Genomic DNA, 57,671 nt, shown 5'->3' with positions numbered 1-57,671 from the left:
GGTCAGGGCACTGGTAATTGCCTCGCCAACAAACTTTTCAGCGTTGTAGCAGGGAATAATGACGCTGACTAATGGTTTCATACTGAACCAGAGGCATCTATAGCCTGAAATAGAAAGTCTCGATGGGTGAGTTGGGCGACTAAAGAGTAATGCCCAGACAGATAAGTGGCGATTTCAACTTTGCTGTCTGGATCACGGCATTCAATCAACATAAAAGTAGGGTGATATTTTCCCAAATCCAGTCCCTTGAGGACTTCTAGCTCATACCCCTCGACATCTAATGATAGAAGGTCAAAGGTTGAAAACCCGCTGTCATCTAGAACTGAAGTCAAGGTTCTTGCCTCCACTTCGACTTCAACAGGCTGGAAGTATTTTTTCACTTTGCCGATTTGTTCTTCTCTGGTTTTAGAGTCGGTGTAAACGTCAGTGACAAATGACATCAACCCGCCGGAGCAAAGCTGAACTGTCTGTTTAGAGTAGGCAGAGGAAACCAACCCACAGTGGTAGACCTTTGACTTGGAGCGGGTTTTCACACAGGCATTAAAGTTGCCTTCAATCGGCTCGACTAACACGCCCTGCCAGCCTTTGATTTTTTCCAAGTAATAGGTGTTGCTTTCTGTAAATCCATCGTGTGCTCCGGCTTCAATAAAAACTCCTTTCGCAGGAAGATAATTGGCTAATTTACAATCAAGGTCGTTGAAAGCGGGTCTTGAGTACCAATCAATTCTCAAATGTTCTAAAACATAGCGTCTTAAATTCTGATACCTGGTATTTAACGCAATTAATAAACGAGCTTTGGTCATAGAAGATTATGAATTATGAGTAATTATTGAGTTGCCCAGACCTCCGATTTTTCCGGAAAAATCGGAGGTCTAATTTGAGCTTATTTCAGCCACATCTGGTTTTGGTAATTCTATCGGTTTCCACCTGGCAGGATTGCCATAAGCCACGCAATCCGTTGGAATAGAAGAGGTCACAATGGCACCAAGGGCAACAATGGAGCGATCGCCCAAAGTGACTCCTTTAAGGACAGCGGCTCTTTTGCCAATCCAGCAGTCGTCTCCAATAACAATTGGCTTTGCTTTTGGGCGTGTTTTATCGATCACAGTGTGCATGGAGCTGGATAAAATCATGTCGCGCCTGTTCTGCCAATCGGTGGAGTGAGTGTTGTTATCAAAAATATCAACCTCATAGGAAATCAACACATAATCTCCAATGGATAGGAATGTGAGACATCGTAATTCCGTACCCTGATTGATAAAGGTTTTCTGACCAATCTTTATTTCAGCCCCGCCACCTCCTTTAATAGAAGCTCGAATCCTGGAACCATGACCAATAGAACAAGTAGCGTTTGATAAATTAATAGCTTGAGGATAAGGCTCAATTCTTTCAATCAGAGCATGAGTACCAATTCTCAGAGTTGCCCTTTTTGCCAGATGAATTCTTGCACCTTTAATAACAGTTCCGTCAGCAATATAAATTTCTGAATGCTTTTCCAGATAAATTTCACAATCATCAAAAATAACCTTTTCACCAATATGGATTTTGGAAGATTGATCGATTATAAATTTAACTTTCCCAAAACAAATTAAGCTTTTAACACTGCTCAGTTTCCTCGACTTTAAGTAGCACTTGATTTTGTACGTTTTAATTTTTCTAATAGAATACCGAATCAACCTGCGAAAGAATGAGATAATATCCATAAATTCACCAAGGTAAAACCAGCTTCTGGAAATGCCTATATAAAGATTTGAGTCTTTCTCTATTCCCTATATTTTTGTTACTTGAATTAGTAATCCTTTGAGGGTGTGTTAGAGCAAACTCGGGTGCAGGTACAAAGTGATTAATAATATGAGAAACGTCTTTGCCTAAATGGTGATTAATGCTTAAGTTTGCTTTCTCTTGCCAACCTCGTTCCAACAATCGCTCATTAATCTGTTCTGGAAACTGTTGTACATCAATTTGTATCTCTCCAGTAAAGTTTTGCCCATCTTGCAAGCCCCAAAGAGCAACTTCAAAATCAGGGTCTTCTGCTGCAAATCTCGACCACATTGGCTGAAATAACTTTTGGCTCAATTCGCCATGTTTACGCGCATGGACAAAACACTTACGGTAAATATCCTTATAGAACTGCTCATAGTCATGAAGACCAACAATCATCCCAACCTCAACAAATGGATGACCTTGCTCTTTCATGCGGTTAATCGTTTCTGTTTCCGGCCTGATAAAACTGGCATCGGCAACACAAGATAATCCCTTTTTTAGTAACGAAGTGCGGTAAAGGTGATTGCCAGCAGGTCTACGCCCTCCAAAAAACTTGCACAAGATGCTTGCTTGAACTTCAAAAATATTCTCCTCTGCTTGATTTGCAATTTCAAGGAGATCCAGAACCGCATTTTCTCGTAGAAGAACATCTGCATCAATGCACAAAGTCCACGGCAATTCTCGCTCAATTCCAACTTCAAAGGTTTTAGCAACAGCAGCAGCAAAAGGGACTTCACGAATTATCACGATGTTTTTTTGAGGAATCTGTTGTGCCATCAGATTATGGCAGGCTGCTTCCGTTCGTTCTCCAGCAGAGCGAATTATAGCTGTAATGGTTGTCGGCTTTAGAGTTTGGTTCAGCATAGGGGTAGAGAACAGATTCAACTTCCAATCCTTTCAAACATTAACTACTAGGATGAGAAACGTGGTTTTTGAAATAGATTTTTAATTAGCTTTTTCAATTGTGCGTAATTGACTACTGAATGCACACCACCCGTAATAGTGTTAGTGTTCCCAATCCATTTACCTGCTTGCTTAATAGGGGTGAAATTTGGAATAGTATCTATCCATTTTTCAGGATGACGTGATCCTACAAAGAGCAAATAAATTGAGGAATCGTGAAATGGACTTTCCGCCTCATAAATAACCTTTAATCCATTTTCCTCAAACAGCTTCCTAAGGGCTAATGGGGTGAATCTCCAATAGTCACCATAGGATCGATTGATTGCATGTTGAACCTGTGAGAAAGGGACAATAACAATAACAATGTCCTTAGATAGCTGACATAGATTCCTAAAAGCTGTAAATATGTCGAAAACATGCTCAAGCATAGTATGGTTGAATACTACATCAAAGCCATGCTTTAACTCATCAGGTATGTCTATCGACATATCAAGTAAAATTTCATTTTCCCTTGAGTGATAACCATCATCCCCAGCATAATTGGTTATGAAATATGTAGATCTATTAGAGAAATAATCACTATAAAAGCCCCCTTCTTTATCTTGATCATTAGCGGCAGAGACATTAATGACCGTACCAGTAAATAAACTTGATATTTTTTCAAGTTCGCGATTGGACCAGACCCTTACTAAGCGATGCTGGCGTTCTAGCTTAGAATACATGCTAATTTCCTCGCTTTAAGTTGTAGGGATGTTAGTAATGCTCTTGTAGCGATGCTATTGCTTCTTAGCGATATTCCAACTTCTCGGTTGGTAGAATCGACAATTATGCATAGTTCCAGATGATTCCACAGTGAATTGGAAAGATTCAACAAAATCAAGTGTATAAATTCTCTCTTGTTTAAGCTTTACACTCATTGAATAAACACCTGACGGTAAGCCGAGATAAGGCATTTCTAAACTCATGACATATATGCCTGGTTCAACTTCAAATGAATTGCCATCGTTAGCTGTATCTATTTGCAGGACTGCGCCTTCACCGCCTCCTATCTGAGATACCTTTAAGTAGACGTTTATATTCTCGAAGCATTTCCTTGCCTTACAAAGGATATGAAGCTTTGTTGGAAATCCACTTCTAAGTGGCTGTTGAAGTAAGTCATCCTGTGAGCTACTAAAAAAGATTGACTGGATATCCAAGCCCTGGCTTTCGTGGGAGGGTCTCTCCTGCAACTCTAAAAAACCTGGTAGATTTGTCTTCTTATCGCCCAAAAACAAGTCTTGTTCATACTTCTGCATCACATTAAATGTCGTATCTGTGCAGATTAGCTCTCCTTTAAATAAATAAATTGCAGAATTACAAATCTGAAGGATTGACTGCGGATCGTGGGAAACCATAATGAAGCTTGTCCCTACCTGAAGTAATGAAGCAAGTTTTCGATAACACTTTGCTCTGAATTTAATGTCTCCTACTGCCAATACTTCATCAAGCAGGAGAACATCTGGGTCGGTGTGAATTGCTGACGCAAATCCTAATCGTGCTGCCATGCCAGAGCTATAGGTCTGTAATGGTGACTCGATCGCGTCTCCAATCTCAGCAAATTCCACTACCTCATCAAAACGTTCATCAATCTCTTTTTTGGAAAGACCCAAAATTGACATATTGGCATAGATATTTTCTCGTCCAGTCAGGATTGGGTTAAAGCCTGCACTCAACGCAATCAGGGGTGCAATTCGTCCCTTCGCTTCCACTGATCCGGCATCCGGTTTAATCAACCCGGCAATAATCCGCAATAGCGTTGATTTGCCGCTGCCATTTTTACCAACCAGCCCCAAAGCTTCTCCCCGACGGAGTTGAAAACTAACATTTTGCAAAGCCCAAAATTCCTTTGGGCGCAGTTGGTCACTTTCCTGCCGTAACCCCACCAGGTCAGATGCAATATCCTGAACCCCATACAGCAGCGATCGCTTCAAATCTCGACAAAACTTTTTAGAAACCCCATTCACCGAAAGAATGACTTCCTCTGAGTTGGAATGGGTCATCCCTTCGTAATTCTGGCTTAGTGCTTCAACCATGTTTAAGAACTAACTCTTTCAATGACATAGGGCATGGCAACACGGTAAAGAATCCAGGCTACCAATAAACCTGCAAAGGCAACTCCACTGACAATCCAAAAACCCAACGGCTCAGAAACGGTACCTATAGTTGCCAGTTCTCGCGCTGTGACCAGAAGTGGTGTCACCGGATTCAGTCTCACAATCTCTGCAAAGCGTCCACTCTCAGGTACTGGATAGACCACAGGCGTTAGCAAAAGCCAGGGACTCATAATTAAAGGAAGCGCCTTTGTTACATCCGTATATAGCCCTGCCAAGGGTGCCAGCAGCAACCCCAAAAATGTGCCGAACACAACCAGATGAATCAAAGCTACCGGAGCAATCAACACCGTCCAGGGGACAGACAATCGAAACCAGAGAAACACACCAACCACTAAAATTAACTTGATGCCAAAGTTGACAAAAACTTGACCCAACTTCGACAACACGATCGCCTCACGGGGAAAGTTGATCTTTGCCATCAGCGTCTTAGCACCCGTCACCGCCTGAATGGGACCATTCAATGCTTCTACAAACGTCTGCCACAGCATCGTACTCAGCATCACATAGGCAGGATAGGGAATATCCGTTTCGCCAATGTTAATCACGTTTGAATTTGCTGCAAACGTAAAACCTACTGCCAGAATAATCGGTGGAATAAACGCCCAGGCAATCCCCAAAAGTGACTGACGGTACTGAGCACTTAAGTCTTTGACCATTAACCGCCAAGCCAGTTCCCGTGATGCCAGCAAGTCTCTCCCCATCTTTTTCCAGATAGGCGGTCCCGGTTGGCGAAACCAGCTTGCAGACGTGTAGCTAACTTGCTTGGGGCGAGCTGATGCAGACATAGGCAAATGGTCGATCTCAGATGGATTCGTTTGCTGCGGTTTGTGATGGTTCATCAATTGCCCCTGAGCAGTACGTTTCCAGAAAAAGCATTTGCAATTTCTCTAAACCTATACAGACCTCAAACCTGCCATCAGGAGAGAACCTTGATATAAGTTCAGCTTCTTTTTAGATTCTTTAAAGTTTACCCAACAGAAAGCGATCGCCCAAAATCCCCGGAATGTCCCAAATTCCGGGGATCCAAAGCCTGAGGTTAAAACTAATTCGGGGGTCCTGCTACAACTGATCCGGATCAAGTCCCAACGCTCGCAATCGGGCAGCCAACTTTTCTGCCCGTTGTCGTTCCTGCTGTAGCAACTCCTCAGCCTGCTCAGCCCGCTGGCGTTCCTGCTCAGCCCGCTGGCGCTCTTGCTCTGCTTGCTGACGTTCCTGCTCAGCCCGTTGCTGTTCCTGCTGCGATCGCTCTTCTGCCGTAGGGAGCCAATTGCCTTCGGCATCATACCAGCGCAGCCATAAACCGTCTGCATTCTGGTAATGTCCCCGCCAGTTTCGTCTAGTAAGCGGGGTTGAGCCAGGTGAAACTCATCGGGCAAGCCAGGTTCCTCCGGATCTTCACTGGGAAGATCATACATGGTTGGCAGGGTTTCCTGGGGCGGGCGCGGCGGGTTGGTCTGGTACATGGCTCAGGTCGTTGAACCGTGATGACGAATTTAACCTGAGTGTAACTGATTGGTTACACCTAACCCACAAACACAAAATCCCGCATGCCTCGATGCCCAACCATACGCGCATGGCGGCGGGTAAACTCTCCCACAGAAGGGTTGCCGTTGGGGTGAATCATCCCCGTTGCCTGTTGCCACAGTTCAGGCGGCGCGATCGCCACAATATAGGTCGCGGCTTTAGATGGATGGCTACTCTCCTGCCTGCGGATGTGATACCACTTCGTTTCCTGGCACTCCACGCACCAGAAAGCTTCCAGCCACTCACCCACCAGCGGTACAGCCGTTTTTGACTGCATCAGCATCAGGGCAGTGCGCCGGTTCATTCCCCGCTGTTGCAGTTGCCCAGCCCGGTCCGCAAATAAAGGATACTTTTGACTGACACTGTCCAGGTAGCAACCATGAACAGGACAGGCGATCGCCCGTCGCTTCGATCGCTTTCGATTTCGGGTACACGGCTTCTGCAATACGACCTCCCCCATGATTAAAACGGCATCAGACCGAAGAAGGTTACGTTAGAGGGACCGAGATCGAATGACCATCAAAGCCCACTCCTAAACTTTGGTATTTAATGAGTCACCCCGTTGACAGGAACCGAACGGGTGAACCAACCCACTACATTTTTACATCTGTTAAGAACCGTATCCGGAGTAAATGAGCTTTTACGGTTCAACAATGCTTCAGGGTAGGGCATTATACCTGCACGCTTGGTTAGATCAGAAAGCTTTGTAATAGTCCCGATACCAGTCTACAAATCGCTTCAACCCTGTCTCAATGGAAGTCTGGGGCGCAAAGCCGACATCTCGCATCAGATCTTCCACGTCTGCATAGGTGGTCAGCACATCTCCTGGCTGCATAGGCAACATATTCTTCTGTGCCTCCTTGCCCAAAAGTTGCTCCAGCACCTGAATAAAATAAAGCAACTCAACTGGGCGATGATTGCCAATGTTATAGAGCTTGTAGGCAGCCGGGGCGATCGCCGCCTCAGTTTCCGTCACTGCACCGGGTTGGGGGGGGTGATGCATGACACGCACAATTCCCTCGACCACATCATCAACATAGGTGAAATCGCGCTGGAGCTTGCCAAAGTTATAGACATCAATGGGATTACCCGCCTCAATTGCCCGCACAAACTTGAAATACGCCATGTCCGGTCGTCCCCAGGGACCATAGACCGTAAAAAAGCGCAGTCCCGTGGTCGGAATGCCATAGAGATGACTGTAGGTATGGGCGATTAGCTCATTTGCCTTTTTAGTTGCCGCATATAGAGAAATGGGACGATCCACATTGTCCTGGGTCGAAAAGGGAACTTTGGTGCTGTTGCCATAGACCGAACTGGAGGAGGCAAAGACTAAATGCTTGACCGGATGATGACGGCAGCCTTCCAGGAGATTGACAAACCCTGTCAGGTTACTGTCTGTATAGGCTGAAGGATTGATCAGCGAATAGCGCACCCCTGCCTGGGCAGCCAGGTTCACCACATAGTCAAACCTCTGTGCCTGGAAGATCTGGGCAATCGTGGGGCGATCGCTCAAATCAGCGAACTGAAAGGTAAATTGAGTGTGGGAATTCAATTGTTGCAGCCGTGCCTTTTTCAGGTTGACATCATAGTAATCATTCAAGTTATCGATGCCATAGACTTCAAAGCCATCCTCAAGCAACCGTTTTGCCAGAAAGAATCCAATAAATCCGGCAACGCCAGTGACCAGTACCTGCATGACTCATACTCTCTTCAATGGAAGACTATGATACACAAGACATTGATCAGAAGGGAAACCCGGAGTGCTTCTCCCTATCTTGCTGGATTCTTCAACTTCTAACTTTGCAGGAACATTTCCGACTCAAACCTCGTCTGGGTCGAGTCCCATTTCTCTTAATTGGGCTGCCAGTCGCTCTGCCCGTTGCTGTGCGCGATCGCGTTCCTGCTGTGCGTAGTCCCGTTCCTGCTGTGCCAGGTCCCGTTCCCGTTCTACCTGTTCGCGCACCTGCTCAACTTCTTGCCGGGTCAGCAGCTTTAACCCGGTCTGGGGGTCATAAAATCGCAGTTCCCGGGGCAGGGGAAGGATGCCTAACCCCTGTTGCACAGGCACTTGTAGTTGCAGATCCAGCCTTAGCACGGGGCTGCGGATGAATTGGGTGCCCTCAGGGGTAGATTCCAGCGGTAACGCTTCATAGCGACCCTCCACCAGATGAAACCCCTTCAACTGAGGATTCAAATAATCTGCGGTCGGGTCGTACTGAAAATATTCCTGCACCCCCAGACTGCTATAAAGCTGGGGCTTTTCGATTTCGTCCTGCCGTCGAGTGCTGTAGGAAGTAATCTCCAGAATGAATGAGGGCAATTTACCGTTTTCCTGCCAGGCTTTGTAGCTGCGCCGCTTGCGGTGACTCACCCCAAAGATCACAAACACATCCGGGGAAATCACTGCCTGGGGATTGCCTTCCTGGTAGTAAACAAACAAATTACCAGAGACATAAACGTTCTGCCGACTCTGGAAGTAAAGCCGGAGCACTTCGACACAGTAGAGCAAATAATCACGAGTTGCATCACTTTCAGTCATCGGTTGACCGTCAGACTCCGGGTAAAAGACTGAGTCCAGCGCCAGCCTGGTGTCTTTCATCATTCCTATTCCCCATGCAGCGCAGTGCTCCTCTATTCTGCCACGAGTCCCTCTGGCGATTTAATAGGAAGTAGCAGTCCAGGAATCACCAATATGCCATGACAAACCAGAGCGCCATCTTTGATAAGTCGGGACGTTACCGCTATTCCCTCTGGCGCGAGTGGGACTGGCAAACTCCTAAAGTTGGCTTTGTGATGCTGAATCCCAGTCGTGCTGATAGTTTGGTAGATGATCCTACCATTCGGCGATGCGTAGGATTTGCCCACACCTGGGGATTTGGCGGGTTAGAAGTGGTGAATCTGTTTGCCTACCGCACAACTAATCCCGTTGAATTGGGACGGGTTGCGGATCCGGTTGGGGGAGAAACCGACTTCTATCTAATTTCGTTGCAGAAACGAGTTAAACAAATTGTTCTGGCATGGGGAAATGGAGGCAGTCTACAAGGACGCGATCGCACCGCCCTTACCCTTCTGTCAGAGCAATCTCTCTACTGCCTGGGGCTGACTCAAATTGGGCAACCCCGACATCCCCTTTATCTCAGAAGGGATACCCTACCTGTTCCATTCACCGTCCAAAATTTCCCAAATCGTAGCGATTGTTCTGCAAGCAAGAACGTGACATAGGTAATAACCATAACGCTAACGCATCACCTTTAAGGATCGCCTCTTACTGATGCGATGTGCGACTTTGATGAAATGCCCACAAGAACGCCCACCCTCCGGGAAGCAAGCTACACCCTAGCCCTCTCCCATTGGGCTACTGCGTATACACAAGTGTAAAAGTTGAATCGGTAGGTGATCGCAGAGTCAACGGTGAATGCCAAAACCCTGATTGGGGGGCTGCCCCCCAATCCCCCCGTTGCAGAGTTTTTACGGGTGAGAACACGAGACAAGCTTTGTCAGTTCTCACCCGTAAAACAGGTTGCGTCCCCCGCACTCCCTCCAAAACGATGCGATCTCGTCGTCAATCGCAACCTTCATCCCACTGGGTCTTCAAGCAAGGGCAAACGGGTGGCAAGGGGAGCGGTTGTCTTTGAAGTTTGAGGCATTTTTGACCGATTCTCGTCGCGCTAGACTTGAAGCCCCAACGCTAGACCCTTGCGGGGGGTTTGGGGGAGTTAGGACCCCAAAAGGCGGGGGACTGGGGGGAAGTCCCCCAGAGCCAGTTTCTAACGAAGCCGAGATCTGTATACACCGTAGCCCATTGGGAGAGGGCAAATTAGTTGTACATCCTTTTACTGCATCGACTGAAGATCGGCAAGCAGTAAATTAATCCGTTCTGCTACGTCTGCTTTGCCCTCTGGATCCGCTTCATGCAGAAAAATATCGAGAATAAACCAGCGGCATAGTTCTGGATCGGTCTTAACCAGATTCAGCATTACCCCATTCAAAACTTCGGTCAGCAGAAAACCTGGAAGACGGCGCAACTCATCCCGAATCACCAGCGCAGGCTCAAATTCCTGGGTCTGCCTGGACAGGACAATTGCCTTAGAAATCGTTGACACCAACTCATCCAGGTCTACACCTGGAATGCCATCGGGACTGGGAGTGCGATCGGATGGGTGCTGCAAAGAAGTTCCTCATCATCAAAGGCAATATAACACCTCCCCCTTCAACCGTGGAATCAATGCATAAATTTCAACGGTTCAACGGCTGATCACTTTCTACCTCTATCCCACGGCAGGAAAGGGGAGTCATAACCTATGTCTTGCGACAGAAGACACTAATCGCCCTATCTATCGGACAATAGAACGGATCCATAATACTTTTGAATTAAACAGCTTGAAGGTTTTATTTCATCTACCGTTAAGTAGAAATACGTAGCCAACTTATTTGCCCAGTATTTGCCCGGTTATAGCGGTTCCTTTCTGGATGAGGTTCATCTCATCTGTTTGACTTAAGGATGCTACGGCTATCCATGTACCTCACTGGATTCAAGAACGCTATAAGTTGGTGGAATTAAAACCATCCACCCATCCCCCTGCAACTGTGGTTTACTTATTTGAAAATCGCTGTCAGTAGAGATGGCAGATACTGTTTATCCACTAGAAAGACAGTGCTAATAGCGGTAACTTTACGACCGGATATTTTGCCGAAGGACTAAACTATGCCCACTGCACAAGCCGCCAGCGACACCGATAGTCTCGATCTCAAACAGCTTTTAAGGATTTTGACAGAGATCAAGAAGGGGAACTTTTCGGCGCGGATGCCCATTGACCAAACGGGGATTGCTGGAAAAATTTCGGATGCGCTGAATGACATCATCGAGATGAATGAGCGGATGACCGAGGAACTCGATCGCATCAGTACGGTAGTGGGTAAAGAAGGCAAGATTAATGAACGGGCTTCGCTGGGCAGTGCGAGAGGGTCCTGGAGGACAGCGGTTGACTCGATCAATACCCTGATTAGCGACCTGGTGCAGCCCACGGCTGAAACCGCACGGGTGATTCGGGCAGTGGCAAATGGGGATTTGTCGCAGGCGATCGCCACTGAAATTGAAGGCAGACCCCTGCAAGGAGAATTCCTCCAAACTGCCCACGTTGTCAATACGATGGTAGACCAGCTCAACTCCTTTGCCTCCGAAGTCACACGGGTGGCGCGGGAAGTGGGCACAGAAGGAAAACTGGGCGTACAGGCAGACGTAAAGGGCGTGGCGGGCACCTGGAAAGACCTGACCGACTCCGTCAACTCGATGGCAGGCAACTTAACCGCTCAGGTGCGGAATATTGCTGACGTGACCACCGCTGTAGCAAACGGCGATCTGTCCAAGAAGATTACCGTCGATGTCAAAGGCGAAATTCTGGAGCTAAAAAACACGATCAACACGATGGTAGACCAGCTCAACTCCTTTGCCTCCGAGGTAACGCGGGTAGCACGGGAGGTCGGGACGGAAGGCAAGCTGGGAGTGCAGGCAGAGGTCCGGGGGGTGGCGGGCACGTGGAAAGACCTGACCGATTCTGTGAACTCGATGGCAGGCAACCTGACCGCCCAGGTACGGAATATTGCCGAAGTGACCACCGCTGTGGCAAACGGCGACCTGTCCAAGAAGATTACCGTCGATGTCAAGGGCGAAATTCTGGAGCTAAAAAATACTGTCAACACGATGGTGGATCAGCTCAACTCCTTTGCCTCGGAGGTGACGCGGGTGGCCCGGGAAGTGGGAGCCGAAGGCAAGTTGGGGGGACAGGCAGAGGTGCGGGGCGTGGCTGGCACCTGGAAAGACCTGACCGACTCTGTCAACTTCATGGCAGGTTCCCTTACAGCACAGGTGCGGAATATTGCCGAAGTGACCACCGCTGTGGCAAACGGCGACCTGTCCAAGAAGATTACCGTCGATGTCAAGGGCGAAATTCTGGAGCTAAAAAACACGATCAACACGATGGTAGACCAGCTCAACTCCTTTGCCTCCGAAGTGACCAGGGTGGCGCGAGAAGTGGGCACGGAAGGAAAACTGGGCGTACAGGCAGACGTGCAGGGGGTAGCGGGCACCTGGAAAGACCTAACCGACTCTGTAAATTTAATGGCAGGTAACCTGACCGGGCAGGTACGAAACATTGCCGAGGTGGCAACGGCGATCGCCACGGGCGACCTCTCTAAAAAAATCACCGTCAATGTCAAGGGTGAGATTTTGGAGTTAAAAAATACCATCAATATCATGGTGGATCAGCTCAACTCCTTTGCCTCCGAAGTGACCAGGGTGGCGCGAGAAGTGGGAGCCGAAGGCAAGTTGGGGGGACAGGCAGACGTGCGGGGGGTAGCGGGCACCTGGAAAGACCTGACCGACTCCGTCAACTTCATGGCAGGTTCCCTCACAGCTCAGGTGCGGAACATTGCCGAAGTGACCACCGCTGTGGCAAACGGCGACCTGTCCAAGAAAATTACGGTGGATGTCAAAGGCGAAATTTTAGAACTGAAAAACACCATCAACATCATGGTGGATCAGCTCAACTCCTTTGCCTCGGAGGTGACGCGGGTAGCACGGGAAGTGGGAACCGAAGGCAAACTGGGGGTACAGGCAGAGGTGCCTGGGGTGGCAGGCACCTGGAAAGACCTGACCGATTCTGTCAACTCGATGGCAGGCAACCTGACGGCACAGGTACGGAATATTGCCGAAGTGACCACCGCTGTGGCAAACGGCGACCTGTCCAAGAAAATTACGGTGGATGTCAAAGGCGAGATTCTGGAGCTAAAAAACACGATCAACACGATGGTGGATCAGCTCAGTTCCTTTGCCTCTGAAGTCACGCGGGTTGCCCGTGAGGTGGGCACCGAAGGAAAACTGGGGGTGCAGGCAGAGGTGCGGGGGGTGGCTGGCACCTGGAAAGACCTGACTGACAATGTGAACTCGATGGCAAGTAACCTGACCGGGCAGGTGCGGAACATTGCCGAAGTGGCGACGGCGATCGCCAATGGCGATCTCTCTAAGAAAATTACCGTGCAGGTGAAAGGCGAAATTTTAGAACTGAAAAACACCATCAACATCATGGTGGATCAGCTCAGCGCCTTTGCTTCTGAGGTGACAAAAGTGGCGCGGGAAGTCGGTTCCGAAGGAAAGCTGGGGGTGCAAGCAGATGTGAAAGGGGTGGCGGGCACCTGGAAAGACTTGACCGACTCCGTTAATTTCATGGCGGGTTCGCTCACGGCACAGGTGCGGAACATTGCCACTGTAACTACGGCTGTGGCAAACGGCGATCTGTCTAAGAAAATCACCGTCGATGTCCGAGGCGAAATTCTGGAGTTGAAAAACACGATCAACACAATGGTGGATCAACTCAACTCCTTTGCCTCGGAGGTGACGCGGGTAGCACGGGAAGTGGGCACCGAAGGCAAGCTGGGCGTACAGGCAGAGGTGCGGGGGGTGGCTGGCACCTGGAAAGACCTGACCGACTCCGTTAACTCGATGGCGGGTTCACTCACGGCGCAGGTGCGGAATATTGCCGAAGTCACGACCGCTGTGGCAAACGGCGACCTGTCCAAGAAAATTACGGTGGATGTCAAAGGCGAGATTCTGGAGTTGAAAAACACGATCAACACGATGGTGGATCAGCTCAGTTCCTTTGCCTCTGAAGTCACGCGGGTGGCGCGGGAAGTGGGCACCGAAGGCAAGCTGGGCGTACAGGCATACGTGCGGGGTGTGGGTGGCACCTGGAAAGACCTGACTGATAATGTCAACTCCATGGCAGGCAACCTGACCGCACAGGTGCGGGGCATTGCCGAAGTGACCAAGGCTGTGGCAAATGGCGACCTATCCAAGCAAATCACGGTAGATGTCAAAGGTGAAATTCTTGACCTGAAGAACACGATTAACACGATGGTGGATCAGCTCAATTCCTTTGCCTCCGAGGTCACCAGGGTGGCACGGGAAGTGGGCACGGAAGGCAAACTGGGCGGACAGGCAAACGTCATGGGGGTTGCCGGTGTTTGGAAAGACCTGACCGACAACGTGAACTTTATGGCAAGTAACCTGACCGCTCAGGTGCGGGGCATTGCCAAAGTCGTGACTGCTGTGGCAAACGGTGACCTGAAGCGCAAGTTGATGCTGGAGGCAAAGGGCGAAATTGAAACCCTGGCAGACACAATCAACGAGATGATCGACACGCTGGCAACCTTTGCCGATCAGGTCACGACCGTTGCCCGCGAGGTGGGGATTGAAGGGAAACTGGGTGGTCAGGCAAAGGTACCCGGTGCCGCCGGCACCTGGAGACACCTGACCGACAACGTCAACGAACTGGCCGCGACTCTGACGACCCAGTTGCGGGCGATCGCCGAAGTGGCAACGGCAGTGACGAAGGGCGATCTGACCCGTTCGATTGCAGTCGAGGCCCAGGGTGAAGTTGCCGTCCTGAAGGACAACATCAACCAGATGATTGCCAACCTGCGCGAAACCACCCAGAAAAACACCGAGCAGGACTGGCTCAAAACCAACCTGGCGAAGTTCACCCGCATGTTGCAGGGGCAACGGGATCTGGAAACCGTGTCCAAGCTCATTCTGTCCGAACTGGCTCCGCTGGTTTCGGCACAGCATGGTGTCTTCTACCTGATGGAAACGGGCGAAACCCATATCCCCTTCCTGAAGCTGCTCAGTACCTACGCCTACCGGGAACGCAAGCATCTGGCAAACCGATTCAAGTTGGGCGAAGGTCTGGTGGGTCAATGTGCCCTGGAAAAAGAGCGGATTTTGCTGAGCGAAGTGCCCCCCGATTACATCAAGATCAATTCTGGGTTAGGGGAAGCAACGCCGCTGAATGCGGTGGTTTTACCCGTCCTGTTTGAGGGACAGGTAACAGCCGTGATTGAACTGGCATCCTTCCGCCGGTTCAGCGAAATTCATCTGACCTTCTTCGACCAACTGACGGAGAGCATCGCGATCGTTTTGAACACCATCGCCGCCAGTATGAGAACCGAGGAGTTGCTGAAACAGTCCCAATCCCTGGCAGAGGAACTGCAAACCCAGCAGAAAGAACTGACGGAAACCAACAAGCGGTTGGAGCAGCAGGCACAGTCCTTGAAGGCATCGGAAGAACTGCTGAAAAACCAGCAAGAGCAGCTACAGCAGACTAACGAAGAACTGGAGGAAAAAGCTGAACTGTTGGCGCTACAAAACCGCGAAGTGGAGCGTAAAAATCAGGAAATTGAGCAGGCGCGGCAATCTCTGGAAGAAAAAGCCGAACAACTGGCACTGACATCCAAGTACAAATCCCAGTTTCTGGCAAACATGTCCCATGAACTGCGAACGCCGCTGAATAGCCTGTTGATTCTGGCAAGGCTGCTGAACGAAAACAGTGATGGCAATTTGACCGACAAGCAAGTGGAACATGCCCGTACCATTTACTCCGCTGGCAATGATCTGCTGGAACTGATTAATGACATCCTCGATCTGGCGAAGATTGAGTCTGGCACCATGTCGGTTGAGATCGATCAAACGATGTTTACTGACCTAAGCACTTATCTGGAGCGCACCTTTAGCCAGGTTGCGATCGATCAGAAGCTAGAGTTTTCGGTTCATTTCGATGAAAATCTCCCCCGTGCCATCTACACCGATTCCAAGCGGCTTCAGCAAGTGCTGAAAAACCTGCTGTCCAATGCCTTCAAGTTTACCGATGAGGGCGAGGTCAGCTTAAGTGTCAGTGTGGCAACCGACGGTTGGAACGGGCACAACGAATCATTAAACCGGGCAGATACGGTGATTGCCTTTGCGGTCACCGACACCGGTATCGGGATAGCCCCCGACAAGCTTCAGGTCATTTTTGAGGCGTTCCAGCAGGCGGATGGCACCACTTCACGCAAATATGGTGGTACCGGTTTGGGCTTGTCGATTAGTCGGGAAATTGCTCAACTCCTGGGTGGCGAAATTCGGTTGACCAGTGAACTGGGTCAGGGCAGTACCTTTACCCTCTACCTGCCCCAGGCATACGTGTCCTTTGAACCAAACCGAGTCAGAGAACGGCTCACCCTGTTCCGGCAACCGAATGGATCTGCCCTCGACCCGGCTCAGATGGTCTTACTCCCAGAGTCAGAAACCACGTTGCTGTTGATGGAAAACGACCTGGAGGACGATCGCGACCAACTTCAGCCCGACGATCGCACCCTGCTGATCATTGAAGATGACGTGAACTTTGCCCGGATTTTGCTGGATATGGTGCGGGAGCAGGGCTTTAAGGGACTGGCAGCCACCCGTGGCGATGTCGGATTAGCGATGGCGAAGGAATTTAAACCCACTGCCATCATTCTGGATATTCGCTTACCCGTTATGGATGGCTGGATGATCCTGGATCGGCTGAAGCACGACCCCAACACTCGCCACATCCCCGTGCATATCATGTCCGTTGAGGAGGGACTTCAGCGCAGTTTGCAGCAGGGCGCGATCGCCTATCAGCAAAAACCGATCAACGCCGATGTCCTGGCTCAGGCGCTAAATGCGATCAAGCAATTCATCGAACGCCCGGTAAAAAACCTGCTAGTGGTAGAAGATGACCCGATTCAACGCCAGAGCATTGTGGACTTGATTGGCAATGGCGATGTTGCCAGCACGGCTGTGGGGTCAGGGGCAGAGGCACTGGAAGCCCTTCAGTCGAATCACTTCGATTGCGTTGTGCTGGATCTGGGACTACCCGACATGAACGGATTTGAACTGATTGAGCAAATCCGCCACATCGGGGCAACCGTCGAAGCCGCCGATTCTTCCCCCATCTCATCCATTCCCATCCCCATCATTGTTTACACCGGCAAGGAACTGACCCACCCGGAAGAAACCGAACTGCGGCGACTGGCTGACACGATTATCATTAAAGATGTGCGATCGCCCGAACGCCTACTGGATGAAACGGCTCTCTTTCTGCATCGGATCCAGGCGAACCTGCCTGCCCCCAAGCGGCAGATTTTGGAACGGATTCAGCAAAGCGACCCAATTCTGGCAGGCAAAAAAGTGCTGATTGTGGACGACGATGTGCGTAACATTTTTGCCCTCACCAGTATGCTGGAGCGCTACCAGATGCTGGTGCTTTACGCCGAAAACGGCAGCGACGGCGTTACCATCCTGCAAAACAACCCAGACATCGATATTGTGTTAATGGATGTGATGATGCCTGAAATGGATGGTTACGAAACCATGCAAGCCATTCGTCAGGTCAGCGCATTTGCCTGCTTACCGATGATTGCCCTCACCGCCAAAGCTATGAAAGGCGATCGCGAAAAATGCATCGAAGCCGGAGCCTCCGACTACATCACTAAACCTGTGGATACAGAGCAACTGCTGTCGTTGTTGCGAGTCTGGCTTTATCGGTGATGGGGTAGGTGTCAGGCGTCAGGTAAATAGTGGTTGGTGGTTGGTTTTTATCTTTAGAAGGACAATCTAACAACTAACAACCCATTACTGATAAGCTTCAAAACTCTCAACTCAAACCTCTTTCCCCCCTTCCCTCCCCCGTCTGCTCAACCCACCTCTATGTATCTCGACGACATCCAAGCCAATATCCTTCTGGTTGACGACCATCCTGAAAACTTGATGGTACTGGAGGCAATTTTAAACAAACCTGGGCATAACCTGGTTAAGGCGCATTCAGGGGAAGAAGCTTTACGGTGTCTGCTAGATCAGGATTTTGCGGTCATTTTGCTGGATGTGCAGATGCCGGGGATGGATGGGTTTGAAACGGCAAATTTGATCCGCCAACGCCAGCGATCGCGCAACACACCCATTATCTTTATCACGGCATTCAGTACCAATGATGCGTTTGTGTTTAAGGGATATTCTTTGGGAGCTGTAGACTATCTGCTCAAACCCATTGATCCGGTTGTCCTGGCTTCAAAAGTTGGAGTCTTCGTTGATCTGTTTCAAAAAACAGAGGAAATCAAACGACAGGCAGAGCAACTGGTGGCGATGAATGCAGAACTCCGCAAAAGTGAGGAACGGTTTCGTTGCCTCAGTGCTTGCTCTCCGGTTGGGATTTTTCTACTGAATGTGGAAGGACAGTGTATCTATACCAACCCTCGCTGTCAGGCAATTTGCGGCTTTACCCTGGAAGAAAGCCTGGGAGAAGGGTGGATGCAGTTTTTGTATCCAGAAGACCGGGAACGGGCGATCGCAGATTGGCAAAGCACGGTTCATGAACGGCAAGAGTTTTCTGCGGAATACCGCTTTGAGTTAAGCGATGGCACTCTGCGCTGGACCTACATGCGATCGTCCCCCATGTTTTCTGATCAGGGCAAGCTGATTGGGCATGTAGGCACTATTGAAGACATCACCACGCGCCAAGAAGCCGAAGCGATGCGGGAACAGGTTCTGTTAGAGCAAGCTGCTCGCCAACAGGCAGAAACGATTAACCGGATGAAAGATGAGTTTCTAGCCGTGGTTTCCCATGAACTGCGGACTCCGCTCAATTCTATTCTGGGCTGGTCTAAGCTGCTGCTGACCCAAAAAATTGACGAAGTGACCACCAGCCGTGCCCTGGAAACGATCGAACGCAACGCCCGATCCCAGGCAAAACTGATTGAAGATATCCTGGATGTCTCCCGGATTGTGCAGGGCAAACTGCGCCTCTCAATTCAGCCAGTCAACCTCAACGACCTCATGGTTGCCGTGCTGGAAACCACCCGCCCCTTAGCAGATGCCAAAAAGGTAATACTCGAAACCAACTTTGTGCCAAACCTACCCATGATTTCTGGGGATCCCGAACGACTCCAGCAAGTGATTTGGAATGTAATTTCCAATGCCATCAAATTCACACCAACAGGCGGCATCGTTGAAGTAGCATTACATCCGACACCCGACAGTCGCTTCGTCCAAATCATCATCACCGATACTGGCATTGGCATCGCGCCCGATTTTTTGCCCCATGTGTTTGACCATTTTCGGCAGGCAGACAGTACCACCACCCGATTTCATGGAGGGTTGGGGTTAGGACTGGCGATCGCCCATCATCTGGTCAATCTTCACGGTGGTACTATCAACGCGACTAGCGAAGGGGAGGACAAGGGAGCAACCTTCACGATCCAACTCCCCCTGCTCAAATCATCCATCACCGCTGCGGAGCAAAGTTGAGGGTGGTGCTGAATAGCAGTATGAATTGAAACTTCGTTCCAATTCATCCAACTTTCAATTCATACCCAAAATCAGCAACGTCAAGTTGAGTTTAAAGGACGCAGTAAAGGAACGGTTGCTCTGGGCGACGCGGAGGGGAACCATCCAATACATTCCAACCTACTCCTGAAACTGTTGGGCATAAAACCTGGCGTACCGTCCCCCCTGATCCAGCAGTTCGGCGTGAGTGCCAGACTCTACCAGGCGTCCCTGTTCCAATACCAGGATGCGATCGGCGCGGCGAACGGTTGCCAGCCGGTGGGCAATGATAAACACAGTCCGATTTTGCATCAGCCGCTCCAATGCCTCCTGCACCAGTAATTCTGATTCCGAGTCCAGGGCAGAGGTCGCTTCATCCAGGATCAGAATGCGGGGGTTGAGCAGCACGGCGCGGGCGATCGCCAACCGTTGACGCTGTCCGCCAGACAGGTTAACACCCCGCTCTCCTACCCAGGTTTGGTACCCCTGGGGAAATTCATCAATAAACTGGTGGGCATTGGCAATCATGGCTGCCTTCTGAACTGCCTCCAGGTCAAAATCTTCCTGCCCAAAGGCAATGTTTTGGGCAATCGTGCCGGAGAAAAGAATAGTTTCCTGGGGGACAATACCAATCTGTCGCCGCAAGCTCGATAGGGTGACATCCCGGATGTCAATGCCATCAATTAAAACCTGTCCTTCCTGTGGATCGTAAAAGCGGGGCAGTAGGTTTGCCATCGTTGACTTTCCGGCACCAGAGGAACCCACCAGGGCGATCGCCTCTCCTGGCATTGCCAGCAAATCCAAATCCTTCAACACAGGCTGTATAGGCTGATAGGCGAAACTGACATTCCGATACTCAACCTTGCCGGTTACCTGGGGGAGAACGGAAGCACCCGGTCGATCTTCGACGGTTGGCTGAATATCCAACAACTCAAAGATTCGCTCCAGCGATGCCTCTCCTTGCTTAAACTCGTTGTAATTACTGGTTACCAGGGAAATAGGATCAATCAGCATCAACACAGCCGTCAGGTAGCTGACAAACTGCCCACCCGTCAGGTTTTGTTGAGAAACCTGCCAGCCGCCCAGGAGCAGCAGCAGCAACAGGCTGAGGGACTCTAAAAACCCTACCACCGGAAGCTGAATGGCTTTCAACTGCTCAGTTCGGTAGCGAGTTCGGCGATTACGCTCTGCTTCCCGACTGAAGCGATCGAGCATATATTCCTCTGCCGCAAATGCTTGGAGTAACCGCATTCCACTAAACACTTCAACCAGCATGGCTGAAAGATTTGAAATGCGGCTCTGGCTGCGGAAAGAGAGTTTACGCAGTTGCTCACCAAAAAAGGTAATCAGGACTGCCATCAAGGGGGCAATGATCAGGGCTGCCAGGGTCAGTTGCCAGTTGAGGTAGACCATATAGCCCAGAACAACCACCAGTTGCAGCAGGCTGGGTACAAACTGGTGAAACACCTTATTGACAACCTCGCCTACCCGGTCAATATCTTCCGTCAGTCGGTAGGCAAGATCGCCACTCTGAACCTTCTCAAAGTAGCTGAGGCTAAGACGCTGAAGGTGGGCATAGACCTGTTTACGAAGATTGAAGGCGATCGCCAGTGATGCCTTGGCAATCAATGAGTCCTGCCCGTATTGAGCTACCTTCTGGATCAAAAAGATGATGGTGCTGATGCCAGCGAGACGGGCAATCGTCAGCACATCCCCTCTGGCAATGGATACGGCAATTTCACCGGCAATCCCAGCCAGGAGGGGCCAGATCGCCATAAAAACCAACGTACAGAGCAGCCCTTGCACAATAATTCGACCCTGGGGTCGAATATATACCAGTAGCTGCAAGTAGCGATCGCGAGATTTCAATGTTAGGTAAGACTTACTACTCTTAATAGAAGGTGCCGGACAGACAGTATAAATAAATCACCCTTATAGTAGGTGCCAAACTATTCCCGAACAGGAATCATGCTTTCCAAAAAATAGCCCAGATTCATAGGATCAAACGTCCAGCCAGAACCATCGTTAGATGGCATTCAAGAGGATGGTACTCAAGAGACGAACATTTGCTGCATTATGTTTCTGTGCCAACCACATGGTAGCCAACATTATCCCCCACAACGGTACAGATCAAAGCACAACTGCCAGGAGTTATCGATTGAGGCGATAGGTTTCTCATTGAACTGGTTTAATTCATTGGATTGGGTCACCAGAAATCGAGAATCTGAGAGGAAAACTCAACTGGGCAGAATTTCAAGTGCGGCACCGAAACTGGAGTTCTGCTCTGATCAATCTATTAAGGAATGAGAATTCAATAAGTTCGGAATTGGGTAGGGGCGGGTTTTGCCACCCAATCCATCGCACCAGGCAAATTGGACTGCTGAACTCGCCCGTACAGTTTGCGGAGTGATTAAATCCACGATCCTAAGGACAGCATCTACCAACGAGCGTCAGACAAATTAAACTGTAGGATGGGTTAGCGATCGCCTAGCCACGCTAAAGGCTATTTGCCTAATCTATCCAGATCAAGGGCTATACCCTGTTCAGCCTACCTCATCCTTAATAGTTCTCAATTTCCATGACTGCTAACATCCCAAACCTGCCCAGCCAGTACGACCCCACCACCACCGAAACCAAGTGGCAGCAAGCTTGGGAAACCAACCAGGTCTTCAAAGCGGATCCTGACCATCCGGGCGAACCTTACTGCATCGTCATTCCACCCCCCAATGTGACGGGTAGCCTGCACATGGGACACGCCTTTGAACACTCCCTGATTGACGTGCTGGTTCGCTATCATCGGATGATTGGGCGCAATACGCTCTGGTTACCAGGAACGGATCACGCCAGTATTGCGGTCAGCACGATTCTGGATCGGGAGCTTCAGTCCCAGGGCAAAACCCGGCAGGATGTGGGACGAGAAGCTTATCTGAAGCGAGCATGGCAGTGGAAGGAGGAATCTGGTGGCACCATTGTCGGTCAGTTACGCCGACTGGGACTGTCGGTAGACTGGACGCGAGAACGGTTCACGATGGATGAAGGGCTAACCAGTGCAGTGCTGGAAGCCTTTATCCAACTGTATGAAGAAGGATTGATCTATCGGGGCAACTATCTGGTCAACTGGTGCCCAGCCAGCCAGTCAGCCGTTTCTGACCTGGAAGTAGAAAACCAGGAGGTAAATGGGCATCTGTGGCACCTGCGCTATCCTTTGACCGATGGGACAGGATCGGTGGAAGTTGCTACCACTCGTCCAGAAACCATGCTGGGAGATGCAGCCGTCGCGGTTAATCCCAATGACGATCGCTACAAACACTTGATTGGGCAAACGGTGACACTCCCGATCATGAACCGACCCATCCCGATCATTGCAGATGAGTTTGTAGACTCAGCCTTTGGCACGGGTGTGGTCAAGGTTACCCCTGCCCATGACCCAAATGACTTTGCAATGGGCAAACGCCATAACCTGCCTTTTATCAACATTTTGAACAAGGACGGCTCCCTGAATGAAAATGCCGGTGCCTTCCAGGGACAGGATCGGTTTGTTGCCCGTAAGAACGTCGTATCCCGGCTGGAAGCGGAAGGGTTGCTGGTCAAGGTAGAAGACTATAAACATACGGTTCCCTACAGCGATCGCGGCAAAGTTCCGGTTGAGCCGCTGCTTTCTACCCAGTGGTTCGTCAAGATTGAACCCCTGGCAACCCGGGCACTGGACTTTCTGGATCAAAAGAATTCGCCTGCCTTTATGCCAGAACGCTGGTTGAAGGTTTATCGGGACTGGCTGGTGAGCTTACGAGACTGGTGTATTTCCCGTCAACTCTGGTGGGGACACCAAATTCCCGCCTGGTATGCCGTGAGTGAAACGGAGGGTTCTATTACCGACCATACTCCGTTTATAGTCGCCCGCAATCAGGCTGAAGCACGGGAAAAGGCGATCGCCCAATTTGGTGCCAGCGTCCAGCTTGAACAAGATCCAGATGTGCTGGATACCTGGTTTTCTTCCGGCTTGTGGCCCTTTTCGACCTTAGGGTGGCCCCAGCAGACGGTTGATCTGGAGCGTTACTACCCAACCACGACCTTGGTCACGGGCTTTGACATCATCTTTTTCTGGGTTGCCCGCATGACCATGATGGCGGGACACTTTACCGGACAGATGCCCTTCCAGACCGTTTACATCCACGGACTGGTACGGGATGAGAATAACAAGAAGATGTCCAAATCCGCCAATAACGGCATTGATCCCCTCCTGCTGATTAACAAATACGGCACCGATGCCCTCCGCTACACCCTGGTGAGAGAGGTCGCCGGAGCCGGACAGGACATTCGCCTGGAGTACAACCGTAAGACCGACGAGTCCGCTTCTGTAGAAGCCTCCCGCAACTTCACTAACAAACTGTGGAATGCCTCCCGGTTTGTGCTGATGAACCTGGGGGAAAATGATCAGTTCTCAGTTTTGAGTGCTGAGTTGGAACAAACCCTGCAAAATTCCCCACCCCAATCCCTCGAACTGGTAGACCGATGGCTCCTCTCCCGCTTTCACCAGGTGACCCGCCAAAGCCGTGACCAGATTGACAAGTTTGGCTTGGGTGAAGCCGCGAAGGGATTGTATGAGTTCATCTGGGGTGACTTCTGTGACTGGTATATTGAACTGGTCAAGTCCCGCCTGCAAGGGCAGGATCAGAACTCGCGACGAACGGCTCAACAAGTTCTCATCACGGTGCTGGAAGGGACGCTCAAGCTCTTGCATCCGTTTATGCCCCACATTACTGAGGAAATCTGGCACACGCTGACCCAGGCAGAAGAGGGACAGTACCTGACATTACAGGCATATCCAGAACCCGATCCCAGCCTGATTGATCCCGACCTGGAGCAACAGTTTGAGTTACTGATTGGGGCAATTCGGACCATCCGCAACCTGCGGGCAGAGGCAGAAGTCAAGCCCAATGTGAAGGTATCGGTGATTTTGCAGAGTGAGAGCGATCGCGAACGTCAAATTCTCGCGGCTGGAAAGTCCTATATTCAAGATCTGGCGAAGGTCGAATCCCTCACGATCACCTCAACCGCTCCCACAGATTCAACTCAGATGTTTGCCGGTGTGATTGGCACTGTGCAGGTGCTAATGCCCCTGGCTGGAGTGGTCGATGTGGATGCCCTGCGTGCCAAGATTGAGAAAGACCTGAAGAAGATTGAGGCGGAGGCTCAGTCCATCCAAGGTCGCCTGGGCAATCCTAACTTTGTCAACAAAGCACCGGCTGAAGTGGTTGAAGGAGCCAGATCATCCCTGGCAGAGTTAGAAACGCAAGCAGAGATTTTGCGCACCCGACTTGCCCAGCTTTAGGCACATATAGCCCTTTTCAAGGGTTTGAGGTACAGTAAGGACACTTTGCATCCCACCATACCTCAAGCTCCAATACTTTATTCAGCCAAAAACCGCTATAGCAGGTGATAGCGGATAGCGGATCGGGAGCGAGGGCAAGGATAGAAAGGGTGGGGTTTGTCTTTATCAGCCTGCCCTTTGTCTCAACCTTTATAGCTACCGCTATACTGTTGTTTAACAGAAGTCTGATAGTCGGAGAGTGAAGACAGCATCGAGACTGATAAATTTATCGGCAAGTCAGCCAAATCCCCCTTGAAGCTTAAGTTCAGTGGGCTATATGGTTATTCTTAACAGACAACCACCAGGGTTAGAGAGATTACATTAATGCAGTATCTGGCACAGGTACAAAAGAAAGGATTTTTGGGTAAGGCAGGGCTGCTCTTGCTTGCCCGCCAAAAATCTGAGAATGCCTGGGCTATTGTGACAGATGAAGAAGTCGTTATCTCTTCGGAAGCCAGTAACTTTAGTGATGGATTACTCGTTTTAGTCGAGCTTTCCAATACACGCCAGGTTTTGACCATTAAAGATGCTAAAAGCTGGATTTTAGACATCGTCCAAAAGTTTCTAGTTACTGGCATTACTCCTACTTTTTTGCAACAGGAAACTGAACGGGCAGAGCAGTGGCGACAGTCCCTTACTCTCCAAAGCCAGGAACTGAACCGTCGCTCCTTAGAACTAGAAGCCCGTCGGGAGCAAGTTCAGGAGATGGAAGAAAAACTCAAGCGGGAAAAAAAAACTCTGGAGACAATGGCAGCCCAGATCAAAACTAAAACGAACCCCTCAAGTTAGTAGAGGCTGACAGAAATAACTGTTGCATCCAGTTACTTACAGATCTTTCGCTCACTCACTAAGGTTAAACTCACCCACTCCCCTTTGCTGTTGTAACTGCGTACCAAACGCTGGCGCAAATTTGATTCCAACAACCATCCAGCCTCTAGGACAAAGGGATACCCTGGCTTAATCTCAAGCGGACAGTTAGAAGAAGCGCCATCTGGTAACAGCATGACCTGTACTGGTAGGGAACCCTGATCAAATTTCAGGATTGAACCGCTAATTTCAGCCGTAGAAGCGATCGCCCGACTGGCATCCCCCTCGCCAAAAGACAACCGTTGTTCCAGTCGGGTTTCTCCCTGTTGCTGGATCACTAGTCGAGTGGAATAGGTCTTGACATGGAAATCGGGGTAAAGGGTGATCGCTTCTCCGTGCCACTCTCCCAGCAGGTGATTCAACTTCAACGGTTGACGTTCTGGCATAGTTGTCCCCGAGCGTTTTTCCCGAATCAAGGTAATTTCCTGGAGGTGCCCGTCTGGATTGAACAACTGAACCAGGCGCAAGCGGCGATCGCCATACACCAGCGCCAACTCCGCCCCAAACTGAGCATAGGGGGAAAACTGGATTGCTCCCTGGGAAAATGCCCCCGTCTCAAAGAACATCAATCCCCCACCCCCAATCGCAGAGAAATGCAGCACTGCATCTGACTTGCCATCCCGTTGCAAAGTCAGCCGCACCTCTCGATTCTCCGCATCCAGCCCTTCCAGAACCAGTCTAGAGGATGTATCGCTCAGAACCTCTGCTTCAGGCGAGAGGCTAGTAAATGAACCTTCCCATACCCCTAGATTTTGCAGAAAACAATCCCATTGAGATTTCATCACCCCTTTCTCCTTTAACCCCTCACCCCTCACACTTCCCCTCACCCCTCATCGAATCGCAATCCGTCGCACAGCAAACAGACTCCCCATCACCCCGACTGAACTGCCAAAGCCAAGTAAAACCAGGGGCAGCAGGACTGTTTTGAATGGGCTGAGCTGCAATCCGTTGGCTAGAAACTGGACAAATTCAGGCTGTTGGGTCAAGAGGTTGGTCAGGAAATGCTGGATGCTGGCAATCAAGCCCCAGGCGATCGCCGCTCCTGCCAGCCCAAATACGACTCCCTGCAAAATAAACGGGAGATAAATCCAACTCGTGGTTGCGCCAACCAGTTGCATGACTTCAATTTCCCGCCGCCGCGATAGTACAATCAGACGAATCGTAGTGGTGATAACAGCGATCGCAGTCAGGGTTAGCAGCGTAATCACTGTTAAACTAATCCAGCTCAATCCCCGATTGAGCTGAGTCACCCGCTTAACGGCTTCGTCAACATACTGCACCTCATCCACCCCCGCCACCTGAGACAGCTTTTGTGCCAGAGTTGGCACTCCTTCCGAAGATTTTGCTTTGACCTTCAGCTCATCTACGAGGGGATTCCCTTCCAGTTGTTTGGTTGCTCCATGAATGTCGGATACTCCCAGATCCTTAATCAAATTTGCCCATGCCTGCTCCTTGGGGATCGTCAACACCTCTGCCACTTCTGGCATCGCTTGTACAACCGGTTTCAGGTCTGTTGCCTGGATGCCGGTATCCAGGTAAACGGACACCTCCAACTGACTACCAAACCGATTAAGCAATCCTTCCAGGTGCCAGGAGGCTTGCAGGCTCACACCAAACAAAAACAGCAGTACTGTTACCGTGCTAATGGCTGCCCAGTTCATCCAACCACCGCGCCGTAAGCCTAGAAAAGTTTCACGCAGCAGGTAATCCAGTTTGGTCAGAAATTGAAACACAGGTATACCTCTTGGCTGGATTGGGGTAAGGGGAGTTAAAAGTTGAGAGTTGAGAGTGTTGAGTTAAAGATTTTTATTTCTTCATTCTTCATCTTTCATCCTTCATCCTTCATCCTTTCAAAGACTAATGTGATTTAACCTCATTACTGAAATTTTGAATCATCAAATTTGAGAGTCAACCCAGGTTACTGTGAAGGCTATCTGAAGTTGGTACTGCCAAGCGCAGATGTCAAGTGGTCAGATTATCATCGAGAGGTCTAAGGAGGCTAGCAGAAATAAGTTGAACGTTCTGGGTGGCAATTCTTTTAGCATTTATATACTTAAAACACCAGATGACTGACCCTCATCCCCTAACCCCTTCTCCCAGGGAAGAGAAGGGGAACCATCAAAGTCCCTCTCCCGCTCTGGGAGAGGGATTTAGGGTGAGGGCGAATTGTAGTGAGGCAAGTATATAAATACCATTCTTTTGAACAAGGGGCTTAAGCCCCTTGTCTGTCCAAGTTATTCTTTCTAGCCTTCTAAGTCTGACAATTCTCCTAGATTTGCTTGCTATTGTTGTAATTCTTTTTTAGGGCAGTCATTACTTGAGCGTATTTCTGCTTTACCTCTTCCTGGTCTTGCTTTTGAGACAGTTCCTCACAACTTCCCTGTAAAATTACTTCTGCTTGCTGCTCTAATATGAACCGATCCTGAGGACGGCTAGTATGATGGGCAATTTGGGCGATCGCCTCCAGTAGTCGAACAGTGACTGCCACATCTGAACGAGCATATCGGCGAATCTGACTAAATGCGCTATCGACTAATTGCTCAAACGTAACTGGCTCAACGATAATCCGTAAGTGGTGAGTTTGGTCATAGCGGTAAGGGGAAGGAAACTCGCGTTCTGCCAGGTGAGACAAGCCAGCACTCAGACGATCTATACAACGAATGGTTGTGAATGGATCGTTAACTGCTGGAGAAATTGCCCGCAGTCCAACTTCAACCAGTTGATTAATTGGAAACTCTATATCCTGTTGCTCTGTCCGCTCATTTCCGAAAACAAATGCTTCGCTAATTCGGCTATTCAATTGCGGATATATCCGTTCTGCCGGATAACCTTTGACCAGATCGTTTCCTTCAATCACAAATTGTCCTGGTCGTGCTTGAATTTGTAACAGAAGATTATAGCGGCAAGCAATTTTAATCAATTGGTCGCCGTCAATGGCTTGCAGATAACCTGTCTCAGGTGCAGGAATTGAACAAGCCTCTTCTTTAAAGTCTAGGGGAATTTCCTCTACTGGCTGATGGTATTCCGATGGAGTTTTTCCCAATTTCGATGGGAATAAACGGTCGATCGCCTGCTCTAATTCATGGCTGACCCCGGATATAACATGGGATGCTTGAATGATTGTTGAAGCATGGTGAATAAAGTAAATCAAAACACCAACGCTTAGAATAGTCAGAATAATGCCAACAGTGACCGAAAGCTGGGGCACAAAAAGGTCAAAGTCTTCACCGTGAATTGTCCGGAGAATCAGCAGGCAGTAAATAAAGGTGGCAATAAAACTGCCGAGGACAATTTGGTTTCCGGTGTCTTGCATGAAGTTTCGCAATAACCGGGGTCCAAAATTTGATGAGGCAAGCTGAAGCGCAACAATAGTAATTGAAAATGCGGTAGCTGCAACGGTGATCATTGAACTGGCAACAGCCGAGAGGAGAGCTCGCGCCCCATTGGGTCCGCCAGAGTAAAACCATCCCAGTTCAGTAATCGCATCTTGCCGTGTGTTGTCAACCATCAGCATGGCAAATGCCAGTAAAGTGGCACAGAGCGCCATCAAACTGGGTAAAAACCAGTAGCTAGAGTGAAGGGTATCCCACAGCTTTTTGAGTCTGGCGCTATTCATTCATCTTCTGCCACTTGTGATGGTCTGTTGCCGTTCTGTTGAATCTGCATTTCTGCTAAATGCTTAAGGGAACCCCCAATACTGCGCGGCTTTGGGACTGAATGCTTGCCAGCGGGCCATCCTTCTCGCTGGTGGGAGCGATCGCCATCGGTTTCCTCCGTCTGGTCGTGGAACAGAATTTGCTGTGTTGGAAAGGGTAAGTCGATCCCGTTTTGGGTCAATTTATTTTTAATTGCAATCAGCACCTGATCCTGCAAGTCCAAGGCTTCCCGCCGCCGGGGTGGCTGAATCCACCAGCGGGCACGGATGTTAACGGTGCTTCCCGCTAAACTAACCACAATGGCATCGGGAGATGGGTCTTCCAAGACTCCTGGAGTTTCCCGCATTGCTGACAAAATCAACTGTTTGGCTTCATCAATATCATCGCTGTAACCAATTCCAAGGTCGTACTCCAGACGACGATTTTCAAACGCTGTATTTACAGTGACAGAGTTGGTAAATAATTCTGAGTTAGGAATTACAATCCGGCGACCGTTGTAGGTTCTGATGGTTGTAGCACGAGTTTCGATATTCTCAACCGTGCCTTCAAAGTTCTTAAATACAATCTGATCGTCGATTTGAAAAGGTTCGGTTAGCAAAATCAGGATACCTGCTAGGAAATTTTGTAGAATGTCGCGAAAGGCAAAGCCAATCGCCACGCCACTAATCCCCAATAACTGCACCAGATCGCTGGCTCTCAAGGTGGGAATGACAATTGAAAGGGCGACAAATAAACCAACTAAAATAGTTGCTCCCTGGGCTAGACGTCCTAACACCATGCCTAAATTACGAGCTTGTCGTCGATTGCGAGTTAATCGCCGCACCAAATGCTTCAATGTCCTGCCAGCAAAAAAGAAAATGGCAAAGACAATTAAAGCTAGAACTATGTTGGGCAACAGGACAATAAAACCTGTGACCATATTCTGCATTTTGCCCCAAAGAGCAGGAATTTCGACGCTCATATTCAACTGACAGTGAACCAATGAACCTTTCAACCATCCTCATTTGCCCATGAAAAATCAAAATCTTCATCGACTAAAGGGTATAAATGATGGACTCATCTTTTAATGGTGGGTGGCTCTAACACAGTCACATTAATTAAAGGCGTAAGATCAAAATTCTGATTTAGTAAACGGGTTTGAACAAGTTGAGTCAGGCGATCGCAGATTTCCTCAGCGGATTCCTTCACTTCAGGCGATCGCTGCACATATAGGATGCAGAGCAGTGTATTTTGTCCTGGGATATCTGAGCGAGTAAAGCGCACATCCGACTCAACCAGATCCCCCTAATCTTGCCTGGTCTACTGCCTGTTGAACTTCGGCATTTGCCCGCTGGGCAAGGCTAGAACGCTGTAAATCGGGAGGAGCAATCCTACCAGAGCTATCCCTGTAACGAATAGGGTGACGGGAAACACGGTTCGTTTACCCCGGACATATCGGCTTCCCTCGGTATTTAATCCAAAAATCCGAAATAATACCGCTGCCGATAGATTGATGCCACAGAGTTGTGGGAACAGCAAAAACAGTCCATCCGTCACCATACACCACCGACCGATCGCCCCTGCCATACCGATAATCCCAGCAGGCGGAGCCAGAGAAGCTGCCACCAGCATTCCCGTCGTTGCGCCTGGCACCAAACTGCTCCGTTCTGACTGCAACAGGGTGAGTGCCCCCGCTGCCCCCGCTGCCAGGGGGATTAGCACAGCAATAATTGAAACCTGACTTTGATCAATCATCAGGGGTGTCGCAATCTGCTGCCGGATTAGACTAAGCAATGCTGCCACTAAAATCGTCATGGTTAGAGCCGCAAAGTAACGCACAATACTACGCCAGATGAGTTGAATATCACCTCGAGCAGTGGCGATCGCCAGGTTCATCGCAGGACTGGCAAAGGGCGCAATCAACATGGCAGCCACCAGTAGAAAGATAGTGTTGGTAAACAGCCCAATCCAGACCACCACACCTGCCAGGGCTGCGTAGCTGGCTTTTAATATTGAACGAGTTACAAGCTTGCTTAAAGCTTGCATTGGCATGAACCATAATCCCCCACCTCCACAAACGATTTTTAGATGAGTAAACCACAACTGAGTGTAGATGAGGGGATGGGTAAATGTGGCTTATATGAGGGGAACGGCTGTAAGTTCATGAGACTTTGGGCTTCACAGCTTAGCAAGTAACAAGGGTAAGCGGAAGTGACCGAAGAGGGTTTAAGGTTAGCGCTAACAGGCAAAACTCCTTCTAAAGTAGAGAGGGAGTTCTCTTTTGCTCACTTGAATCGACGATGGATAAGCAGATAGATAGCCAGTATGGAGTGGTGCTGGTCACGGCTCCTTCAAAAGAAGAGGCAGGGGCGATCTCCCGGACTTTAATTCAGGCTCGGTTAGCTGCCTGTGTTAGCCTTTTTCCCATTCATTCCGTCTATACCTGGCAGGGCGAAGTGCATCAGGATGATGAGTGGCAGCTATTAATTAAATGCGACCTGGCAAAATTTCAGGCACTGGAATCAATGGTGCGGCAAGTCCACTCCTATGAGGTACCAGAAATCATTGCATTGCCCATCCTTGCTGGCTCCCAACCCTACCTCAACTGGATTAAAGCATCAGGGGTGAAAAGTGAGGAGTAAAGCAATTACTGACACCCTTGGTAATTAGCGACATTAATTCGCGAACACCAAGAATATGTTAATTGGCGACGTTAATTGGCGAGATGCAGCAAAAATGCACTAAAACGACATTAACTTGCGAAGAGCGACATCTAATGTGCGAACGTACATGTCGCCACGGACATTTAATTTGTCGCTCTACAGGTGCAGAGCCCTTGACGAGGATTGAACTCGTGACCTCACCCTTACCAAGGGTGTGCTCTACCACTGAGCTACAAGGGCGAACTGAAAGGATGAAGACTAGAGGATGAAGGATGAAAAAGTAAAGTACCTTATGAGAGATATTTATCCTTCAGCTTTCACCCTTTTGCCTTTTACCGTGGATGGGCCGGGCTGGATTTGAACCAGCGTAGGCATAGCCAGCGGATTTACAGTCCGCCCCCATTAACCACTCGGGCACCGACCCGCTCACCCACGGATAATGATATTAGCACAATAGGATCGCAGTTAAGATGCAAATTATTTCTGAATTTATGGTTACTTGCGCGAATCCTTAATATAATCACCGGAGCAGTTGCCCCTTCTTCTGTCAAGCCTCAAATTCATGACATTCATTTCCTTAACTTACGCTCTTTTCCTGGTCAGTGTCCTTGGGATTTTCTGGTCAGTCCAACAGCAGTGGCTCCGTATGTGGGCGCTTCTGATAGCCAGCATTGTTTTCTATGCTTCTCTCCAGGCGCAGTACATTCCCCTGTTGCTTGCTGCCGCCTGGATTACGTTCCGTATTGGTCAAGTCATTGGGTCACCGCCGGACTGGCGCATGGAAGACTGGCAGTTTGCCCAACAGGACTGGAACCGGCAACGCTTGAAACTGCTCTGGTTCGGTATTGTTCTGAATGTGCTGCTGCTGTTTGGGTTCAAGTATGTTCCGTTTGTACTGTCCAGTGTGGGGGCACTGTTTGGGGCAACGACATTACAAGCCAGTGCCGAATGGACTGGGGCAAATCTGATTGTGCCCTTGGGGTTGAGTTTCTTTAGCTTTGAGTGCATTGCTTACCTGGTCGATGTTTATCGGGGAGCACCAGCGGCGCAGCAGTTCCTTAAATTTTCTGCCTACAAACTATTTTTTCCGAAGCTAATCAGCGGTCCCATCACTCGCTACCAGCTTTTTGCGACTCAAACCCAGAACCAGAGTTTCCCGACTATTGATCGCATCTCTGAAGGGCTGTGGTTAATTGCCTGCGGGGCTGTCAAGAAGGGACTGCTGGCAGACAACCTGGGTGTGCTAGTCGATCTGAGCTTTCAAAACCTGCAACGGGCGGGTAGCGGGGATCTATGGCTGGCAGCGATCGCCTACGGCTTCCAGATCTACCTGGATTTCAGTGGCTATGTAGACATGGCACGGGGCAGCGCCATTCTCCTAGGCTTTAACCTGCCCCAAAACTTTGATTTCCCCTACTTTTCCACTAGCATCGCTGACTTTTGGCGGCGCTGGCACATAACCTTGGGAGACTGGCTCCGGAACTACCTATATTTTCCTTTGGGGGGTTCTCGTCAGGGCTTGGTCCGCACCTGCCTCAATCTCATGCTGGTGATGCTAATTGCCGGTATCTGGCATGGAGCCGCCTGGGGCTTTATTGTCTGGGGGATCTTGCATGGTTTAGCACTGGCGCTCCATCGGCTTACCGATACGCTCTCAGACCGCAGCGAAGCGCTCAAGCGTTTCTGGACGGGAGGCTTGGGTATGATCCTTGCCTGGTTGCTAACCCAGAGTATGGTCTTTGTCACCTGGATTTTCTTCCGTCTGCCAGATTTAAAGGACTCAGGGCTGGTCATCCAACGACTGTGGGGACATCCGGCAGATGCTCAATTTGCCCAGAAAGTCTACCTGGAAACCTTTGGGCTGGAACCCGTTCAAATTACTCTTCTGTTAGGTATTCTGACTGCCCTGATGGGAATTGCCTACACCTTCAACCGGGTCCTGAAGTTACAGATCAACTGGCACATCAAGCTACTATTGGTGCCTGCCTGCCTGTTTGCCGTCTGGTTACTGGCTCCCGAAGGAGCACTACCTTACATCTACTTTGATTTCTAATCGGCAACACTGCAAGAAAAGTTTTGTAGTATTGCCCAACCCGGTAGACAACCAATCCTAAAGCACCCCACACTGCCCTTGTTGGCGCAACAGGTGATCACAAAGCACCAGTGCCACCATTGCTTCCACCATTGGGACTGCCCTGGGCACTACACAGGGATCATGGCGACCTTTGGCTGCCAGGGTGACTGCTTCCCCGTCGCGGGTGACGGTTCGTTGCTCTTTGCGGATTGTTGCGGTTGGTTTGAAGGCAACCCGGATCAAAATGTTCTCTCCGTTGGAGATGCCACCCTGCACCCCACCAGAGCGGTTGGTTGTGGTGCGAATATTGCCCTGATCATCCGTGTAAAACTCGTCATTGTGTTCGCTCCCGGACATCAACGTACCCGCAAACCCCGAACCAATCTCAAAGCCTTTGGTTGCGGGGAGTGACATCATGCTTTTTGCCAAATCTGCCTCTAGCTTGTCGAATACAGGCATTCCCAAGCCTCTGGGAACGTTGCGGGCAACGCACTCGACTACACCCCCCAGAGAATCGCCAGCATCCCGGAAGCGCTCAATCAGATCAATCATGCGATCGCTACACTCCGCATCCGGGCAACGCACAATATTACTTTCAACCTGTTCTAAGGTGACCGTTTCGGGGTCAACTACGCCCTCAATGTCTTTGATCCGTTTGACGTAACCAATAATTTCAAGACCAGTGGCTTGACGGAGAATTTTTTTGGCGATCGCCCCGGCTGCCACGCGCCCAATCGTCTCCCTTGCCGAAGACCTGCCGCCGCCCTGCCAGTTGCGAATCCCATACTTGGCATCGTAGGTGGCATCGGCATGGGAGGGACGGTACTTGACTGCCATTTCGTCATAGTCCTGCGATCTCTGATCTTTGTTGCGCACCAGGATAGAAATGGGTGTTCCCAGAGTTTTGCCTTCAAATACACCGGCAAGAATTTCGCACTGATCGGCTTCTTTGCGGGGAGTTGTAATCTTGCTCTGTCCAGGGCGACGGCGGTCCAGTTCAAACTGGATCTCTTCTGGGGTGATTTCGAGGCGAGGTGGGCAACCGTCAATCACAACGCCAACGCCACCACCATGGGATTCACCAAAGGTGGTAACCCGAAACAGATGACCAAAAGTATTGCCCATAATGATGTTAGATGGAATCGAACCCGGTTCTTCATCCTATATCGTAACAGCAGGCAAGGGGAGAACTGGTTTCTGGATGGGCTGGGACTCGCCGTTTCACGTAGGCTTTGGTAACGGTGGAGAATCTTTACTAAGACTCACACGCTGAAATCTGGATATGCTGATTACTCACCCTCCAAACTCTGCCCTGACTGAACCAGAAGATGTCAAACTGATGCCGCAGTTTACCAGGTGAGTTACAAATACTATTGATGGAACAAGCTTCTAAACTATTGGTTAAGTTGAGCCAGCGGTTATTTGAAGATTTGGGCGATCGCGACCAGTTCCTTGATTGCCTGCTCAACCCTAAACCCTTCAATCCGTGCATTCTTTGGCGGGATGAAAGACCGAATCCCTTACCTTTTGAAGTAGAACCAACCTTACCCTGGCAACCTGAATTTGTTGATCGGTTGGCATTCGGTCAAAAACCGGGGCACCATTCCCTCCATCAGCAGGGTGCATTCTACTGCCTGGATTTTTCGTCCGTATTTGCCGCTTCTCCGCTGTTGAGTATTCCTTTACCCGTGGAAGTGGTGGTTGACGTGTGTGCGGCTCCGGGCGGAAAGAGTATCTTTGCCTGGGTTGCCCTACACCCAACACGGCTGCTGAGTAACGAAGTGATTGGCAAACGGACCGCCCAACTAATTGCCAATTTGAAGCGATGTCGGATACAACCGGCGATCGCCCTCCGCCGGGACTCGAAAATTTTGGCACAGCAGATTCCTCAGACTGCCCAGGTTGTTTTAGTTGACGCTCCCTGCACCGGACAATCCTTACTTGCCAAAGGCGGCAAGGCTCCCGGTTGTTTCCATCCCGTCACCATTAACAACAATGCCAACCGTCAGAAGCGGATTCTGGCAAACTCAGCCCAACTGGTTGCACCGCAGGGCTACCTGCTCTACATGACCTGCACCTACTCCCCTGAAGAGAACGAACAGGTTGCTGAGTGGCTTTTGACCCGGTTTCCCCAATTTCAGCCTGTCAGCATTCCTCATCTGGCAGAGCACCAATCTCATCTGACTCTCCTGCCTTGCTACCGAATGTTTCCCCAGCAAGGCATCGGCGCTGGAGCATTTACTATCCTGTTTCAAAACACAGAAGCAGGAACAGCACAGAAAATTTCGGAAGAGTTTCTAGAGGGGTGAGGGGTGAGGGGTGAGGGGTGAGGGGTGAGGGGTGGTGTCATTACAACTCTCAACTTTCAACTCTTAACTTTCAACTCTCAACTCCTTCCCCATCCCCCATCTACTTGCCATCCCTATTAATACATCCCGGTTTATTTGTAAACTGGCAGACTTTCGCCCACAGGGTATCGCGTGTCCCCGGTGGCCCCATCGCAAATAAGACGCGATCGCCCCCAATTATTTTGATGATTTTGACCTTACAGACCGGACAGACCCGCATATTTCCTTCAGACATGGCTCTACCTGCCAGACATTTTGTGTATTGTCATACAAAACTGGGGGGCGATCGCAACCTGCGATTGTTCCCAGTGACCAGTCACCCGTCTTTCCTACCCTTAAAATCGAAAATCTGCAACCCAAAATCTCGCTGAAATGATTGAGTTTTACCGGCAGATGGCTGCTTCCCTGAAACGGGAACCCATCGCTCTAGCCACGGTGATCCATGTTAAAGGCTCCGTTCCCAGGGAGGTAGGAGCCAGGATGGTTATCCGTTCAGACAAGACTACAATCGGCACAATCGGGGGAGGTGCCGGGGAAGCCAAAGTGATTCAACAGGCACTTCAGGTGCTGGAATCTGGTCAAAAACAGCGAATTGAAATTGACCTGACCGGCGCACCCCAGCGGGAAACCCAGGGAGTCTGCGGCGGGACCATGCAGGTCTGGTTAGAGCGCTGGCAGGGGGAATCGGCGCTGGCACTGGTGAACCAGATCATTGATTGTCTGAATTCGGGGCAATCGGGGGTTTTAGTTACGCCCCTGGAAGAAGCGCGATCGCCCTATCTCGAAATGACTCCATCCCCCCTCCCCCCTCACTCTTTCACCGAACCCCTGCTACCCCCACCCACCCTGCTCATCATTGGAGCGGGGCACTGTGCTGTCCCCCTGGCTCACATTGCCCATCTAGCCGGTTTCCAGGTTGTTGTCCAGGATGATCGCTCTGAGTTTGCCACCTATGAACGCTTTCCAGATGCCGCCCTGGTCTTAGCCAAACCGATCGCGGAGGCAATTCATAGCCTGCCTGCGTTCGGCCCACTCTATGTGGCTTTAGTGACACGGGGGTTTGTTCATGATTTAGAGGCATTGCAAGCACTGCGGCAACGTTCCACCCACTATATCGGCATGATTGGGAGCCAACGGCGAGTTAAAACGGTTTTCCAGGCATTACAACCGGACTTAGAACCGTTAGAAGCCATTGCTTTACAGCAAATTTATGCTCCGATTGGTTTGGATATTGGAGCGCTGACACCGGAAGAGATTGCCGTCAGCATTTGTGCGGAATTGATTAAGGTGCGACGTGGGGGAACGGGGCGATCGCTCTCAGAACGCCTGCAATCAACCCAACCGCCGACCAACGGATCAGCCAATCCTCTAACCAACCATGCAGCCCCCACTAATCAATCACCATAGACATTTTGCGATCGTCCTGGCGGCGGGGGCTTCAACCCGCATGGGAACCTGTAAAGCCAGTCTACCCTGGCTTAACGGCACCACGCTGCTTTCCTATCAAGTTGAGCAATTATTAAAGGCGGGTATCACACCGATTGTCGTGCTGGGACCCCACAACCACCACCCGCAGCCAAATGGCTCTTCCAGATGTCAGATCGTCATCAATCCCCAGCCTGAACTTGGAAAGGTCAGTTCGATTCACAGGGGTTTACAGTGTGTCCCGCAAAACTTCCAGAGCCTGATGATTGTGGCCGTAGACCAGCCTCGTCAACACTGGATTTATCAATCCCTGCTCCAGGCACATAGGTTAGCGACTGCCCCCATTACTGCACCCATGTATCAAGGGCGAAGGGGGCATCCTCTAATCTTTTCAGCGATCGCCCGGTCATCTTTAGAACGGCTGCAAGAAGAAACCCTGGGATTGCGCCAGGTTGTGCGGGAGTTTGAACTGCAAATTCAGTCTGTAGAATTTAATACCCCCGATGTGTTGCTAGATCTCAACACCCCTAAACGGTATCGCGCTGCCTTTCTGGCACTGACTACAGCTTCAACTTTTCGCCCTTCTCCAACCCCATGAGAGCGTTCTGTTCATATTGCTTGTTCATATTGCTAATGCCAGAGGTAAGTAGGTGGGACTAAATTAAATATAAAACCTGTGTAGGTTGGGTTGAGGTACAAAACCCAACACCCGCATGGGTTAATTCAGGTTTGGATGCATTAGAGCGAAGTTTCAATGCATCCGGCTAATCAGCCCCAGGAACTCCAACTCTACACTTTAGAGGACACCCAATTAAGTTGCTGTGAAAGTTTAAATCATGCGGTTCTAAATTTCCTGAATGCCATGTAACGTTAGATAGCAATATCTGAACCTTCAACACGCTCGATCGCGGATGCTTAATTTATCAAATTCAAACTCCCATTTGATTCCCTCCTTTCGTGAAGCGGTTCACGCTGGTGACTTTCTGGTGACGGCTGAAGTTGCGCCTCCCAAGGGAGGCGATCCAGCTCACATGCTCCAGATGGCACAGTTATTGAAAGGACGGGTTCATGGAGTCAATGTTACGGATGGCAGTCGAGCGGTGTTGCGCATGTCATCTCTCGCGGCTTCTGTCATTCTTCTTCAGCATGGGATTGAACCAATCTGCCAGGTTGCCTGTCGCGATCGCAACGCCATTGGGTTGCAGGCAGACCTGATGGGTGCTCACGCCCTCGGCATTCGTAATGTTCTGGCACTAACCGGCGACCCCGTTAAAGCGGGGGACCATCCCGACGCACGGAGCGTATTTGAACTGGAGTCTGTCCGATTGCTGCAACTAATTCACAAGCTCAATGCTGGAATCGACTTTAACGATAAGAAAATGCCAGATGGCGCAACCGACCTGTTTGTAGGAGCGGCTGTGGATCCTCAATCTGGTAGCTGGTCAGGGCTACAGCGACGATTTGAGCGCAAGCTGGCAGCCGGAGCACAGTTCTTTCAAAGTCAACTTATTTCAGACTTCGATCGCCTGGAAAAATTCATGACCCAAGTTGCAGCAGATTGCAACAAGCCCATTCTCGCAGGGATTTTCCTACTAAAGTCGGCAAAAAATGCCCAATTTATCAATCGCTGTGTTCCTGGCGTTCACATTCCCGATTCCCTGATTGAACGTCTGGAACGGGCTGCTGATCCGCTCCAGGAAGGCATGGTTATTGCTGCCGAACAGGTGAAACTGGCACGTCAGCTTTGCCAGGGCGTTCACATGATGGCAGTCAAGCGGGAAGACCTGATCCCGCAGATTCTTGATCTGGCAGGGGTTGCACCTCTGGATAAGACCAAAACGTTGGTTTAGGTTTAAAGGCTAACAACTGCGTGCGGATGGGTGGATGGGCGGATGAGTAGATGAGTGTGCATATCCCTCATTTGCTAAGAGAGGTCCAAAAAATAAATGATCCATTGTCATTCTGAGCAGAACGCAGTGAAGCGAAGAATCTCCAGGTTTGCGATGAATAGGGATGCTTCACTACGCTGGCGCTTTGCTCAGCATGACAGGATCAATCGTTCTTTGGAGTTCTCTAAGTCCGCGTAGACGGACTTTGTTCGCGTAGTCGCGCTTTTAACCGCCGGACCCTTTTCCAATCACCCTTTTAACGGTTGCCTAAAAATTGGCTGGCAATCCGGAGTGCATCACCCATGTCGATGTCACCATCGCGATTGCTATCTAGAAAAGTGTTTAGCACTGAATTACTTCCGGCAGATTGGGGAGTCTGGTTACTTGCTCCACTCTGTAACAGATTCAACGCCAGGGGAACCAGGACAGGCAATAAGCCCTGGATGGTTTGAGGATTCAGCCCCGTTCTTTGCATTAAATCCTGTACCACCTGTTGCTGCATTGCAGAGCCTAAGATGGCATTCACCGCTTGCTGGTTCGGGCTGGTGCCACTAAATTGATTCACTAAAGCCTGTGCCTGATCTGCCCCCTGAGTGGCTCGTGTTTGCTGGAGGGAAGAACGAACGTAACCGCCAACCACCGACAATAGTGTTTCCATCGTCGAGGGGTTGGTGCCAGCTTGACCGCTTAAGTGCTGCACAGTGTTAAGGATCGAGCCAAGCTGATTAGTGCTGGCTTGCTGATTAGGGTTATTAATCGCGTTTAAGATTTCATCAAAAAGTGGCATAGCTCTGGGTATTTACTCGTTTGCGTTAATAATTTAGCATCGCCGCCCCAAAAAGACTCATCCAATCCATTAGTTGGATTCATCCTCATTTTTTGAAACCAAAACTTCACTCCTCACTCCTCTTCCTTATCCAACTGAGGAAACTGCTCAAAGAGTTTTGTGATCAGCATATAGAGTTCATCCAGGATTTCCTCTGCGCCCTCCTCATTGACTTCGGTTAACAGTTGTTCAATTCCAGTTATCAGATGGATCAGGCGATCGGAGTGTGCTTGGTTTAGTGAAGTCATAGCAGTCTCTTGGGTTTAATGGGTTCTATTCACCCACTTAAGTAGGTGGGAGCTGAAAACCGCTGTAAATCGGTCATGTTTTTGACCACGAGATCAACCAACGGAGAGTGGAGCCAGCATGGGTTACTAAACCCAATCCACGTTGAGAACCGTAGTTTTAAGCCCTCACCCCCAGATCCTTTCCCAGGGGGCGAAGGGAGCCGGAAGAACCATTCAAAGTCCCTCTCCAATCGGGAGAGGGATTTAGGGTGAGGGCTAACCTGGCAAACTCCAGGTTTCAAATTGACGGGGTTTAACCGCAATCTCAGCCCTTAACAAACGATAGAAGATCTTCGTTGAGTTGCTCTTTGTGCGTATCCGTTAAACCGTGGGGTGCGCCGGGATAGATTTTCAGGGTGGCATGCTTCACTAACCTGGCGGCGGCGATCGCCGCGGCAGCGATCGGTACGATCTGGTCATCATCGCCATGAATGATCAATGTGGGCACGTCAAACTTTTTCAGATCTTCAGTGAAGTCCGTTTCAGAAAAGGCTTTAATGCACTCATAGGCGTTCTTGTGTCCTGACTGCATCCCCTGCAACCAGAACCAGTCGATCATGCCCTGCGAGATTTTGGCACCCGGTCGGTTAAAGCCGAAAAACGGACCGCTAGCGAGATCTTTGTAGAGCTGTGATCGGTCCTCCAGGGAGCTAGAACGAAGCCCATCGAAGACCTCGATCGGTAAGCCGCCAGGATTCGCTTCCGTCTTCAGCATCAGCGGCGGTACCGCTGAAATTAGTCCTGCCTTGGCTACCCGCCCAGTCCCATGACGACCGATGTAACGGGCAACCTCACCACCCCCTGTAGAAAACCCAAACAACACTGCGTCCTTTAAGTCGAGGGTTGTGATCAGTTCTGCCAGATCGTCGGCATAGGTATCCATCTCGTTGCCATTCCAGGGTTGGCTCGATCGCCCATGCCCCCGTCGATCGTGGGCGATCACCCGAAATCCCTGGTCTGCCAGGAAAAGCATCTGAGATTCCCAGCTATCAGCATTCAGGGGCCAACCGTGACTGAAGACAATGGGCTGTCCTGCCCCCCAATCTTTGTAATAGATCTGTGTGCCGTCTTGGGTCGTGATTGTACTCATAGGATTCCTTGTCAATCAATATGGCTTGACTGTAGAAAAAGGTGTTGACTCGGTCCGTCCTAGAAGATACGCCATAGACTACGAGCCTGCGTTCCCTGGTACCCAACACTCTGTCCTCTTCCCCCAAAAAATTGGGGATCTTGGAGCAATGAAATCGCTGAAAGTATGACTCAGTATCCTAGAAAATGTAACGGTTTGCAACGTATAATAGGTCTTGTGCAATTTTGAAGAAAACGTAAAGATACCCCATGCGAGTTGCGATCGCCGGAGGCGGCTTAGCCGGTCTAGCCTGTGCTAAATACCTTGTTGACGCGGGACATACCCCCATCATCCTGGAAAGCCGGGACGTTTTGGGTGGCTTGGTGGCTGCCTGGAAAGACGAAGACGGTGATTGGTATGAAACCGGGCTGCATGTATTTTTTGGGGCGTATCCCAACATGCTCCAGTTAGTCAAAGAACTGGGGATTGAAGACCGGCTGCAATGGAAAGAACACACCCTGATCTTTAACCAGCCAGAGAAGCCAGGGGTGCTATCCCGCTTCGATGTGCCGGATATCCCCGCTCCCATCAACGTAATTGTGTCAATTCTGCGCAACAACGACATGCTGACCTGGAAGCAAAAAATTCGGTTTGCGATGGGTCTGCTGCCTGCTGTGGTGCGGGGGCAACAGTACGTTGAGAAGATGGACCAGTACTCCCTGCTGGAATGGCTGCGCCTGCAAGGGGTAGACGAGCAGGTAAATACCGATATTTTCATCGCCGCCTCCAAAGCGCTGACCTTCATCAACCCGGAAGATGTCTCAGCCACTGTGCCTCTGACCGCACTGAACCGCTTTTTGCAGGAGCGCTATGGGTCAAAAATTGCGTTTTTAGACGGCTCACCGACTGAGCGACTATGCCAGCCCATCGTGGACTACATCACCGATCGCGGCGGCGAAGTTCACCTCAAAAAACCGCTGAAGCAGATTTTGCTGAATCCAGACCGGACGGTTCAGGGCTTTCTAATTCGGGGACTGGATGGGGCACCAGATGAGGTGATTACCGCCGATGCCTATGTTTCGGCAATGTCTGTCGATGTGATGAAGGTGCTGACCCCCGAACCCTGGAAGCAAATTGAGTGCTTCCAGAAGCTGGAAGGGCTGGAAGGGGTGCCCGTGATCAATCTGCACCTGTGGTTTGACCGCAAGTTGACCGATGTGGATCAGCTTTTGTTTTCGCGATCGCCCCTGCTCAGCGTCTACGCTGACATGAGCAACACCTGCAAAGAGTACTCCAACCCAGACCGCTCGATGTTGGAACTGGTACTGGCTCCGGCAAAGGACTGGATTGATCAGTCTGAAGCAGAAATCATGGCAGCCACCATGAAAGAGCTAGAAAAACTCTTCCCCCAACATTTCACGGGGGATCACCCAGCAAAGCTCCTGAAATCCAAAGTTGTAAAGACTCCTCGCTCCGTCTACACAGCATCTCCAGGGCGACAGGCGTGCCGTCCCAGTCAGGCAACTCCGATTCCAAATTTCTTTCTGTCAGGCAGTTATACAATGCAACGATACTTGGGCAGTATGGAAGGTGCCGTGCTTTCTGGTAAGCTGACAGCGCAGGCGATCGCAAGCAGTCACCAACTTTCGGCTGTTTCACCCCCTGTTAGCCCCACGAGTCAACCGACACCCGTTGGTTCGCAGGCATAACGTGTTCTAACCTCTCCTAGATTGAAACGTCAACTCCTGAAATGAACTAACGCTGATGGTTGCAAGTGAAAAGGCTAATAATGTTCAAAGCACAGGCGGTTTGTCTTCTAGATCCGCTGATCCGCTAGTGCGATCATCCTGCCTCCAATCCCCATCAAGCGTTCCGAGAAACATGCTGGAATTGCCTGAATCCTGTGGTGTTAGAAAACTGGTTTCCCTGGAGGAAGCCTATGAACGTTGTCGTCAGATTACGGCAAAGTACTCCAAGACTTTTTATATCGGCACCCTGCTGATGCCCCCCGCCAAGCGACGGGCAATTTGGGCAATTTATGTCTGGTGTCGCCGGACTGACGAACTGGTGGACGGACCAGCCGCCAACCTGACTACCAATGAAACATTGGATAAATGGGAACGGCATCTGGATTCAGTCTTTGCCGGACATCCCATTGACGATCTGGACGTGGCGCTGGTGGATACGCTGGAACGCTTTCCCATCAGCATTGAACCGTTTCGCGACATGATTGAAGGTCAGCGGATGGACTTGTACCGTTCTCGCTATGAAACCTTCGAGGAATTGGAGCTTTACTGCTACCGGGTGGCTGGAACGGTGGGGCTAATGACTACTCCGGTCATGGGGGTAGACAACTCTCCCCGAACCGCGCCGTGGGATCGGAGTGAGGTAGAAGATCCGACCAAGGAGGCGATCGCCCTTGGCATTGCAAACCAGTTGACAAATATCCTCCGGGATGTGGGTGAAGATGCCCGTCGCGGACGGATCTACATTCCCAAACAGGAACTTGAACTGTTTGACTACACCGAAGAAGATTTGCTGAACAGTGTGGTTGATCACCGCTGGCATGAGCTGATGCGGTTCCAGATTCAACGTGCCCGCAAGTTTTTTGCCAATGCTGAACGAGGAATTAGCCTGCTCAACCGGGATGCCCGGTTCCCAGTTTGGGCAGCCTTAATGCTCTATCGGGGCATTTTGGATGAGATCGAGCGCAATGGCTATGATGTGTTTCGCCGTCGGGCATACGTTCCCGGTCATCGCAAGCTCACTTACATTCCGATCGCCCGGTTAAGAGCTTCCGTATTGTAACGCTCACTATAAATGCTGCCATCGGGCAGGTTGGCTTCTTGCAGATCGGCATCGGTCAGAATCGTTCCAGTCAGGTCCGCATCCCGCAAGTCTGCCTGACGCAAAATTGCCCCGCTCAAGGCTGCATAGCTATCGACTTGCATCGTCGTTAGTCCCTGAATGTTTGACTCGGCGGGCGATCGCTTCCTGCCAACGGGTTAACCACCGATCAGGAATTTCGATGGCAGCGTTGCCTGAATTTTCTGCTTCCTGGTTGAACGCCTCAATCCAGTAGGGTTCAGCTCAGCCAATCACGGTCTGGGAATTTGGGTACGAGGTCAGGGTGCATTTCAGGGTGTCCTCTAAGCCAGAGTTAGGGATCAATTCAGGAAAAACTCATTTTTCTCAAAATATTCCAGCTAGAGTAAGCAGTATAGATGCTCGTTTCAAGGAGTCAGGCAATGGCTACCCACATTCTTTTAGTCGAAGATGAAGTCAAACTGGCTCGGTTTGTGGAACTGGAATTGAGCAGTGAAGGCTATCGCGTTAGTGTGGCACACGATGGCATGTCAGGGCTATCTCTGGTGCGAGAGTCGGAGCCAGATTTAGCGATTCTGGATTGGATGCTGCCCGGTTTAACGGGTGTGGAGTTATGTCGTCGGCTGCGCGCAACCGGGAGTAAGGTTCCAGTCATTTTATTGACCGCGCGGGATGAGGTGGGCGATCGCGTTACCGGGTTGGATGCTGGAGCAGATGACTATGTGGTGAAACCGTTCAGCATTGAAGAGCTGCTGGCAAGAATCCGTGCCCACCTGCGCCGTACCCAGGAAGTGGACGAGGATGTATTGCAGTTTGAAGACTTGACCTTAAATCGGCGCACCCGTGAGGTCTTTCGCAACCAGCGGGCGATCGAGCTAACTGCAAAGGAATTTGATTTGCTGGAATACCTTCTGAGCCATCCGCGTCAGGTTTATACCCGTGACCAAATTCTAGAAAAGGTGTGGGGTTATGATTTTATGGGGGATTCCAATATCATAGAAGTTTACATTCGTTATCTTCGGTTGAAGTTAGAAGAGAAGAGTGAAAAGCGGTTAATCCATACGGTACGAGGCGTAGGATATGCTTTACGAGAGCAGTAGAAACCTGCTTCGCCCTAGAAAAAAGAAACGGAGCATACTCCTGACTTTGTAAACTTACTTTTCTAAAAATAAATATTTTAGAAAAAGCCTTAGGTTTTTCGTCTACCTTCTATAAACTAAATCGAAAGTCACCGCATCTTCCGAAGTGATTCTGAATCGGTGACGCTTTGGCAAGCATTCTGTTTATTTCAAATCTGTTTAATCTATTTATAGGAGGTTCAGCGTGACACTTTCTCAAAGCCAGGTCATGGGCCAACCGGATTATGTTTTGATGCTAAAAAGCTTTGTTCTTTGGGTAGGAATTTTGACCGTTTGCTTGCTGATTATCGGCTTTCCGATTGGAATTTTGATTGTGACGGTTGGTTCAATTCTGGCATTGGTTCTTCATGCAGTGATGCCTGGTTTTGGGATTTTGTTAGTAGCTGGTAGTTTTATCGGAGTTCAGTTGGTTGGAGTCATGCTGGTATCTGCGCTGCTGGCAGTTAGGGGAGTCCATCCTAAACATGTGACCTGGCTCCGCTGGATGAACGGGGATGAAAACCCGAAGCATGAGTCCAAGTATGCTTCTTGCCCATTAACTTGCGGTCTTGAACAGTAAGCTCAAAAGAAATAGAAGGTAAGGAATAGGAAAAGTGAGGAGCCTGGTAAATACCAGGCTTTTTTTAATAAGGAATAGTTGGTTGTTATAGGGCTGGTAGGCGATACAGCGATTTTTAGATCAATAACAACGTTTTGAATAAGCGTTGTTATTGATCTACATTGCAATTCAAATAATTTAGGATTGCTATAATAAATACACACACAGCGACGACGCTACACGTTGCGAGGCAGCCAATATGGATGCCAATGAAGCTTTAAAGCGATATGGTAATGGAGAAAGAAATTTCAGATTGCAAGATTTAAAGGGGTTGAATCTTGTTAAAGCGGATTTGAGTATGTTGATTTTACTGGAGCAAATTCGAGTGGTTCAGATCTGAGTAACTCAGATCTGAGCGGTGCCAACCTGAATTGGACTACTTTGAAAGGGGCTAATTTAAGTGGAGCAAATTTGAATGGGGCAAAAATGCCCAACGGCAGAATGCACAACGATTACTTAGAATCTGCTAATTACTTTGTTATTTAAGGAAGTTGTATGTCAAAATCACAAAAAGGTAATAGAGAATCTAAAAAGCCGAAAGCAGTTGCTAACGGAACTAAGAAACACAAGAAAGATCCCAAAAGACATGATGGAACTATTGCAGGGCTATTTGGTGATTAACACTAAGTTTTGCTGATGTGACGTAATACTGTCGTCGTCTTCTCATACGTTAAAAGCACTTAATTGCTTGCAATTCCCACCTCTTACTTAAGATAAGCAGGTGGGATTTTTTTTATCAACCAATTAACCCTGGAAATGAAACGGCACTTTGTCATCATGAAGGAGTAATCTCCAATGTTTGGAGACAGTCAAATATGAGACTCACCAACGCTTACTTTTTTTCACCCACTAAGCTGCTGATCTTGTTTGCTTGTGTTGGCGCGATCGCTTTGTTGCTACCGCTTCCTTCAATCCAGAATAGACGTGGGGGAGACGTGATCACTCCTTTTTATAAAACAGGGATTGGGCTATAGCGTTTTTGAATCCAGTGAGGTACATGGACAGTTGTAGAACCCTTAAGTCAAACAGATGAGATGTACTCACCTGGAAAGGAAACGCTATAAATGCTCCCCAGTCCGCACAGGAGGAAATCTGGATACGCTGACCTACTTTGCACTTCGAATGCCGACCTGGGAGGATCTGACAGAAACCTCCAAATCTAAATTGAAGGTCTTATGGGAATTGTGTAAATATTTCGTTATACTTGTTTACATAACTCAATAAATTACCCCTGATGTTGTTCCTGATTTATGACACATCTGGAATCTGCATAATAAATCGGGCGGGCTAGCTCACTTCAGAGTGAAGTTTCAAGACAGTTCGTTCACTATCAGACTCACAGTTTTACCCCACTTATGGGTATAGGAGATCACAATGAATAAGGAAATTGAACTCACTCTAGAGCAGGAATTTGGTCTCAGAACCTTTGCCGATCTTGTGCAAAACATGTCTCTTGAACAGGCACAAGAGTTCCTCGTTGAACAACATCGACTGATGTTGCTTCAAAAATTGATGTTTCAGGACATTCTGAAGCAGGAATGGAAATTAGGTTTAGATTTTACCTCCCCTTAATTTCAGAAGTCATTCCGATGTTTTGCCCTTGATAAGTAGGTGGGTTGAATAAACTTAGTATGGGTTAGCGTAGTGTAACCCATACTGCTCAAGATTCTGTTGTTTGATGAAAAGGGTGCCGCATCTTACAAATAATTGCCCCTCCCTACTTACCAATTCTCTTTAAAGCTGCGCAGAAGACGGCACACTAGCAATAACTACTGCTGCGGCTGTAATGCCTGAGGCGATCGCTCCACAAGTCGTCAATTTCGCCCTAGTCAAGCAGAAATCGATTTGGCAAGTTGCTTGAACCGTCGAGAATCGTGAATTGCATACTGTTCACAATCTATTTGTCGCATACCTGCTTGAACCCGTTGTCGCTGCTGGGGATATCAAAGCACCGTTGTCGCTGCTGGGGATATCAAAGCAAAACAAATGCTGATTACACAATGATTACAAAAGTAGTCGAGGTTCAACCTAAAGCAGGAATTCCGGCAGGTGTCTTTTACAACACCTTGAAAGACTCTCTGAATGAAACCACGAGTGCGACTAAAAAAGAAATAGAACGGCGAAACTAACGCTTTAGCTATAGCTACTGATCCTTCTCCGCCCCTGCTATCGTAACGATTAATTTTCATATCATAGTCAACCAAATCCACCCAGAAAAGCAACAGCCTTCTGGCAGGTTATGGGAAAAGGATAAGCATTGTTTGAGGACAATAATTGATGCTGTCCAAGCTTACATATGAGATTCGATCACTGGTAAAAGCAAGGAGTTAATCAGCCATGAGAAGTTTGAGTAGCGTCACTTTAGCCCCAAGATTTGTAAGAGATCAGGTAGTAGAATTTATTGGTGGTAGAGGCAGAATTAGAAATCATCATTATGAATCCGGTAGTTGGATTTACCATATCGAGATGACGATGGGTTCAGAACCAGATTTTGGCAGAATTGGTTGCGAGACGGCGATTCTGCTGCCAGAACCTGACATGATTTCATTAAAAAATTAGTCATAGTCACCTGTCACTCGTCATTGGTCTGTTGCAGGTTACAAATGACCAGTGACCAATGACCCTCTCACCCTAAGGTTAAAAATTTCAGATTAAACATTGCCGGGTTAATAAAAAACTGTAGGGGCAAGTCCAACCGTGCAATCATCAACTATCAACTGATCGATAATGCTGGTCAACCTGCCCCTATGCAATTCTCAAGCGTATTGAATGAGCTTCCTATTCCTAAGTTGTGGCGCGAAGCGGTTCTCTGGTGGATAGCCCATTGCCGGAGTGTTCCAGAGCTGCGATGCCATGAACTGAAGCTCGCAGTTCTGTTTCAGAAATTTCTGGCTCTTTGGTGTAGACCGAACTCAGCAAGATATTCAGTACTCCACTTTCTTTAGCTTGCTGAACAGCACGGTGTGTAATCAGTTCACCCACGTTCAGAATCACATTGTCGGTTGGGTCAAGGATGACACGGGTGACAGGACGCCCCAGTGCTTGTTCAATTCGTTGTTGCTTAAGTAGCCGTGTGCGGCGGGTTTGAAGCTCTTCTGCTTTCGCTTGCAAGATTTGCCAGAAGGTGTTGAGGTTTTCCTGGGCAGTGTGTGTGCGATCGCGCAGTTGCATTTTGGTTTCTCCCCAGGTGTCAGTTGCGGTAGAGCGAACAGCCGTGACTGAATTTAAACCTACGGCATTTAGCAACTCTGCCTCTTTCGCATAGATCTGCGCCCGATCAAGAACTGGCTGAGTCACAATTTGTCCAGGTGCTGCAATAATCAACCCATCCTCCGTGCCAATGGGTTGTAGAACCCGCCGCCCTCTTGCCTGCTCGATCGCAGCATGGGCAGCCAGTCCCAGTCCACTCACCGAACGCCGAAAGGTCGCAGCGCTGCGCTGCGTTGCACTCTGAATGTGCTCATTGGCTGATTCTGTGGCGGATTGAAGATTACGGTTCATGTTCTCAGTGAGACTGCCCCCGGTTGCCCGGTAAAGTTGATCAAGGATGCCCAGGCGCTCGGCAACTTCCACGTCCGCGAGAATCACTTCCTGTCCTTGGAGGAGCAGTACACTACCATCTGGAGTCAGGACATCTTGCTCAACAGTCTTACCAAGCACATAGGCCTTCTGCTCGGCTGGGTCAACCAGACGATTCGTTAACGAAGCAGCCATACCTCGATTCATCTCTTGCAGTTTGCTGCTGGTCGCATCAGTTGCAATTTGCAGTTGTTCACTGGCGTGATAGCTTGCCTCCTGGAGTCTGAGGTTAGTCGCTTCCGCCGAGGTTTGTAGTTGCCCACCGATGGTTTGAGCCGCAGCTTGCAGATTGCGGTTAGCCGTTTCAGCCGATTCTTGCAGGCTATCTGCGGTTGCCTGGACGGCTCCCCGGATGCCACCCACTTGTTCCTCCATCATCTGAGCAGTTTCAGGTGGCACAAAAGCAACATCGTAACCGATTTTCAATGTTTCAGGAGCAGGCACGAACGATCGCCCGGAGTACGCATCCGCAAACACTCCCCCGGAGACTTCGTATCCTTCCACCAGTCCACTCTGTTCGTCGAAGAATAAATCGACCAATTTACCCAGGTCGAGTCCCTCGGTCGTCAAGATTTTTGTTCCTTTCAGCACATTGTTGTGGTGCAGAATCTCTTGAATCGCGGAGATATGACCTGCTTCAACCACCGATTCTTGTGAGCGAATGACGATCGCATCTAACCCGATCGCTTGCACTTCCTGCAAAGGAATCACTTTTGCATCCCGGAACATGCTTCTCTCCTCAACCAGGAAACCCAAAAGTTGATTGCGTTGTTGATCAAAAATCAAATCTCGAATTATCTCAATTTTTCTACCTGTGTCATAGGTGACGACCACCTTGCCGATCACATCGCTACCTTTACGCATTGCCCAATTCCTCGTGGTTCTAATTAAACTTGTTTTGATCAGGTTTAACGATTGATTGTCCCTGTAATTTGTTCACTGGTTGACTGATTCTGAAGCCGAAAACCACGTCCCTCTCGACCAAACCCAGGAATCACGTCAATCACTCCGACATATTCGAGCAGCACACCCGCAATAGCAACCAAAATGATTAAGAGGGTAAAACTTGATCCTGTATTAGATCGCTGTCCTATAAATCTTGGCATTGTCTTTCCTGTTGATTTGATTAGTTTTTTGTTAACTCTGTTGAATGAATCGTTGTAGAGCTATGTGACTGAGAAAACTTCTGAAACCGCATATCTTCGTGCAAACAACTCGTTGTCAGGTTCTACCTGGTAATGCTCTACTAGTGATTCTGCCACGGCTAATCAGAAGGCGGAGCCTCCTTTCTTCCATGCCAATGCAGACTATTGCAACGAGTTTTGTCAGCCAGCCAGGGTGTAGGGTGTGGGGTGCAGCAGATAAGGAACCGCCAAACAAATATCAGACTCTACGAATCCGCCCAATGAATACAATTGTTTTTCCTAAAGACGAATCTTCTAAGTATGAATGGATGCTCCTAACGGTATAACCTAATTATGTATTATTCTTTAAGGAATCTTCTCTATCTTTATGACTATCTTTGTGTCTAGTATTAAAAATATTGTTGATTGAATTAATTCAAGTTGGATGCCAAAAATTCATTTTTTATGTGATGCTTAGATTATGAAGATTAATATCCATTGAAATCAAGTCTTCTTTAGTGTCTTTGTATCGTAATCAACCAGATGACCCTGGAAATAAAATACTTTCAGGCATTCTGGGTAAGCGTTGGTCTAAACCAATAGGTGATAGTAATGCCGATTAAAGAACAACCCAATTCCCCCCGTCCTCGTCTGGTCAGCAATATTGTTCTAGCGATCGGAGCTTTATTTTTAGCTGCAAATTTTATCTTGCCTTCTCTCTTGCGTCCTCAGGTTCCTGGTGTTCCTTATAGCCTATTCATTCATCAGGTGCAGGAAGGTGAAGTCGAACGAGTGCAAGTGGGACAAAATCAGATCCGATTTCAACTGAAAACGGGTGATGATCAGACTGGGCAAGTCTTCTCAACCACTCCTATCTTTGATTTGGGTTTGCCCAATTTGCTGGAAGAGAAAGGGGTTGAATTTGCGGCTGCACCGCCACCTAAAAATGGTTGGATTGGTAATGTGTTGGGCTGGGTAATTCCGCCGCTGATCTTTGTGGGCATCTGGCAGTTTTTTATCCGTCGCGGTGGTGGTGGTGGTGGTCCCCAGGGAATGCTCTCGATTGGCAAAAGCAAAGCCAAAGTCTATGTTGAGGGAGAAACGGGCAAAACGACCTTTGCTGATGTGGCAGGGGTTGAGGAAGCCAAGGCTGAGTTGGTTGAGATTGTAGATTTCCTCAAAACACCGGGACGCTATACCCAGATTGGGGCACGAATTCCCAAGGGGGTGTTGCTGGTGGGTCCGCCGGGGACGGGAAAAACGTTGCTGGCGAAAGCGGTCGCCGGAGAAGCCGGAGTTCCCTTTTTCAGTATTTCAGGCTCAGAGTTTGTCGAGATGTTTGTTGGTGTCGGGTCTTCACGGGTGCGGGATTTGTTTGAGCAGGCGAAAAAACAGGCTCCCTGCATTGTGTTTATTGATGAACTGGATGCGATCGGCAAGTCGCGCAACAGTAACGGGTTTTATGGTGGTAACGATGAGCGGGAACAAACGCTGAATCAGTTGTTGTCCGAAATGGACGGATTTGCAGTGGAGGATGCCACGGTGATTGTGCTGGCAGCCACCAATCGTCCTGAAATTCTTGATCCCGCTCTCTTGAGGCCCGGACGCTTTGACCGTCAGGTACTGGTCGATCGCCCTGCCCTATCAGGACGAGAAGCCATTCTTAAGATCCATGCTCAGAAAGTGAAGCTGGGTGAGGATGTGGATCTGAGGGCGATCGCCACCCGCACCCCTGGCTTCGCCGGAGCAGACCTGGCAAATCTGGTGAATGAAGCTGCCCTGTTAGCCGCTCGTAACGGACGACAGGCGGTGGCACAGGCAGACTTTGCTGAGGCGATCGAGCGGGTGGTGGCTGGACTGGAAAAGAAAAGCCGGGTTTTGAATGATAAGGAAAAGAAAATCGTTGCCTATCATGAAGTCGGTCATGCCCTGGTGGGGCAATTGATGCCGGGAAGTGGTCGGATCGAAAAAATCTCGATTGTCTCCCGTGGCATGGCAGCCCTGGGGTATACCCTGCAACTACCCACAGAAGATCGGTTCTTGATGGATGAAGCGGAATTGCGCGGACAGATTGCTACCCTGTTAGGGGGGCGATCGGCAGAAGAGATTGTGTTTAACAGCATCACCACGGGTGCATCCAACGATTTACAACGGGCGACTGACTTGGCAGAGCAAATGGTGACCACCTTTGGCATGAGCAAAGTCCTCGGTCCCCTGGCATATCAGCAAGGCACCCGACCGATGTTTCTCAACGATGGGATGCCCAATGCCCGTCGCTCTATGAGCGAGGAAACGGCGCAGGCGATTGATCGGGAAGTCAAAGAGATTGTTGAAACCGCTCATCAACAGGCGTTGGAGACGATCAATCAAAACCGCGACTTGCTGGAAACCATTACGATGCAGCTTTTGGAAACGGAAGCGATCGAAGGTGAGGCGTTGCATCAATTGCTGAGTCAGGTGCAAGCGGCAACCGTCCTTTGATGAGCTATTTCAGGGGTTGGATGTTTTGTGAAGAAACTATCGCATCTTAGCCCGATTTGAATTGCGATGCGATCGCCGCATTTATCCACCCCTGAGGATTCCCCATCTGAAAAAGTCGGAGCGCTCAGGTTTTGTTGGGTCAGAGTATCCTCCTAGAATAGAGGCAAGCAACCATGAACCAACCTCTATGTCTGTGGAGTGGCAACACTGCCGAGAAAACTTTGAACGCCGGGAATCTGATGCGTTCCAGCAGCGGGAAGCCCACCGCCAACATGCGCGTCGTGTTGTGCTGGCAGCGATCGCACAGGTTGCACCAATCTATCCTCTGGTAAAACGGGTTTACCTGTTTGGGTCTGTAACGCAACCGGGCTATTTTCATGTTGGCTCTGACATCGATGTGGCAGTTGAGGGAACAGATGGCAAAACTTACTTTTCGCTCTGGCGTGATTTGGAGCGAGCCTGTCCCGGTTGGACCATCGATCTACGAGAGCTTAACACCCCGTCACATTTTACAAACGCTGTTCGAGAGCAAGGAGAACTGGTGTATGAACACCCGAATTGCGTTGCTTAAGGCAAGTATTGAGGCTGATTTAGTCGAGTTGATGACCGAAGCCAGTAGCATTCTGTATTGTGGCAGTTTCCCTTGCTTCCAGCATCCCCTACGCGCCAATTAATACCTGGAACCGTTTATCTTCTCGAATCCCATCAAAATCCGGGTCTGTTTTAGCCATATCCCGATACCCGGAATCCAGGGCGATCGCGTGTTTCAGGGTTTCAATTGCTAAATCAATCTGCTGCTGCAATCCATAGCAACAGGCTTTGATGTAGTACGCTCTTGCATCATCGGGATTCAGCGCAATCAACCGATCAAAGTTCTCCTGTGCAGCTTCAAATTGCCTCAACTGCATCAGCGCCAAGCCCCGATTTCCCCAAAGAAAGCGATACTCTGGATTGATTTGGATCGCCCGATCATAGCTTTCAATTGCATCTTCCTGGCGCCCTAAGTCATCCAGCGCCACGCCGCGGTTGAACCAGGCTTCGTGATCGTCCGGTTTGAATTCGATGGCTTTGTCATAGCTGGCGATGGCATCTTCCTGGTGCCCTAAGGCATACAGTGCCACGCCGCGGTTGTACCAGGCTGCGTCATAGTCCGGTTTGAATTTGATGGCTTTGTCATAGCTGGCGATGGCGTCTTCCTGGCGCCCTAAGTCATCCAGCGCCAAGCCGCGGGTGAACCAGGCTTCGTGCAAGTCCGGTTTGAATTCGATGGCTTTGTCATAGCTGGCAATCGCCTCGTCCTTACGCCCTAAGGCAGCCAGCGCATTGCCGCGGTTGTACCAGGCTTCGTGAAAGTCCAGTTTGAATTTGATGGCTTTGTCATAGCTGGCGATGGCATCTTCCTGGCGCCCTAGGTTAGACAGCGCCCCGCCGCGGTTGGACCAGGCTGCGTCATAGTCCGGTTTGAATTCGATGGCTTTGTCATAGCTGGCGATGGCATCTTCCTGGTGTCCTAAGTCATCCAGCGCCAAGCCGCGGTTGTACCAGGCTTCGTGATCGTCCGGTCTGAGTTCGATGGCTTTGTCATAGCTGGCGATGGCATCTTCCTGGCGCCCTAAGGCATACAGCACCAAGCCGCGGTTGTTCCAGGCTTCGTGCAAGTCCGGTTTGAATTTGATGGCTTTGTCATAGCTGGCGATGGCATCTTCCTGGCACCCTAAGTCATCCAGTGCCACGCCGCGGTTGTACCAGGCTGCGTGATCGTCCGGTCTGAATTCAATGGCTTTGTCATAGCTGGCAATGGACTCTTCCTGGTGCCCTAGGTTAGACAGCGCATTGCCGCGGTTGTTCCAGGCTTCGTGCAAGTCCGGTTTGAATTTGATGGCTTTGTCATAGCTGGTGATGGCGTCTTCCTGGCGCCCTAAGGCATACAGCGCCAAGCCGCGGTTGTTCCAGGCTGCGTCATAGTCCGGGTTGATTTTGATCGCTTGGTCATAGCTGGCAATGGCATCTTCCTTCCGCCCTAAGGCATACAGTGCCAAGCCGCGGTTGTTCCAGGCTGCGTGATAGTCCGGTTTAAATTTGATGGCTTTGTCATAGCTGGCAATTGCCTCTTCCTTGCGCCCTAGGTTAGACAGCGCATTGCCGCGGTTGTTCCAGGCTTCGTGCAAGTCTGGTTTGAATTTGATGGCTTTGTCATAGCTGGCAATTGCCTCTTCCTTGCGCCCTAGGTTAGACAGCGCATTACCGCGGTTGTTCCAGGCTTCGTGATCGTCCAGTTTGAATTCGATGGCTTTGTCATAGCTGGCAATTGCCTCGCCCTGGTGTCCTAAGTCATAAAATTCATTACCCAGTTTCCACAACAGGTCGCTACTGAATTCTGGAGTCGTTGGAGTCGCAATTTGTTCAGCCTGGGCTTTTGCCCTGAGCAACCACTCGATACGCTGAGGCTGGGGGTAGCGTTTAGATTTATAAAACAGTGCCGCAAACTTCGCCAACCCCTCCAGGGCATCAATTCGACTGAGGCAGCTTTGCAAGGCGGTTTCGACCTGGGTCTTGCCAAAGCCCGTTTGTTCAACATTCACCTCGTACTGATTCGGGGAGGTACCTAATACAAACCATCCCCCCTTCAACACAACCAGTTCCAGACTGGTGAGGAATTTCTGGGTTTGATTCGGTAAGAGTTGATGATCCTTAATAGCGGCTTCCGCGTCGATCGAAGCGACTGGTTCAACCACAACTTGAATTTGGTTCAGGTAGCAAGCTACGAACAGGTGGGAGAGAAATCGCGCCCGGTAGTCCTGTCCGCGAGAAAAGAGCGTGTGATAAATCGCTTCAATCGTATATCGGCACCAATCCGCATCATTATATTTTTCAGATTCCGGTTGATCTGCGGCAATCACCTGATTAGCTCGTTCTTCAAAGTATGCCGCCAGCCAGTTGTGGGTTTTATAAAAGGCTTCGCAGTCATCGGTGTGCATCAACTCCCGTAACGTAGATCGCGCCACATCATCCAGCCCGTAGGGCTTTAAGGCAGGATCTAAAAAGTCCAGTTGCTTGAGCCATTCAAACCAGTCTGAAGAGTCATTGGGGCTGATTTGAAATCCGAATCCATGCTTCTCCGCCAGATGCCGAACCAGAGGTTTATCAAACCACCGACAACAGGCTACCAATTGCAGCATTTGAGCTTGGGATGCATTTAGATTGGGAAAAAACAACTGACTGATGTCTTGGGTCAGGTCAATGGTTTGCCCCTTCAGGCTGGTCTCTCGAATTCGGTTGAGATAGTAAGGTAAGCCTTTGGTTTTTTGATGAATCGCCTGGATCTGGCTGGGTTCAACGATGCCTACTTGTTGCAGATAAGCCTTTGTCTGGTCTTCAATAAACCGTTCTAGCCGTTGCCCGGATCCGTTCAGAAGCTGGAGGTCTTGCTGTAATTTGCGCCATACTTCTTTCTGCTCAGTGAGGTGATAGCGCCCTGCAATTACCCATCGAATTGGCTGAGATTGCAAACCTGGCATTGGCAACAGCAAGCCACACAGCCAGGTATCCACACTCGATGGGGCTTTTTCATAGGTATCCAACACCAGAACTACGGGGCGCTTGGCTGCTCTTTGGCGTAAGCTCTCAACAAACGCCTGGGACAACTTGGGCAACGGTTCCAGCATCAGATCCCGTACTTCCTTGTCCTTTTGCGTTTCCGGATGCTGGGCGATCAGATCGAAGACGGATAGGGCGGTCGTTGCCACATTCATCACCGTTTCCGAGACAGATCCTGCCACTGCCGGATCAACTGCTCCCTGAGTCAAGATTGGCAACCCAACGGTGGCTGCCCTATTCAGTAGTTGCTTCACCGCATTCACTTGATCCGGTTCTACCGCCTTTCGTCCTGGCAGAGCTTGCTTCCCCAACTGGTGCAATGTCTGCTGATATTTCTCAAGTAGCGAACTAAACGGGTCAGTCTTGAAAACTTCCG

At 49.6% G+C, this 57,671-nt stretch carries 53 protein-coding genes and 2 tRNA genes (2 of these 55 cut by a window edge); 25 read left to right on the top strand and 30 right to left on the bottom strand.

Going from position 1 to position 57,671, the window contains the following annotated elements; all coding sequences use genetic code 11:
• The 11 genes from AC1S52_RS11675 to AC1S52_RS11625 form a co-directional block, all read right to left on the bottom strand.
• A protein-coding gene (locus tag AC1S52_RS11675) for a glycosyltransferase family 2 protein (protein WP_482029179.1) crosses the window boundary here: on the bottom strand, positions 1 to 81 show its 5' portion. Its footprint begins 873 nt before the window's first position; 81 of the gene's 954 nt are visible here — the first part of the coding sequence; its start codon is at positions 79 to 81; its stop codon lies off the left edge, out of view.
• On the bottom strand, positions 78 to 803 hold the full coding sequence (locus tag AC1S52_RS11670; RefSeq protein ID WP_482029178.1) for an FkbM family methyltransferase: 726 nt from the start codon (positions 801 to 803) through the stop codon (positions 78 to 80). Before AC1S52_RS11670 ends, AC1S52_RS11675 begins: the two co-directional genes overlap by 4 nt.
• Before the next feature lie 69 nt (positions 804 to 872).
• Positions 873 to 1,703 carry an acyltransferase gene (locus AC1S52_RS11665; RefSeq protein WP_482029177.1) on the bottom strand — a complete coding sequence of 277 codons (831 nt, stop codon included), beginning with the start codon at positions 1,701 to 1,703 and terminating at the stop codon, positions 873 to 875.
• Positions 1,704 to 1,707: 4 nt separating this feature from the next.
• Complete coding sequence (locus AC1S52_RS11660; protein WP_482029176.1) at positions 1,708 to 2,628, bottom strand: hypothetical protein; 921 nt, start codon at positions 2,626 to 2,628, stop codon at positions 1,708 to 1,710.
• A gap of 47 nt (positions 2,629 to 2,675) precedes the next feature.
• Positions 2,676 to 3,389: a class I SAM-dependent methyltransferase gene (locus AC1S52_RS11655; RefSeq protein ID WP_482029175.1), complete on the bottom strand. Its 714-nt coding sequence runs from the start codon at positions 3,387 to 3,389 to the stop codon at positions 2,676 to 2,678.
• Between the two features lie 54 nt (positions 3,390 to 3,443).
• Entirely contained in the window at positions 3,444 to 4,739 is a 1,296-nt protein-coding gene (locus tag AC1S52_RS11650; RefSeq protein WP_482029174.1) for an ABC transporter ATP-binding protein, read from the bottom strand.
• Between the two features lie 2 nt (positions 4,740 to 4,741).
• Positions 4,742 to 5,605 carry an ABC transporter permease gene (locus tag AC1S52_RS11645; protein ID WP_482029173.1) on the bottom strand — a complete coding sequence of 288 codons (864 nt, stop codon included), beginning with the start codon at positions 5,603 to 5,605 and terminating at the stop codon, positions 4,742 to 4,744.
• Between the two features lie 108 nt (positions 5,606 to 5,713).
• On the bottom strand, positions 5,714 to 6,283 hold the full coding sequence (locus AC1S52_RS11640; protein ID WP_482029172.1) for a hypothetical protein: 570 nt from the start codon (positions 6,281 to 6,283) through the stop codon (positions 5,714 to 5,716).
• 59 nt (positions 6,284 to 6,342) lie between these two features.
• Positions 6,343 to 6,804 carry a hypothetical protein gene (locus AC1S52_RS11635; protein WP_482029171.1) on the bottom strand — a complete coding sequence of 154 codons (462 nt, stop codon included), beginning with the start codon at positions 6,802 to 6,804 and terminating at the stop codon, positions 6,343 to 6,345.
• Between the two features lie 234 nt (positions 6,805 to 7,038).
• A complete protein-coding gene (locus AC1S52_RS11630) occupies positions 7,039 to 8,040 on the bottom strand; it encodes an NAD-dependent epimerase (RefSeq protein ID WP_482029170.1) in 1,002 nt (333 codons plus the stop codon).
• Between the two features lie 123 nt (positions 8,041 to 8,163).
• Entirely contained in the window at positions 8,164 to 8,946 is a 783-nt protein-coding gene (locus AC1S52_RS11625) for a Uma2 family endonuclease (protein ID WP_482029169.1), read from the bottom strand.
• Between the two features lie 95 nt (positions 8,947 to 9,041).
• On the opposite strand from AC1S52_RS11625, the gene AC1S52_RS11620 reads away from it, so the two are divergent.
• Both AC1S52_RS11620 and AC1S52_RS11615 read left to right on the top strand, forming a co-directional pair.
• Entirely contained in the window at positions 9,042 to 9,566 is a 525-nt protein-coding gene (locus tag AC1S52_RS11620; protein ID WP_482029168.1) for a DUF1643 domain-containing protein, read from the top strand.
• Positions 9,567 to 9,737: 171 nt separating this feature from the next.
• Positions 9,738 to 9,986 carry a hypothetical protein gene (locus AC1S52_RS11615; RefSeq protein WP_482029167.1) on the top strand — a complete coding sequence of 83 codons (249 nt, stop codon included), beginning with the start codon at positions 9,738 to 9,740 and terminating at the stop codon, positions 9,984 to 9,986.
• Positions 9,987 to 10,177: 191 nt separating this feature from the next.
• Here the strand turns inward: AC1S52_RS11615 and AC1S52_RS11610 are convergent, their stop codons facing one another.
• Positions 10,178 to 10,513, bottom strand: a complete 336-nt coding sequence (locus AC1S52_RS11610; protein ID WP_482029166.1) for a hypothetical protein — start codon at positions 10,511 to 10,513, stop codon at positions 10,178 to 10,180.
• A 536-nt stretch (positions 10,514 to 11,049) separates the two neighbouring features.
• Here AC1S52_RS11610 and AC1S52_RS11605 point away from each other — a divergent pair.
• Positions 11,050 to 17,727, top strand: coding sequence for a HAMP domain-containing protein (locus AC1S52_RS11605; RefSeq protein WP_482029165.1), 6,678 nt, complete (start codon positions 11,050 to 11,052; stop codon positions 17,725 to 17,727).
• Between the two features lie 159 nt (positions 17,728 to 17,886).
• Positions 17,887 to 19,479: a hybrid sensor histidine kinase/response regulator gene (locus AC1S52_RS11600; protein ID WP_482029164.1), complete on the top strand. Its 1,593-nt coding sequence runs from the start codon at positions 17,887 to 17,889 to the stop codon at positions 19,477 to 19,479.
• A gap of 159 nt (positions 19,480 to 19,638) precedes the next feature.
• Here the strand turns inward: AC1S52_RS11600 and AC1S52_RS11595 are convergent, their stop codons facing one another.
• Complete coding sequence (locus AC1S52_RS11595; protein WP_482029163.1) at positions 19,639 to 21,366, bottom strand: ABC transporter ATP-binding protein; 1,728 nt, start codon at positions 21,364 to 21,366, stop codon at positions 19,639 to 19,641.
• A gap of 709 nt (positions 21,367 to 22,075) precedes the next feature.
• Between AC1S52_RS11595 and AC1S52_RS11590 the strand changes: the two genes are divergently transcribed.
• Together AC1S52_RS11590 and AC1S52_RS11585 are read left to right on the top strand one after the other, a co-directional pair.
• Complete coding sequence (locus tag AC1S52_RS11590) at positions 22,076 to 24,829, top strand: valine--tRNA ligase (RefSeq protein WP_482029162.1); 2,754 nt, start codon at positions 22,076 to 22,078, stop codon at positions 24,827 to 24,829.
• A 363-nt stretch (positions 24,830 to 25,192) separates the two neighbouring features.
• Positions 25,193 to 25,657, top strand: a complete 465-nt coding sequence (locus tag AC1S52_RS11585) for a hypothetical protein (RefSeq protein ID WP_482029161.1) — start codon at positions 25,193 to 25,195, stop codon at positions 25,655 to 25,657.
• A gap of 32 nt (positions 25,658 to 25,689) precedes the next feature.
• Here the strand turns inward: AC1S52_RS11585 and AC1S52_RS11580 are convergent, their stop codons facing one another.
• From AC1S52_RS11580 to AC1S52_RS11555, 6 genes are all read right to left on the bottom strand, one after another.
• The gene (locus AC1S52_RS11580; protein WP_482029160.1) at positions 25,690 to 26,517 is read right to left on the bottom strand and encodes a DUF3598 family protein; all 828 of its coding nucleotides are present in this window, start codon (positions 26,515 to 26,517) and stop codon (positions 25,690 to 25,692) included.
• Positions 26,518 to 26,565: 48 nt separating this feature from the next.
• Entirely contained in the window at positions 26,566 to 27,468 is a 903-nt protein-coding gene (locus tag AC1S52_RS11575) for a cell division protein FtsX (RefSeq protein ID WP_482029159.1), read from the bottom strand.
• A gap of 536 nt (positions 27,469 to 28,004) precedes the next feature.
• Positions 28,005 to 29,351, bottom strand: a complete 1,347-nt coding sequence (locus AC1S52_RS11570) for a DUF2254 domain-containing protein (RefSeq protein WP_482029158.1) — start codon at positions 29,349 to 29,351, stop codon at positions 28,005 to 28,007.
• On the bottom strand, positions 29,348 to 30,352 hold the full coding sequence (locus AC1S52_RS11565) for a mechanosensitive ion channel family protein (protein WP_482029157.1): 1,005 nt from the start codon (positions 30,350 to 30,352) through the stop codon (positions 29,348 to 29,350). Before AC1S52_RS11565 ends, AC1S52_RS11570 begins: the two co-directional genes overlap by 4 nt.
• Positions 30,353 to 30,447: 95 nt before the next feature.
• Positions 30,448 to 30,654, bottom strand: a complete 207-nt coding sequence (locus AC1S52_RS11560; protein WP_482029156.1) for a hypothetical protein — start codon at positions 30,652 to 30,654, stop codon at positions 30,448 to 30,450.
• 36 nt (positions 30,655 to 30,690) lie between these two features.
• A complete protein-coding gene (locus tag AC1S52_RS11555) occupies positions 30,691 to 31,422 on the bottom strand; it encodes a DUF389 domain-containing protein (RefSeq protein ID WP_482029155.1) in 732 nt (243 codons plus the stop codon).
• Between the two features lie 248 nt (positions 31,423 to 31,670).
• Here AC1S52_RS11555 and cutA point away from each other — a divergent pair, with 248 nt between their 5' ends.
• Positions 31,671 to 32,012: a divalent-cation tolerance protein CutA gene (cutA, locus tag AC1S52_RS11550; protein WP_482029154.1), complete on the top strand. Its 342-nt coding sequence runs from the start codon at positions 31,671 to 31,673 to the stop codon at positions 32,010 to 32,012.
• 189 nt (positions 32,013 to 32,201) lie between these two features.
• Here cutA and AC1S52_RS11545 read toward each other — a convergent pair.
• Positions 32,202 to 32,273: transfer RNA gene (locus tag AC1S52_RS11545), tRNA-Thr, on the bottom strand.
• Positions 32,274 to 32,375: 102 nt separating this feature from the next.
• Positions 32,376 to 32,457 (bottom strand) — tRNA-Tyr (locus tag AC1S52_RS11540).
• 138 nt (positions 32,458 to 32,595) lie between these two features.
• Here AC1S52_RS11540 and AC1S52_RS11535 point away from each other — a divergent pair.
• Positions 32,596 to 34,086 (top strand): MBOAT family O-acyltransferase, encoded by a 1,491-nt coding sequence (locus tag AC1S52_RS11535; RefSeq protein WP_482029153.1) that lies wholly within the window; start codon positions 32,596 to 32,598, stop codon positions 34,084 to 34,086.
• A 57-nt stretch (positions 34,087 to 34,143) separates the two neighbouring features.
• On the opposite strand, the gene aroC is transcribed toward AC1S52_RS11535, so the two are convergent.
• Positions 34,144 to 35,232 carry a chorismate synthase gene (aroC, locus tag AC1S52_RS11530; RefSeq protein ID WP_482029152.1) on the bottom strand — a complete coding sequence of 363 codons (1,089 nt, stop codon included), beginning with the start codon at positions 35,230 to 35,232 and terminating at the stop codon, positions 34,144 to 34,146.
• A gap of 251 nt (positions 35,233 to 35,483) precedes the next feature.
• Here aroC and AC1S52_RS11525 point away from each other — a divergent pair, with 251 nt between their 5' ends.
• Positions 35,484 to 36,416: an RsmB/NOP family class I SAM-dependent RNA methyltransferase gene (locus tag AC1S52_RS11525; protein WP_482029151.1), complete on the top strand. Its 933-nt coding sequence runs from the start codon at positions 35,484 to 35,486 to the stop codon at positions 36,414 to 36,416.
• A 100-nt stretch (positions 36,417 to 36,516) separates the two neighbouring features.
• On the opposite strand, the gene nblD is transcribed toward AC1S52_RS11525, so the two are convergent.
• Entirely contained in the window at positions 36,517 to 36,690 is a 174-nt protein-coding gene (gene nblD / locus AC1S52_RS11520; RefSeq protein WP_482029150.1) for an NblD family protein, read from the bottom strand.
• Between the two features lie 137 nt (positions 36,691 to 36,827).
• Between nblD and AC1S52_RS11515 the strand changes: the two genes are divergently transcribed.
• From AC1S52_RS11515 to AC1S52_RS11505, 3 genes are all read left to right on the top strand, one after another.
• The gene (locus AC1S52_RS11515; RefSeq protein ID WP_482029149.1) at positions 36,828 to 37,862 is read left to right on the top strand and encodes an XdhC family protein; all 1,035 of its coding nucleotides are present in this window, start codon (positions 36,828 to 36,830) and stop codon (positions 37,860 to 37,862) included.
• On the top strand, positions 37,834 to 38,478 hold the full coding sequence (locus tag AC1S52_RS11510; protein ID WP_482029148.1) for a nucleotidyltransferase family protein: 645 nt from the start codon (positions 37,834 to 37,836) through the stop codon (positions 38,476 to 38,478). The genes AC1S52_RS11515 and AC1S52_RS11510 overlap by 29 nt, the downstream gene beginning before the upstream one ends.
• Positions 38,479 to 38,791: 313 nt before the next feature.
• On the top strand, positions 38,792 to 39,730 hold the full coding sequence (locus AC1S52_RS11505; protein ID WP_482029147.1) for a methylenetetrahydrofolate reductase: 939 nt from the start codon (positions 38,792 to 38,794) through the stop codon (positions 39,728 to 39,730).
• Positions 39,731 to 40,025: 295 nt separating this feature from the next.
• On the opposite strand, the gene AC1S52_RS11500 is transcribed toward AC1S52_RS11505, so the two are convergent.
• The 3 genes from AC1S52_RS11500 to AC1S52_RS11490 form a co-directional block, all read right to left on the bottom strand.
• On the bottom strand, positions 40,026 to 40,556 hold the full coding sequence (locus tag AC1S52_RS11500) for a hypothetical protein (RefSeq protein ID WP_482029146.1): 531 nt from the start codon (positions 40,554 to 40,556) through the stop codon (positions 40,026 to 40,028).
• Positions 40,557 to 40,669: 113 nt separating this feature from the next.
• Positions 40,670 to 40,843 carry a hypothetical protein gene (locus AC1S52_RS11495; RefSeq protein WP_482029145.1) on the bottom strand — a complete coding sequence of 58 codons (174 nt, stop codon included), beginning with the start codon at positions 40,841 to 40,843 and terminating at the stop codon, positions 40,670 to 40,672.
• Positions 40,844 to 41,147: 304 nt separating this feature from the next.
• Complete coding sequence (locus AC1S52_RS11490; RefSeq protein WP_482029144.1) at positions 41,148 to 41,972, bottom strand: alpha/beta fold hydrolase; 825 nt, start codon at positions 41,970 to 41,972, stop codon at positions 41,148 to 41,150.
• A gap of 248 nt (positions 41,973 to 42,220) precedes the next feature.
• Here AC1S52_RS11490 and pds point away from each other — a divergent pair, with 248 nt between their 5' ends.
• Complete coding sequence (gene pds / locus AC1S52_RS11485) at positions 42,221 to 43,660, top strand: 15-cis-phytoene desaturase (RefSeq protein WP_482029143.1); 1,440 nt, start codon at positions 42,221 to 42,223, stop codon at positions 43,658 to 43,660.
• 172 nt (positions 43,661 to 43,832) lie between these two features.
• Entirely contained in the window at positions 43,833 to 44,759 is a 927-nt protein-coding gene (gene crtB / locus AC1S52_RS11480; RefSeq protein WP_482029142.1) for a 15-cis-phytoene synthase CrtB, read from the top strand.
• Here the strand turns inward: crtB and AC1S52_RS11475 are convergent.
• Positions 44,720 to 44,902 carry a pentapeptide repeat-containing protein gene (locus AC1S52_RS11475; protein WP_482029141.1) on the bottom strand — a complete coding sequence of 61 codons (183 nt, stop codon included), beginning with the start codon at positions 44,900 to 44,902 and terminating at the stop codon, positions 44,720 to 44,722. The two genes, crtB and AC1S52_RS11475, sit on opposite strands and share 40 nt — an antisense overlap.
• A 297-nt stretch (positions 44,903 to 45,199) precedes the next feature.
• On the opposite strand from AC1S52_RS11475, the gene AC1S52_RS11470 reads away from it, so the two are divergent.
• The 8 genes from AC1S52_RS11470 (at position 45,200) to AC1S52_RS11435 (ending at position 49,073) form a co-directional block, all read left to right on the top strand.
• Entirely contained in the window at positions 45,200 to 45,877 is a 678-nt protein-coding gene (locus tag AC1S52_RS11470) for a response regulator transcription factor (RefSeq protein WP_482029140.1), read from the top strand.
• Positions 45,878 to 46,100: 223 nt separating this feature from the next.
• On the top strand, positions 46,101 to 46,475 hold the full coding sequence (locus AC1S52_RS11465; RefSeq protein WP_482029139.1) for a hypothetical protein: 375 nt from the start codon (positions 46,101 to 46,103) through the stop codon (positions 46,473 to 46,475).
• Positions 46,476 to 46,850: 375 nt separating this feature from the next.
• Complete coding sequence (locus AC1S52_RS11460; protein WP_482029184.1) at positions 46,851 to 47,000, top strand: pentapeptide repeat-containing protein; 150 nt, start codon at positions 46,851 to 46,853, stop codon at positions 46,998 to 47,000.
• A 9-nt stretch (positions 47,001 to 47,009) separates the two neighbouring features.
• A complete protein-coding gene (locus AC1S52_RS11455) occupies positions 47,010 to 47,135 on the top strand; it encodes a hypothetical protein (protein WP_482029138.1) in 126 nt (41 codons plus the stop codon).
• Between the two features lie 194 nt (positions 47,136 to 47,329).
• Positions 47,330 to 47,488 (top strand): hypothetical protein, encoded by a 159-nt coding sequence (locus tag AC1S52_RS11450; protein WP_482029137.1) that lies wholly within the window; start codon positions 47,330 to 47,332, stop codon positions 47,486 to 47,488.
• Between the two features lie 400 nt (positions 47,489 to 47,888).
• Positions 47,889 to 48,086: an NblA/ycf18 family protein gene (locus tag AC1S52_RS11445; protein ID WP_482029136.1), complete on the top strand. Its 198-nt coding sequence runs from the start codon at positions 47,889 to 47,891 to the stop codon at positions 48,084 to 48,086.
• A gap of 428 nt (positions 48,087 to 48,514) precedes the next feature.
• Entirely contained in the window at positions 48,515 to 48,643 is a 129-nt protein-coding gene (locus tag AC1S52_RS11440) for a hypothetical protein (RefSeq protein WP_482029135.1), read from the top strand.
• A 208-nt stretch (positions 48,644 to 48,851) separates the two neighbouring features.
• Positions 48,852 to 49,073: a hypothetical protein gene (locus tag AC1S52_RS11435; RefSeq protein WP_482029134.1), complete on the top strand. Its 222-nt coding sequence runs from the start codon at positions 48,852 to 48,854 to the stop codon at positions 49,071 to 49,073.
• 225 nt (positions 49,074 to 49,298) lie between these two features.
• Here the strand turns inward: AC1S52_RS11435 and AC1S52_RS11430 are convergent, their stop codons facing one another.
• A complete protein-coding gene (locus AC1S52_RS11430; protein ID WP_482029133.1) occupies positions 49,299 to 50,957 on the bottom strand; it encodes a PRC-barrel domain-containing protein in 1,659 nt (552 codons plus the stop codon).
• 44 nt (positions 50,958 to 51,001) lie between these two features.
• Entirely contained in the window at positions 51,002 to 51,199 is a 198-nt protein-coding gene (locus tag AC1S52_RS11425; protein WP_482029132.1) for a hypothetical protein, read from the bottom strand.
• A gap of 630 nt (positions 51,200 to 51,829) precedes the next feature.
• On the opposite strand from AC1S52_RS11425, the gene ftsH reads away from it, so the two are divergent.
• From ftsH to AC1S52_RS11410, 3 genes are all read left to right on the top strand, one after another.
• Entirely contained in the window at positions 51,830 to 53,698 is a 1,869-nt protein-coding gene (gene ftsH / locus AC1S52_RS11420) for an ATP-dependent zinc metalloprotease FtsH (protein ID WP_482029131.1), read from the top strand.
• A 187-nt stretch (positions 53,699 to 53,885) separates the two neighbouring features.
• Entirely contained in the window at positions 53,886 to 54,269 is a 384-nt protein-coding gene (locus tag AC1S52_RS11415; RefSeq protein ID WP_482029130.1) for a nucleotidyltransferase family protein, read from the top strand.
• The gene (locus AC1S52_RS11410) at positions 54,244 to 54,372 is read left to right on the top strand and encodes a hypothetical protein (protein WP_482029129.1); all 129 of its coding nucleotides are present in this window, start codon (positions 54,244 to 54,246) and stop codon (positions 54,370 to 54,372) included. Before AC1S52_RS11415 ends, AC1S52_RS11410 begins: the two co-directional genes overlap by 26 nt.
• Here AC1S52_RS11410 and AC1S52_RS11405 read toward each other — a convergent pair.
• Positions 54,358 to 57,671, bottom strand: the 3' portion of a protein-coding gene (locus AC1S52_RS11405; RefSeq protein WP_482029128.1) for a tetratricopeptide repeat protein. 295 nt of this gene lie beyond the right edge of the window; 3,314 of the gene's 3,609 nt are visible here — the last part of the coding sequence; its start codon lies off the right edge, out of view; it ends in the stop codon at positions 54,358 to 54,360. The two genes, AC1S52_RS11410 and AC1S52_RS11405, sit on opposite strands and share 15 nt — an antisense overlap.

The organism is Kovacikia sp. CALU 1929 (assembly GCF_056784235.1).
The sequence above is the reverse complement of the archived record's forward strand: the minus strand, read 5'-3'. Positions and strand labels throughout refer to the sequence as shown.

Bases quoted from the DNA above. Each gene is read 5' to 3' on its own strand.
- AC1S52_RS11670 (WP_482029178.1), bottom strand. From the start codon at position 803: ATGACCAAAGCTCGTTTATTAATTGCGTTAAATACCAGGTATCAGAAT.
- AC1S52_RS11665 (WP_482029177.1), bottom strand. From the start codon at position 1,703: ATGGATATTATCTCATTCTTTCGCAGGTTGATTCGGTATTCTATTAGA.
- AC1S52_RS11660 (WP_482029176.1), bottom strand. From the start codon at position 2,628: ATGCTGAACCAAACTCTAAAGCCGACAACCATTACAGCTATAATTCGC.
- AC1S52_RS11655 (WP_482029175.1), bottom strand. From the start codon at position 3,389: ATGTATTCTAAGCTAGAACGCCAGCATCGCTTAGTAAGGGTCTGGTCC.
- AC1S52_RS11650 (WP_482029174.1), bottom strand. From the start codon at position 4,739: ATGGTTGAAGCACTAAGCCAGAATTACGAAGGGATGACCCATTCCAAC.
- AC1S52_RS11645 (WP_482029173.1), bottom strand. From the start codon at position 5,605: ATGTCTGCATCAGCTCGCCCCAAGCAAGTTAGCTACACGTCTGCAAGC.
- AC1S52_RS11640 (WP_482029172.1), bottom strand. From the start codon at position 6,283: ATGTACCAGACCAACCCGCCGCGCCCGCCCCAGGAAACCCTGCCAACC.
- AC1S52_RS11635 (WP_482029171.1), bottom strand. From the start codon at position 6,804: ATGGGGGAGGTCGTATTGCAGAAGCCGTGTACCCGAAATCGAAAGCGA.
- AC1S52_RS11630 (WP_482029170.1), bottom strand. From the start codon at position 8,040: ATGCAGGTACTGGTCACTGGCGTTGCCGGATTTATTGGATTCTTTCTG.
- AC1S52_RS11625 (WP_482029169.1), bottom strand. From the start codon at position 8,946: ATGATGAAAGACACCAGGCTGGCGCTGGACTCAGTCTTTTACCCGGAG.
- AC1S52_RS11620 (WP_482029168.1), top strand. From the start codon at position 9,042: ATGACAAACCAGAGCGCCATCTTTGATAAGTCGGGACGTTACCGCTAT.
- AC1S52_RS11605 (WP_482029165.1), top strand. From the start codon at position 11,050: ATGCCCACTGCACAAGCCGCCAGCGACACCGATAGTCTCGATCTCAAA.
- AC1S52_RS11600 (WP_482029164.1), top strand. From the start codon at position 17,887: ATGTATCTCGACGACATCCAAGCCAATATCCTTCTGGTTGACGACCAT.
- AC1S52_RS11590 (WP_482029162.1), top strand. From the start codon at position 22,076: ATGACTGCTAACATCCCAAACCTGCCCAGCCAGTACGACCCCACCACC.
- AC1S52_RS11585 (WP_482029161.1), top strand. From the start codon at position 25,193: ATGCAGTATCTGGCACAGGTACAAAAGAAAGGATTTTTGGGTAAGGCA.
- AC1S52_RS11580 (WP_482029160.1), bottom strand. From the start codon at position 26,517: ATGAAATCTCAATGGGATTGTTTTCTGCAAAATCTAGGGGTATGGGAA.
- AC1S52_RS11570 (WP_482029158.1), bottom strand. From the start codon at position 29,351: ATGAATAGCGCCAGACTCAAAAAGCTGTGGGATACCCTTCACTCTAGC.
- AC1S52_RS11565 (WP_482029157.1), bottom strand. From the start codon at position 30,352: ATGAGCGTCGAAATTCCTGCTCTTTGGGGCAAAATGCAGAATATGGTC.
- AC1S52_RS11555 (WP_482029155.1), bottom strand. From the start codon at position 31,422: ATGCCAATGCAAGCTTTAAGCAAGCTTGTAACTCGTTCAATATTAAAA.
- cutA (WP_482029154.1), top strand. From the start codon at position 31,671: ATGGATAAGCAGATAGATAGCCAGTATGGAGTGGTGCTGGTCACGGCT.
- AC1S52_RS11535 (WP_482029153.1), top strand. From the start codon at position 32,596: ATGACATTCATTTCCTTAACTTACGCTCTTTTCCTGGTCAGTGTCCTT.
- aroC (WP_482029152.1), bottom strand. From the start codon at position 35,232: ATGGGCAATACTTTTGGTCATCTGTTTCGGGTTACCACCTTTGGTGAA.
- AC1S52_RS11525 (WP_482029151.1), top strand. From the start codon at position 35,484: ATGGAACAAGCTTCTAAACTATTGGTTAAGTTGAGCCAGCGGTTATTT.
- nblD (WP_482029150.1), bottom strand. From the start codon at position 36,690: ATGTCTGAAGGAAATATGCGGGTCTGTCCGGTCTGTAAGGTCAAAATC.
- AC1S52_RS11515 (WP_482029149.1), top strand. From the start codon at position 36,828: ATGATTGAGTTTTACCGGCAGATGGCTGCTTCCCTGAAACGGGAACCC.
- AC1S52_RS11510 (WP_482029148.1), top strand. From the start codon at position 37,834: ATGCAGCCCCCACTAATCAATCACCATAGACATTTTGCGATCGTCCTG.
- AC1S52_RS11505 (WP_482029147.1), top strand. From the start codon at position 38,792: ATGCTTAATTTATCAAATTCAAACTCCCATTTGATTCCCTCCTTTCGT.
- AC1S52_RS11500 (WP_482029146.1), bottom strand. From the start codon at position 40,556: ATGCCACTTTTTGATGAAATCTTAAACGCGATTAATAACCCTAATCAG.
- AC1S52_RS11495 (WP_482029145.1), bottom strand. From the start codon at position 40,843: ATGACTTCACTAAACCAAGCACACTCCGATCGCCTGATCCATCTGATA.
- AC1S52_RS11490 (WP_482029144.1), bottom strand. From the start codon at position 41,972: ATGAGTACAATCACGACCCAAGACGGCACACAGATCTATTACAAAGAT.
- pds (WP_482029143.1), top strand. From the start codon at position 42,221: ATGCGAGTTGCGATCGCCGGAGGCGGCTTAGCCGGTCTAGCCTGTGCT.
- crtB (WP_482029142.1), top strand. From the start codon at position 43,833: ATGCTGGAATTGCCTGAATCCTGTGGTGTTAGAAAACTGGTTTCCCTG.
- AC1S52_RS11475 (WP_482029141.1), bottom strand. From the start codon at position 44,902: ATGCAAGTCGATAGCTATGCAGCCTTGAGCGGGGCAATTTTGCGTCAG.
- AC1S52_RS11470 (WP_482029140.1), top strand. From the start codon at position 45,200: ATGGCTACCCACATTCTTTTAGTCGAAGATGAAGTCAAACTGGCTCGG.
- AC1S52_RS11455 (WP_482029138.1), top strand. From the start codon at position 47,010: ATGTCAAAATCACAAAAAGGTAATAGAGAATCTAAAAAGCCGAAAGCA.
- AC1S52_RS11450 (WP_482029137.1), top strand. From the start codon at position 47,330: ATGAGACTCACCAACGCTTACTTTTTTTCACCCACTAAGCTGCTGATC.
- AC1S52_RS11445 (WP_482029136.1), top strand. From the start codon at position 47,889: ATGAATAAGGAAATTGAACTCACTCTAGAGCAGGAATTTGGTCTCAGA.
- AC1S52_RS11440 (WP_482029135.1), top strand. From the start codon at position 48,515: ATGATTACAAAAGTAGTCGAGGTTCAACCTAAAGCAGGAATTCCGGCA.
- AC1S52_RS11435 (WP_482029134.1), top strand. From the start codon at position 48,852: ATGAGAAGTTTGAGTAGCGTCACTTTAGCCCCAAGATTTGTAAGAGAT.
- AC1S52_RS11430 (WP_482029133.1), bottom strand. From the start codon at position 50,957: ATGCGTAAAGGTAGCGATGTGATCGGCAAGGTGGTCGTCACCTATGAC.
- AC1S52_RS11425 (WP_482029132.1), bottom strand. From the start codon at position 51,199: ATGCCAAGATTTATAGGACAGCGATCTAATACAGGATCAAGTTTTACC.
- ftsH (WP_482029131.1), top strand. From the start codon at position 51,830: ATGCCGATTAAAGAACAACCCAATTCCCCCCGTCCTCGTCTGGTCAGC.
- AC1S52_RS11415 (WP_482029130.1), top strand. From the start codon at position 53,886: ATGTCTGTGGAGTGGCAACACTGCCGAGAAAACTTTGAACGCCGGGAA.
- AC1S52_RS11410 (WP_482029129.1), top strand. From the start codon at position 54,244: ATGAACACCCGAATTGCGTTGCTTAAGGCAAGTATTGAGGCTGATTTA.